Raw genomic sequence first — 57671 nt, forward strand, 5'->3', positions numbered from 1 at the left:
TACGTTAATTCGCCTTGCTACCACCAAACAATTTCAAATGGTGGCGTTTTAAAATCAGGCAAGTTAGTGGCTTTATACGTATCGAATAATTGCATTTTAAAAGTCGAAGTTAGTAAAGAAAGTAACAAGGCCATCATGGCAATTGGACGCAAAACGCTTGGCTTGCGCTCCTTCGTCGCTAATTTTAGCCAAGCATTTGTGCGCCCCATATGGCGGCGTTAGCATTCAAGAAGGAAACTATGCGAATAACTCTACTTCTATGCATTTTGATATTTGGAGTCAATAAAACTATGGCACAATCCAATGAAGGACTGGAACATGCTAGAAGTTATTTGAAGGCAGTTTTAACTAATGACTATGGTTCAATTTTAAACTTCGTTGATATCAATAAACTCACTTCAAAACCAGAACAATCTATGTGGCAAAACATAGCGCAATTAGAACGCTCGGGTACATTGTCTCAACAAGCAAAAAATGAGTTAATCGAAAATCTAAGTGAACAAGGGTTAACCGAAGTAGATTTAAAAGAAATTACTAACTCAGAGTATATTTCTTATATGCTAATTGAAATGTTCAAATTGCAAGAAGGCGGTTTTACAAACCTTGAATCGCTTTCATTACGTCATGTTTCGACTGAAGAATCTAACGGTGTTACGCATTATATATTTCTAGCAAGTGGTGAAATCTTCATAGAAGAATCAGAACAAACGAAAGCAGTGTCAGACTATCGGCTAGTCAGCATAAAAAATGGAAATATTTTAATTCCGTCTAAGGTTATGTTTTTGACAGAGTCATTTGTCGGTGTTTTTGGTCGTTGAATGCGAACAAGTGCATTAAGGGTGGATGCGTAACACTTGGCTCGCGCTCGTTCTTCGCTAATTTTAGCCAAGTGTTTCTTGCCGCTTATGCGGGCGTTATACGTTTCTATGGTTCGGTGTTAATTAAATGTCTGAAGACGCAACGAAAATCGCAAAGATTTTGCTTGAAAGCGATGAAAACTACTTAGATAACGTAGTTGCACTTTGGCGTATTGGTAACAAAAAATATGGGCAATGTTGGGACACTGAATATCATGTATTCGGTGTTATTGAGTCAGAAACAGACCATTTACCTTTAAAGCATGTTCGTCCTAATTGCTCAACTGATTTTCTCATAAAAGCAGACGAGGAGCTGGCAGAAGCAATACGATATTATCGCACCGATGTTACTAATGCCTGTCATAAAATAATCGGTAGTAAAAACGTATAACAAGGCAAATCAAAAAGGGCGGACAAAAAACAGTTGGCTTTGTTCGTGCCTCACAAATTATAGCCAACTATTTTTAGCCGTTTATTTGCGGCGTTAGAGGCACCTCAATTGAAGTTGTACGGATATACAAAACAAGATTCAGACCTGGATTCAGTGACCTCATCTGAGCTTGCAGAGATCACTTTGATGGCCAGCTCAGAGGAGCTTAGGGATATAGCTGCCTTTCTCATTAAGTCGGCTGACGGCATGGATGAGATGGGGAGTAAATGGGAGCATGAGCACCTCGGAGATGTATATGAAAGGTTCGATGGAGATGCTCACTTCGTCGTCTTTAATCCAGACGCTGACAGCCTCTAACAAGGCTGAGCACGCTACAAGCGCGTGTCAGCGGCGTTATAACCCCCGAAGACGTTAGAGTGTTCTATGACTACTTGTAAAAAGTGTAAAAGTAAAATTTTACCTAAAATGGTGAGTGCTGGTAAATCAACAGCTTATTTTTGCCCTTTCTGCGGCGAATCGCAAAGTAGGTTTGGCTTTAAAGAACTCTATATTCTATTCAATGCACTTTTATTATTGTGGTTTGCTGCTTTCTTCAATCATCACATAGGTGCTGGAAATGTTACATGGTCACCCATGATGCAAAAATTAGCATTTTTGGTACTTGGTTCTATTGTTAGCTTTATTTTCACTTTTTATAAAGTTTCAAAAAAACAAAAGGGTCACTGGAAACTTTATAATTCCTTGTCCTTTGTAGTCATGGTTTTATCTATTGCTCTTTCGGCATCTCAGGTATGGGGGTTATAACAAGGTTGTAAACGCGGACAAATAACAGTTGGCTTTGTTCGTGCCTCTCAAATTTTAGCCAACTATTATTAGCCGGTTACAACGGCGTTAGGTTCTACATGAATACTGAACAAATTGAGGTCAATGGTGATTGGCCAAATCTGGAAGGCAAAGTTCTGGATGATTTGGTATGTGTAGAATGTAGATACAACGAAAATGATGTAGAGCGAGCAAATTCCATTTACCTCAAGTGCGAAGAAAGTTGGTACAGGTTGTACTTTGACTGTGGAATAATTTTTTGGCGAAAAGCAGATGAAGGCCCAACTGATTACGATATGCCTGAGTTTGAAAGCACTTTTAGAAATGTTCTAGTGGGTGACATAATAGGTGTTAATGGCCTAAAAATTTGTTCAGTTACAGTGAAATCTTTTGATTACGGTTCTGAAGTACAGTTTGTGTTCGAAAACAAACAACAGATAACATTTTTTGACGTTAATGATGTATCCGACTACCGAACCTAACAAGCCGCTCAAGGTAGCCAACTACGCTGGCGGGACAAATTTTCGCGGGCTGGCGCTTCGCGCAAGTGTAGCCCACTCAATTTGCCCCTTAGCGGGGCGTTATGTGAAAGGGATAAATTCGTGAAGTCAGTATTTAAATACTTAGGTATTGGTGTTCTTTTAGGTCTGGGAATATCTATTGTTGATGAAGCACACTATCACATAAGTAAAAAAGAATCGATTGAATGACTTCGAAGATGCTATGGAAAAAGCGCAGCAGTTAAGAGAGTCGATGACAATAAGCTCTGATGAACTGTTTTTAAGCGATATTCCTGATATGTATTATGACCCGAGCCATGATTTATATTTCAGCATTCAAAGTTATAAAGATATGGGGGAAGTGATAGAGATTTCAGGTGTTATAAGTAACAAAGGTAGCAGTACTTGGAAGAGTGTGGCGGTTGAATTTGAGGCATATACAGAAGAAAAAAAACTAATTGCTAATTGCTCAGCTTGGACTGGTCAACTCGTGCCTCTAAGCACCGATGGTGTTGTAGTACGTTGTGATAAAGTTCAGGAATTTATTTCACAGCCTATATCTGAAGTAACTATGCAAATCAGGTGGAATTTTCATGGAGAACGTGTAATTTCACATAGCAAACCACTGAAACGGGGCTCGTAACAGTTGGCTCGGTTTCGCTTCGCTAGACATTTTAGCCAACTATTACTCGTTCCTTAGTGGGGCGTTATATGAACTTTGAGGTCTGAGTGTACTTACCAGTCAGTGTTTATAAAAATACATTATGCCTAATTGGTGTTTTATTTATATGTGTAGGAGTGCTCTTGGGTTACTCAGCTTTTGAAGCATTATTTGACCCTGGTGTAACCATTAATTTAAATGGTGTTGAAAGGAATGATGCTGAAGCCAAAATGTTCAGTTTGATTTTACCCTTAATCCTAATATTCGCTGGGGCAGCACTTTGTATTTCAAAAGGTGAAAATTTAACGAGTCTACATAAAGCCAGAGAAACCTTTTGGTCTATTTTTCACGGTAAATAGTTCAAATAACAAGTGTCTAAAGTAAAGGACGAAAAACAGCAGGCTTGCGCTCCTTCGTCGCTAATTTTAGCCTGCTTTTCAGCGCCGGTTAGGCAAGCGTTTTGTGATTCTGAGGTTTGGTGTGCGTAAATATGTTTTGTTTTTCTTTCTACTATTGAATACCAATTTTATGAACGCTAGAGAATTTGATAATTTAATTATTGAAGTAAAAAACGAAGGATTGTTTGTTGATGAAAAAATAGTTGATGATCTTAAGACATATATTCAAAAACACTTTGATTGTCGAGGCAAAGTAATCTTGATGATTGATAAAAATATCGAGCACAAAAAGATTCCAGTTATCATGGACACATTAAAAGATTCTGGTTGCCAAAAAATATCAATTGCATCGATTTGAGTAAAATCACATAACAAGCCGATTAAGTGCCAGATTGCTAACGCTTGGCTTAGTTCCCCTTCGTTACACAGTTTAGCCAAGCATTTATGCGCCCATTAGTAAGGCGTGAGGTTTTCATGAGAGTCTGCATACTAATTTCTATTTTCATTTTGCTCTGTGGTTGTGGAGAAGGGCGTAAAACACCTGAAGGCTATATTGAAGAATGTCATGGCGGAGATTTCTCAAAAAATATGATAGGGCGGACTCCAAACTATTCAGTTGTTCTTGACCTAGAAACTTCAGAATGGGAAGAATTAAGGATTACCTTAAAAAACTTTGCTATTGAAAAAGAGCTCCGCTTTTTTGAGGATATCAGGCGAGACGATTCGCTAAATATGTTTAATGTTTCTTTATGTTCAAAAGATGGGTTATGGATAAATGCAGACAAAAGAATTTGGGCAGTTGGAGATTCACCTGAACATATTCCACTGCCGTTAATGATAAGGGTTCAGATTTATAAAAATGACGAAAAATGGACTTCAATATCAGAAAATTTAAATAGTATTCTTATTAATAAATGGCCAAATGATATAAACACAAAGCATGGGTATACATCTAGTTATAAAAATTCGTTGTATTAAAAACCTAACAAACAATTTATTTGGGACTGCTAAAGCTTGGCGCAGTTCCGCTTTGCTGTACACTTTTAGAAAGCAATTTTCAGCCACTTTTTTGGCGTATTATGTGAAAAATAGGGATTATCATGAGTGGAAATAAAAAATTATCAATACTTGCATTTTCTGTTGTTACGATATTGGCAATAGGTGCTATCGCGAAGAATCTTAATGAGAAAAATCATTATAAAATGGCGCTAGAAAAGTGTGGTTCTGAAAATAATGTGAAGCACTTTGATTCAAAAGGCTTTGAATGCGTCAAAAGTGAAACTGCAACTGATAAACAATAGGTAGTCTAGTTGTGCTGTTCAAAAGCCAAGTTTCACCTAACAAATTGCTAAACTAGGGCAAAGTTAAATAAGCTCGTCGTTTCACTCGACCCTCGCTTTTTCAACTTTGCATCGTAGCTAAGCGTTAGCAAAGAAGCCTTCATTTCTAAAGGAAAACAGATGCAAAATACTAACTTCACAATCAAAACGATGTCCAAAGAGGACATGCATATCATGATTGATTGGGCGGCAGAGGAAGGATGGAATCCAGGCCTGCATGATGCTGATTGTTATTTTGCTGCTGATCCACAGGGGTTTCTTGTTGGTTATCTTGGCGATGAGCCTATCGCCACCATTTCCGCGGTCAAATATCAGAATGCGTTTGGGTTTATTGGCTTCTACATTGTTAAACCGCAGTACCGTGGTAAAGGTTATGGAATCGAAATCTGGAATGCTGGGCTCAAACGTTTGCAAGGTCTTAATATAGGGCTTGATGGGGTAGTCGCGCAGCAAGACAACTACAAAAAGTCTGGATTCAATTTGGCGTATCGTAATATTCGCTTTGAAGGTTTAGGTGGTGGTAATCCTCCAAACAACTCACAAATTGTTGCACTGTCAACGATACCTATTGAGACCATAGAGGCATACGAGCAACCATTTTTTCCTGTTAACAGGACAAGGTTTACCAAAGCATGGGTTAACCAACCAGATAGCCATGCACTCGCTATAATCCACAATGGTAATTTGGCGGGTTATGGCGTCATACGTGAATGCCGTAATGGGCATAAAATCGGCCCGCTGTTTGCCGACACGCCAGATTTTGCCGAGTCTCTTTTTCTTGCCTTAAAAGCACAAGTAAGTGAATCAGAGGTAATCTATCTTGATACGCCCGAAACTAATCATGCAGCAGTTGCATTGGCTGAGAAACATAATATGCAGGTGTCATTTGAAACCGCCAGAATGTACACAGAAGCGTTTCCTGATTTAGCTTTAAATCGTGTGTTTGGCGTGACGTCGTTTGAAATTGGATAAGCTAGGATTGTCGTAAACAGGTAATTACTTTAAAAGAATTATCTAGCTAAGCAACAAGTCGTTAAGGGATAAGAGGCGTTTATGAAAATAGAAATGATATGGATACTATCTGCTGTTTACTTGTTGCTAAGCTTTTTGGTGACGATACTTGTCTTCAAACGAGATGACTTAGAGACATTTCAAAAAGTAGCGCAGGCTATCATTATTTGGTTAATCCCATTTGCGGCGGCGATAGGAATTTGGTTGTTTTATCGGTCATCAGATAAGAATAACGTTCGCGTTCAGTCGTTTGCCAAAAACACGGCTGGCGACAGTGCGGTTTCAAGCAGTATAACTGGCTCTGGTGCGTCTGAGTAATAGCAAGCATAGTGGAGATTCAACGCCCACTTCTAAGTGAGCAAATCTAGGTCTACAAAGCCAGTTTTAACGCGCATCTAAGCTAAACCAAACGCAGGGGTGATATAGCGTAGGTGTTCGATTCTCTATATGCGCCAAGCCAATTCACTACTTAACTTCATTCTCTAGCGGTTCGCCTTTGGCAAATTGTTCGAGGTTAAAGTAAGTCGTTTGCACAATTTCCGTGAGCGCTTCTTGGGTGAAAAATCCTTGATGGCCTGTGATTAACACATTTTTAAATGTAAGTAGGCGAGCGAATACGTCATCTTGGAGGATCTCTTCTGATCTATCTTTAAAGAAGAGTTCGGACTCTTGTTCGTATACGTCCAGCCCCAGGTAGCCCAAGTGCCCTGTTTTCAGTGCGTTTATACAAGCTCGACTGTCGAGTAGGGCACCGCGACCTGTGTTAATCAGCATAACGCCTGGCTTCATCGCCGCAAGCGTAGTCTCATCAATAATGTGGTAGGTTTGCTCATTCAAAGGGCAGTGCAGGCTGATGATATCAGCACGTTGCAGTAACTCAAGTTGGCTTACCAGTTCAAAATTACCCGATGGGGACGCAGGATCATTCACTAATACTCGTGCGCCAAAGCCGTTGAGAATACTGACTAAGGCCAAGCCGATTTTGCCACAACCAATCAAGCCCACCGTTTTTCCGTGTAAGTTAAAGCCCAGTAGCCCGTTTAAGTCGAAGTTATCTTCACGAACACGGTTATAGGCTTTGTGGGTTTTGCGAGAGAGTGTGAGCATCAATGCAACACAGTGCTCGGCAACCGCTTCTGGGCTGTAGGCGGGCACGCGTGCAACGGCTATCCCATGTGCTTTGGCTGCACTGAGATCGACATTGTTAAACCCAGCACAGCGCAGCAAAATAAGTTTAACGCCTTGGCGTGCTAACAACGCCATTGTGTGTGAATTTAGGTCATCGTTGACGAATACACACACCGCATCATAGCCCTCACACAGCGAGGCAGTTTGCGTATTAAGGCTCACATCAAAAAAGCGTATGTCTGTGCCTACAGGGCAATGTTGCTCAAATGCGTGTTGTTCATACCTTTGCGAGCTGAATAGGGCTAATTTCATTGAGTTGACTCTCTATAACAGAACGTAGCGTGTCAGGCTTCGTTCTTGGGGCATAACGATTTACCAACTGTCCCTGAGAGTTTATGAGAAATTTAGTGAAATTCCATTTTATTGCTCGATTTTGAGCTATTCCCCGCGTGTGTCCTTTTAAATAATTGAACAGCGGGTGAGCGTCAGGGCCATTGACCATTACCTTACTAAACATCGGAAAAGTAACATTAAATGTACTTTGGCAAAAGTGTTTAATGGTGTCGTTATCGCCCAATTCGTTACGCCCAAACTGATTACACGGAAACCCCAACACCACAAACCCTTGCGGTTTGTAATCTTGATACAAGCGCTCAAGGGCGCTGTATTGATAGGTGAAATTACACGAACTTGCCGTGTTTACTATCAGTACTACACGTCCTTGTAGTTGTTTAAATGAATAGGATTGGCCGTCTAGTTGTGTGGCATTAAAATGATAAATACTATCCATGGCGTGCTCCGAGGCGTTAAACAAGGCGTTTTTAGTCCTTGGCTTTGTTATACTTTGTGCGTTTTATCGAGGTTAGCAGGGAAATAGGTCAGAATTATGTCAAAAAAATGTACCTTTATCGGTTTAGGTGTCATGGGTTACCCAATGGCGGGTCATCTTCAACAAGCAGGTCATGAAGTGTGCGTGTATAACCGCACACAGGAAAAAGCGCAAAAGTGGGCTGAGCAATACGGTGGCCAATGGGCTCCCACTCCAGCGCAAGCAGCAAAAGATGCAGAGTTTGTGTTTGTATGCGTTGGGAATGATGACGACGTACGCAGCGTTATTTACGGGGACGATGGCGTGTTAGCGGGGATGAGTGAAGGCGCATTCTTGGTTGATCACACTACAACATCTGCAGATTTAGCCCGTGAATTGGGTGAAGCTGCCAAAGTGAAGAACATCGCATTTATTGATGCGCCGGTATCTGGGGGTCAAGCGGGCGCTGAGAATGGTGTGTTAACTGTGATGTGTGGCGGCAATGCAGATGCGTTTGCTGCAGCGCAACCCGTAATGGCGGCGTTTAGCCGTTTTAGTGAGTTACTGGGCGATATTGGTAGCGGTCAGCTGTGTAAAATGGTCAACCAAATCTGTATTGCCGGTGTGGTGCAAGGTCTGGCGGAAGGTCTTCACTTCGCTAAAAAGGCCGGGCTGGATGGCGAAAAAGTGATAGAGACTATCTCAAAAGGTGCGGCCGGCTCTTGGCAGATGGAAAACCGCTATAAAACTATGTGGCAAGGCGAATACGAGTTTGGTTTTGCAGTAGATTGGATGCGTAAAGACTTAGGCATTGCACTGCAAGAAGGTCGTAATAATGGCGCTACGTTGGCATTAACTGCCTTGGTAGACCAATATTACGCTGATGTGCAAGCGATTGGCGGCAATCGCTATGACACCTCAAGCTTGTTGGCGCGTTTAGAGAAGCTAAACCCTAGCAAATAAGCGATGCGACGCAGGTTCAGGCTTGCCTGAATAGCTAAGTAAAGGTCAACGCGCCTTAATTACGCCCATTGTTATAAGCTTTGGGCGTAATGATAGAGCGCTTTAAGCACAGCCATGTTGTGCTCATTACTTTCATTTTCATGAACTAAGTTTTCCAGGTTCAACATAAAGTCCTCAGCACCGATTGAAGGGCTGTCTTCTCCATGCAACAATTTGTTTTGACAGTATTTTCGCCACGATTCAAGTTCGCTCGGGCTTAAGGTTTCGGGCCAGTTACGGGCGCGATAACGAAATAGCATGGCATGGTATTTAGGGTCTTCAAAATCCAACTCTAAATTTGCTAGCTCAAGTGGCTGAGTGCTACGAATAATATCGAACTTGGCTTTGTCGCTGCTGCTCGTAAAGCCACTATAAAGTTGGTAGTCAGGATTCGTTGTACCACCAAAATCACGTTCATCGTTAAACACCTCAGCGACTTTGTCTCTGAGTTCAGGGTGCGCTTGTAGAAACTTCAAGTGTTCTAAACACTGCTGGCGGTCAATGCCTAAACGCTCAGCGTTTTCAGGTAGCAGCGTTTTTGCTGGCGCTAAAATAGGGCACTTGTTCACATGAATCAGTTTCAAACCTATGGGAGCTTGGCCCTCTGGCAGTTCGTCGTGGCGGGTATAAAGATATTCTCTTAATTGCTCCACCGATAAATCCAGTAATGGCTGTGGGTCTTGAGCAAGGTTAAAACACACCACGGCATTTTTGTTCGTGGGGTGAAAGCTCATCGGCGCGACCCAGGTTGTGCAACCTTGGCTTGCAGGAATACGTGAAGAGGTATGCACGAGCGGCGTCATATTAAACACGTCTACAAGCTGCAATAACGCCTTTTTGTTACGCAGGCCGAAGAAGAAATTATACAACTTAGGTTGCTGATCTTTGATGATTTTTGCCAACGCTATGGTGGCTTTCACGTCACTCAAAGCATCGTGCGCGTCCGCGTGTTCAATGCCATTGGCTTTGGTCAAATCTTCAAGTCGAAAACTCACGCTACCGTCTTCTTTTCGAGGCCAATTAATGCCTTCAGGGCGCAGTGCATAACAGGCACGAACCAAGTCAATAATGTCCCAGCGGCTGTTGCCGTTTTGCCATTCACGAGCGTAGGGGTCAAAAAAGTTACGATAAAAGGTGTAACGACTGACTTCATCATCAAAACGAATGCTGTTATAGCCGGCAACGCAGGTGTTAGGTTGGCTAAATTCTTCATGGATTTTGCTGATAAACTCCACTTCACATAAACCATGACGCAGCGCATGTTGTGGGGTAATACCCGTGACCAAGCAGGCTTGTGGATGCGGTAAATAATCTGGCGCAGGACGGCAATACTCAATCAGCGGCTCACCGATGATATTTAAATCTAGATCCGTGCGAATACCGGCAAATTGGCTTGGACGGTCCTTTTGAGGATTTGCGCCCCAAGTTTCATAATCGTGCCAGTAGATGGTGGGCTGGTTGTTAGAATTACTATGCTCTACCATTTTTTTTATCCCTTTAATTATGGGCTCTTAGCCAATTTGGGTTGCCGGTTATTTTTGTTATTGTGATTGATGATTGCGGGGCGTTAATTCGAGTACGAAAAACGCTTTTCGGTTAAATTAAATTTCAATTGTGCAATCTTTCTGGCAAAGAACTTTACCTCAGCATACTAACACATCGACGTAGCCTAAGAGTATATGTATCAGCGATAGACCAAGGTGCTTGATGAATTTGCAATCACATTGATGGGATAATAACTATTTGTAGAAATGACCAACCACACAGGGAGCGTATTTAAACGGCTTATTGGATATTGAATTGCTACAACACACGCCCTAAACACAAAAATCGTCTTTCGAAATGTAAATAAGGGCTGAGTTTGAGCTGCTACTCTTGGGATATGGGCTGGAATTTGTGTTGAACGTATTCGTTGTGCGGACGGTGATTTGTAAAAAAAAGCCGATAGAGAGAACCACAGTCCAGCTCCATCGGCAGCATTTCTATATACAAAATGTTAGTTACAGGTCTATATAAAGCTGTGACGAATACACTAACGAACCTGTGTCACCCGTTACGTGGAAATATTCAAAATCAACTTGGCCTTGTTCTTGAAGCAATGCGTAATTATCTTTTTCATGTTGCTTTTTATACTTGTCATCCGCTTTTCGCTTTTCAAATTCGTTCAAGAGTGTTTTCTTTGAGCCGTGCCTGATTTGCTTATTGAATATGATAATTTGCTTTGTCTCAGGTTTGTAAACGAACGTTAAAAAGATAGTGCCGTGGTTTGAGTTGTTTATAGACATCTCAATCAGACCTTTTTCCAACCCATCTTTGTATTTGCTGGCACTTAGTTCATTTAGCCCGAGCCAATAAGAATCCCATGAACCTTCGAAAACATATGATATGGAGTCATACACTTTCATCTTTGCGCTGCTATCTGAGTCTTTGAGCCCTAGCTCGTCCATAACTGAATTTATAAATTGTTGCTCGCTAGAACTAAGGGAATCAAACCCACCCAGAGCAAGCGCCTGAAAGTTAAAAATACACAGCGCTAGCAATAGAGCCTTTTTCATTATTATTTCCTTGTTGTTTGGTTATTATTAGGTATCAAGCGGGTGGTACTTATTAGAAAAATTTCAAATTAAGGTACGTTAATGCATTGAAAAATATGGAAAAATAAATTGTAATAAAATAGCATTAATAGTTCAAGGGGCAACTTGGCACTCACGTTCTAATGACCGATGAATTATAATTCACACCTGTTTTGACTAGATTAAATAGATTTCTATTTGAGAGGCTGGGATGGGTCAATAGAGACGGGTTTTTCTAATGTGAACAGCTAGTTATGGTTAGATAAAAACACTTGTCTTATATTACTTAACTCTCCTGAGGATTCCAAAGCTCTGAGTTGTTCGTTGAGCAAAGTGACGCGTTTGCTATTGAGTTCATTGTTACAAAATTGCAGCTGCAGCGGCGCTGTTGCGATGACTAAATCAATAAAGTCTAGGTTTTGCTTTAGCTGCGGCTCACGGTTTATGAAGCTCAAAGCAACATTGCGATCCATGATTACAAGCCTTCTACTGTTGGGCGATGGACGAAGCAACGCGCGCAGCATTTCACTTTCTTGGTACCTATCTGAACGAACTACTGTGCCTGCTTTAAAGTAGCGCTCAAGCGTTGGGTAACTATAACCAATGTGAGTGATAATCTCGTGGCCAACTAAGTCATCGAGCGCAGAAATAGTGTGAGAGTCGCCTTTGTTCGCAATTAAAACGTCTTCAATTTCGACAATGGGGTGTGACCACAGATAAGAATCAGGGGAATCACTCCATTTGTGAGATTCCATACGTGCGTCAATGGAACATTCCTGTAAGGCCTTGAGGGAGCGTCTTTCAGGTAAAAATTCAAAGTTAATTTTTATTCCCAGATCAAGTGATGCTCGCTTAATCGACTCGACCAAAATACCTGTTGTGTGCGTGTCATCAACGATGACGTAAGGTGGATAACCAGAATCTGGGAGCGCAACTACTAGGGGGGTATCGCCACTGATGGCATGGGCAGTGAATGCTAGTGGAAATAAAAGCGAAAGTTTTCGCAGTACGTGCAAAACACGTTTGACTCTTTTAACTATCAATGACTCTTCCTAAAAAAGTAAAAAGGAATGTGTACGACTAGTGAGCAAAAATTCTAGGTACAGGTTCATCTAAGCTAATGTTAGCTGATTAACGTCGCCATTGTCGAAGTTTCCTCCATTGGAAACAAGCACTACTTTCGTCTACCCCAATGGGCATAGTGCACGCACAGACAATGTACTTAACTAATGAATAATAAATTCAAAGAACGAATAGCGGTTGTAATAAAAGTGTCTGGTCGGCGTGGTATAAAGCCGTTTAGCCATCTATTATTAAGCACTTAACAATACGTACTATAAGGAATAACAGTGCGATACATTCTTTTATTACTTTTATCATTTTCCGCATTTGCTGAGCTAGACGTGACTGAAAAAACAAGCAGCTATCCTGTCATCGCAGATAGCGTAACAGACTTAAAAGCAGCGTTAGATGCGGCTTCACCCGCTAAAAAAGACGATAAAGTGGTGCATGCGAATACGGCCTATGAGATCGATTATCAATTTAGATTTAGTAGCCGCTCACGTGTGTGTGAAGTAAATAAAGTAACCACTACATTGGATTTGCAATACACCTTACCAAAACTCGATAGTCAAAATGATGAGGTTAAAAAGGTGTGGTCAAAATGGTTTCCTAATTTGGCGCAATATCAACATCAAAAAGGTGAGTTAGTCAGAGCCGCCGCCCAGTCTTTGGATGATCAACTTTCACACATGCCAGAGGTAGGAAAATGTCAGAAACTAAAGAGTCAGGCTGATGAGTTGGCGGCCAAAGTGAAAAATGAATTAGCGACTCAACTAAGACTGCTCGATCAAAAAACGGAATTTGGCCGCACAGAGCATGCGTGGCTCAACGATCATTTGCAGTAATTCAGCACGCCACGTCACTCGGTGACGTGGTTTCTCTTGAACACGTACTTAGTTGTTCGACTTAACGTTAACAATAACATCAGAAACAAGGCCTCGATTGTCCAACTGACTACCAATGCAAACACGACGGAACTGATTAACGCCTCGGAATCAAGCTGTATTTGTGGGGTGTAATTGTTATAAACCTGCTTCGAAATACTCAATATTGGGGATTTCACTAAATGAATGTATGGGTGCAGGTTAAAGTCTTCTAAGGCCGATTCTAGTTCCTTTTCACGCTCAAGTAGCAAGGCTAGGTTTTCACCGCCTTTGGCGTAAACCGGGTCGCTACTCTTTTGATAGTGCGCCAATAACTCTTCCAACGAGCCGTCAAAGAATCGCTGTGCATCTCGCGCAAAAGGCACCATGTTTAATTGTGCTTCAGAATAGGCACTTCTGAGGGCGTGCCCATAATCGTTTTTAAATCCGGGTACTTGTAGACCAACCAAAGCAGCGATAAAAAATACAGACAGTCTCAGGTAGTTACGGCACCACCTAACAAAGTTGAACATCATAAACAAAACTTACGGAACAGTGATTGATGTTTCCAGTGTGTCATCGATGGCTATAAATTGCGAGGGCGCTAAACCTACATCCTCGATGTGCTGGCGGTAACGTCCGCGCAAAATATCAACTCGTTGCACGAATGCTTCTGTTTGTTTAAATGGAGGAACACCCCCGTAATACACCACATTACTGGGGCCAGCATTGTATGCAGCGGCAGCGAGTTTACTATTGCCTTTAAAGCGCTTTAAGAGCGATGCCAAATAAGCTGCACCCGCAGCGATATTGGTGCTGGGATTCATAAGGGTCATCCAAATTGAACTCTTTAATGAGCAGTGGCATCAACTGCATGAGCCCTTTGGCGCCTCTTTCAGATTCTGCTTTGGGGTTGAATCCCGACTCCGCATGCACAATGGCTTTGAGTAGAGCCAAATCTATCCCATGTTCCAGCGCGGCTGAACGCAATTGTTCATGATACTTGTCAGGATGCAGGGGAGTGCGGCGCCAGTCTGCTAATTCTAAATCGCATTCGTCACATTTTAATTTGATTATCTCAAAGCCACTGACTTTGGGTTTTACATCCGTGAATACAGGCACCCCGTCTTCATTGAGGTAATGATAGACGGTGGTTTGTGCGCATAGGGGAAAGGAGGAGCCAAACAACAAGATAATAGCCACAGTGGCTTGATTTCTAAGCAACAAGGACATTGTCTTTACCATGGCATCCTCTCGGTTTTTGACCCATGTTAAAGACTAGCACAAACTCATAAAATAGGATGAGAAAACAGTGTACATAAATGTAAACTGTCTTCTCTTCAATGAGTTAAATTGAATAATTTTTACATCTGAAAATCGTAAATTGAACCTAACGCCATAATCTGTGTTAATTCATCCAACGCTTGATAGCTTTCACAAATTAGCTGTGGGTCGCGCAGGTCGTCCAGCGTTAACCTGTCTCTGTAGTGTTTTTCCACCCAGTTTGTAAGCGCCAAGTACAATGGCTCATCTAACAAACACTGCGGGTTTACGCTAGCGAGCTCAGTTTGATTTAACACCGCGCGTAGACGAAGACAGGCAGGACCACCACCATTTTGCATGCTTTGCTTTAAGTCTACGTAATGAACTTTCTCGAGCACGTTTTGTGCGACCAAGTGTTGTAAGTATTGATTGACCTTGTCAATACGTTGGCATTCGCCAGGGGCGATAAGCGCAAAACCACCACTGTTGAGGGTAATTAGTTGGCTATTGAATAAATAGCTGCCGATAGCATCATCAATACTCACTTGGTCGTTTGTTACTTGTGTGACAATAAGTTCTTCACCCTGACTTACATTTGCGAACGCTTCTTTGATATGGCTAAGGGTCTGGCTTTGATTCACAAAGGCTTGTTCATGGCAAAATAGCATGCGTTCATTACCCACAGCGATAACATCATTGTGAAACACACCTTGGTCTATGACATCGGGGTTTTGCTGTACAAACAACGATTGTTGTACGTCAATTTGATGTAACCGCGCCACGGCTTCAGATGCTTCTTTGGTATGGCGTGCTGGATATTTGCTCGGTGCTGGAGCATCAAGATTGAATGCTTCTCGCCCGTACACAAATAAGTGCAAACCTTTATCGCCATGACGTGAGCAAAGACGAGTGTGATTTGCAGCGCCTTCATCTGCAAAATAGTCATGCATCGGCAGGGCGTTATGATGACTAAAGCACTCTTCATCTGCAAAGGTGGCTTTGAGAATCTTAGATGTCAGTGTTGATTCAATCGAACGATGTAATTTATTACTTAAGTTTGCAGCAGTGAAATGTACTTTACCATCATTAGAATCTGTGGATGGACATACTGTTGCAGCGTTTGCTGTCCACATTGCTGAAGAAGAAAAGCTGCTACTAACTAATACTGGGTTATATGCGAATGCTTTTTCAACCACTTGGCTATCTGTGCCAGAAAACCCCAGATTTCGCAAAAGATGCAGTGCTGGGCGGGCATGGGGGGCAATCACGCCCTGCTGTAAACCCAAGTCACTCAGCATTTTCATTTTTGCTAGACCCTGCAGGGCCGCAGATTTGGGATTGGAAGGTTGGCTTGCAAATCGAGCAGAGGCTACGTTGCCAAAGGATAGGCCCGCATAATTGTGAGTTGGGCCAACTAGGCCATCAAAATTTACTTCTTTATACGACATATGTTTCTCTGTGTGGTCCGTCTAAAAGGATGGAGAACATCGCTGTTCAGGTGACCTGATGAGCGAGTGCCAATTCAATTCGCTGCAATTCATCCAGCAGGCTCTTGCGTTTTTGTGCCAATGAGCGCCTCTTGCTAGCGTGCTGACGAATGGTTTTATAAATGTAACGCTTAGACAAATGCGTACGCTCTGATGCTTCGGTCACTGTCATCTTATGTGTTAATAACAGTGGTAATAGGGACGATAGTTCATTCATGGTAATCACCTCGATTGGGAAATTCATGGATTTGCCAGGTATCTATGTCCAAGTGCCACAGCAAATAGAGGGTATCTAGAATATTTTTCATGATTGTGTTCCTTTGACCTATTGCGGGTGCGTAGAAGCAGAAGGAAGTTTTATGCCATTTATTTAAAGTTAATAAAAAACAGTTAGTTAAAGTGTTTTTTGAATTTTAAAGTGTATTGCAAGCACTATTTTGGTGAGGAATATTTGTGCTCTGCACAGATTTGGACTTTAGTTTGAATTGCTTTATAACAGTTTAAATGTACCTGTATAAAGTCCAAAAGGTAAGTGATCCGTCCACTTTGATGTTCCTGTTTAGGGGTCAAAGTTGGCACTTATCCTGCTGAGTAACTGAAGTGGATATCCGAAGCCAATGAAAATAGGGAGAAATGACACTTTATTGCACCATTTTGGAGCAATCAATGCACTGTCATATAGCATCCATAATTCACTGCTAGGCTTATTCACAATACTTTGCAAGCACACCGATTTGCTGAGCAGTATCCATAGCACATTGATGTGGCGGTCAAATACACAACCATTGTTTGGAGCCCAACTATGCTAAAAAAGCGCTTTTTTAAAACCAAAGAAGAAGCCGAAGTAACATTTGAATATGCACACCCAGATGCACAGGCGGTGCAACTAGTTGCTGAGTTTAATGAGTGGCAACCTGTTGAAATGCAGTATTCAAAGAAGGATCAAACCTTCAGAACTAAGTTACGCCTACCTAAAGACAGCGAATTTCACTTTCGCTATTTAATTAATGACGAACAATGGGATAACGATCACAAAGCTGATGCTTATGTTGCTAATGGTTTTGGCAGCGACAATAGCGTTGTATCAACATTCGCGAGTTAGTGAGAAGCCATGGATGTATTTTCACAAGCCTGCTTTCTTATGGGAGTAGGCTATGAATACACGAGCTACGATGGTCAGTTGATGCACTTCGACGAAGAGGTTCGCCGTAAAGCATTGGCTGCAATGGCCATCGACGCAAATGATATTCCAGCGTTGAATGCGCTAAATTTTGAACTTGATGCACAACCATGGACACGCCTTGTAGATGACATAACGCTCGTACAACAAGATATGCCAGTTTTGACCGTTAAAGTGAGTGAGTCAGACTATAACAATGCGTCTGCAAATATTTCGCTGACACTCGATGATCAAAAGTAAGCGTTGGCAATGGCCGCTATCACAAGGCGTGATTAGCGGTGATTATGTTATTAATGAGCAGCGTTATTTGCGACTTCAATTTGCAATCGATTTCAATGAATTACCTGTTGGCATTTACGATGCAAGAGTAAAGTTGGGAACACATGCCACCCACACGCAACTATGGTGGGTACCTAAGCACGCATACGACGTACCGTTCACCGATAAAAAGCACTTGGGTATTTCATGTGGTTTGTACACCATCGCCAGTGAACAAGGAGTGGGTATCGGCGATTTTCAAGACCTTGCGCTTATGCTGCAAACTGCTGCAAAAGATGGAATTGATTATGTGTTGCTAAACCCTTTGCATTTATTGGATACCGACGACACTGCAGCAGTCAGCCCATACAGCCCAGTCAGTCGGTTACTGCTTCATCCATTATATATCTCGGTGTTGTTAAGTGATGATTGTGACGATGACTTAAAAGAACGCCATTGCCAAGCGCATGCGCAATATCGCGATGCAAATTACGGGCACTGGTTAAATTACGACGCAGTGTATGCGTTGAAATGGCCTTTGTTGCAGCAGCTATATCGCAACTTTTGTGACTGTGCCAGCGCCCAACGTCGAGAACAGTTCGATCATTTTAAATTCCAGCATGCGACTGCATTGGCGTCATTACCCACAGGAAGTGGTGATTTTGAACAGTATCTACAATGGCAAGCTTGGCAGCAGCGTAAATATTGCCAAGAGACTGCGTTACGTTGTGGGATGAAAATAGGGCTAATCAACGACCTTGCTGTTGGCGTGACCCGTAGTTCGGGTGAGTTCGAGAATTTCGCACCGCAATTCACTGAGGGAGCTGAAATTGGCGCGCCACCGGATCCATTTGCACGTCATGGACAGAACTGGGGAATGCCCGCATTGCACCCTAAACGTATTGCCCATAAGCAGTTCGCCTATTTTCGCAGTTTACTTGGGGCCAATATGAAGGATGTGGGGGCGCTGCGCATCGACCACGTTATGGCTCTTCGGCGAGTGTGGTGGTGCCTCAGTGAAAACCAAGGGTGTTATGTCTACTACCCATTCGATCATCTATTGAGCGCTGTGAAGATTTTGAGCCACCAGCATCAGTGCGCCATTATTGGTGAAGATTTGGGTGTCGTACCTCATGAAGTACGAGACGCATTAGCGCAGAGTCATATCGCCTCGAATACGGTGTATTACTTTTGCCAAGACCATGACGCATTTATTGAGCCCGATCAGCTAAGACAACTGACCCTACTAATGATTAGTAACCATGATTTACCGCCTTTCGCGAGTTGGTGGTTGGGTGGAGATGTTGACCAAGGTTTGGCGCTGAATTTGTTAACTCAGGCTCAAGTGACCCAGCTAAAAGATGAACGTATCGTTGTGCAGCAGCGATTAATTACCTTTTTAAACAAACACGGTTTCGACGTGAATCTGCAAACGCGCAGTGACGTTATCTATGAAGCTTTGTGTTGTGTGTTAGCACAATCACCGTGTGTCCTCTTTACGCTGCAATTAGATGACTTAGATGGTCAACAGGTAGCGCTGAACGTCCCTGGTACCGACAAAGAATATCCAAATTGGCGGCGTCAATTATCGCAGCATGCAAAGCGCATAATCAGTGGACACAGCGAGTTATTAAAAGAATTAAATAGGCATAGAAATGGTTGATTCTTCAACAGTAAAAATTAAGCAACCAGCGCTAGACAACGCAGTTGAGGCGCTGGAACGCGCAGAAGTCGGTGAACCAAGAAATTTACTTGGACATCAATGTATTGACGAACAATGGTATATCCTCGCGTTTAAGCCCGGGGCTGAAAAGCTAGATATAGTCATGGGCACCCAATTACACCAAGCACAGCGCTATAAGAATACTGCGCTTTTTGTTCTACCGGTGGAAAAAGAATTTAAGCAATACGAATTAGTTGCCACGTATCCCCACAGCACAGTACGCACTTTTGATGCCTTTAGTTTGCCCTTGGGATTGAGTGCAGATGACTTGTATTACTTTCGCCAAGGGGAAGACCAACACGCACAACAACACTTCGGTGCGCATCCAATGACCATTGATGGCATCACCGGAGTGCGCTTTAGTGTTTGGGCACCCAATGCTAAAGCGGTCAGCGTGTTCGGTGATTTTAATCACTGGGATAAGAGACAGCACCCATTAACACGACTTGATGACAGTGGTGTATGGGCCATATTTATCCCTGACGTACAAACAGGCAGTCGTTATAAATATCACCTTGTCAGTGCGATTGGAGAAGTGTTGGAAAAGGCCGACCCTTATGGGTTTGCTGCTGAAAGACCGCCGGCGACCGCTTCTATCGTGGTCAATCAACAACACTCAGTCGAACTTACTCAGCAAGATTACGCGCAGCGCGAAAAACGCAATGCCATTGACGCTGCCATCAGTATTTATGAAGTGCATCTTGGGTCTTGGCGTCGCAAAGCGGGCAACGAGTATTTGAGTTATCGTGACCTCGCTCACGAGTTGATCCCGTATGCAAAAGACATGGGCTTTACGCATATTCAAGTAATGCCGGTGTGTGAATTTCCATTTGATGGCTCTTGGGGTTACCAGTGTGTAGGCCTATTTGCGCCCACCGCACGATTTGGCACCCCAGACGACTTTGCTTATTTTTGTCAGCAATGCCGCGATGCCGGACTCGGTTTGTTAATAGATTGGGTGCCTGGACATTTCCCAAGCGACCCGCACGGTTTAGCACGATTTGATGGCACACATCTGTATGAACACGCAGATAAGCGCCAAGGCTTTCATCCTGACTGGAATACCTATATCTATAATTACGACCGTCAAGAAGTGCGCTCTTTCTTGGTCTCTAATGCGAACTATTGGCTTGAGCAGTACGCAGTCGACGGTTTACGCGTCGATGCGGTGGCATCCATGCTCTATCTCGATTACAGCCGTCAAAGTGGCCAGTGGCTGCCCAATAAATACGGCGGCCGAGAAAACTTGGGGGCGATAGGGTGTTTGCAGCAAGTGAACAGCGTGTGTTACGCCCGCAATCAGGGAGTGATGATGGTTGCGGAAGAGTCTACCGCGTGGCCTGGTGTAACCCAACCTGTCGATGGCGGCGGGTTAGGCTTTGGCTACAAGTGGAATATGGGTTGGATGAATGACTCATTAAAATACATGCAGCTGGATCCGATTTATAAAAAGTACCACCATCATGAAATGACATTCTCACTAGTGTATGCATTTAGTGAAAACTATGTATTGCCACTTAGTCATGATGAAGTGGTGCACGGTAAAGGGTCACTGGTAAATAAAATGCCCGGCGACATGTGGCAAAAATGCGCAAACTTACGTGCGTACTTTGGCTTTATGTGGGCTCATCCAGGTAAGAAATTACTCTTTATGGGGGGCGAATTTGCTCAGGTGGCGGAATGGAATCATGACCAATCGTTAGATTGGCATCTACTCGAGTTTGATAGCCATCAAGGTGTGCAAAAGTGGGTGAAGGCGCTGAACAACACCTATCGCACATATCGCGCTTTGTTTGAAAATGATGCGAATGATCAAGGCTTTAATTGGTTAGATGGAAACAATACTGAGCACAGTATCTACAGCTTTACCCGTATTTCCAAAGACCAAAACCAACACGTAATTCAAGTGGTTAACTTCACGCCAACGGTCCACCATGAATATCGTTTAGGCGTGCCGCATGCAGGCAAATACACGGTATTGCTTAATAGTGATCATGCTCAATTTGGCGGCAGTGACGTACATGTTGTTGGCGATGAGGCTGGTGTGATTGAAGCGCAGGCGCAGCCTTGGCATGGGCAAACGCACTCTATTGTCTTGACTATTCCTCCTTTGGCATCTGTGTATTTGCTGTGGGAGCAAGACGGTGAGTAGTTGGACTGCCAGAGCAGGGCATACAAGCAAAATGGGCGCTACGGTTAATGACATGGGCGTGAATTTTTGTTTGTTTGCTCAACACGCCCAGCACGTTTATGTGTGTTTGTATGACCACAGTGGTCACTCAGAAATAGCGCGTATAGCTTTGTTTAAAGCAGAAGCGGGCCTGTGGCATGTGCAAATTGATGGTATTAGAAAAGGGCAGTTGTATGGCTACCGAGTGGCTGGTGAGTTTTCGCCGAGTGACGGGCACTTGTACAACATTCATAAGTTCTTAATTGATCCATATAGCTATGCGCTCCACGGTGAGTTTGAAACCAGTTCACGCCATCAAGTGATGGACGAAATGGGGAAATTATGCCCATTAGATAATGCCCACTTAATGCCAAAGTCTGTGGTGGCGGATTACACCCCATATAGTGCGCAAAGGCCTAATATTTCTTGGGCTGATACTGTTCTATACGAATGTCATGTCAAAGGTTGGTCTGCTCGCCATGGTGATATTGATACCGTGCACCGGGGCACGTATGCAGCATTGGGGAGTGAGGCATTTATCAGCCATGTTAAGGCCTTAGGTGTGACTGCCGTGGAACTGATGCCAGTGCATGAATTCATCAGCGAGCCATTTTTAGCCCCTTTGCAGCTCAGTAATTACTGGGGTTATAACACCTTAAGTTTCTTCGCACCGCACCGAGGATACAGCTCAAGAGAACATGCGATGGATGTCATCACCGAGTTTAAGACCATGGTCAACAAATTACATGAGCATGGTTTAGAGGTGATCATTGATGTGGTTTACAACCACACCTGTGAAGGGGCATTGCATGGACCGAGTTGTCATTTTCGCGGCATAGACAACGCCAGTTACTACCGCTTAGATAAGCAAGGTCATTACATTAACGACACAGGATGTGGCAACACCGTCGCCATTGAAAATCCTCATGTATTGCGCTTGGTGCTAGATAGCTTGCGTTATTGGTACGAAGTTATGGGAGTGGATGGATTTCGCTTCGATTTAGGGGCGATCTTGGGGCGCGATAAACACGGTTTTAACGCTCGCCACGCTTTCTTTCAATGCCTTGCTCAAGATCCTGTATTAAGTAACGCTAAACTTATAGCGGAGCCGTGGGATATTGGCCCAGGCGGGTATCAGCTGGGTGGTTTTAGTGCGCCTTGGCGAGAATGGAATGACCAATATCGTGATGTCGTGCGTCGATTCTGGCGTGGTGATAACGATATGTTAGGCGTCTTGGCCAAACGCTTACACGGCTCTGCAGATATCTTCAAAACCCGCGCACCCAGCAGCACGATTAACTTTGTGGTGAGCCATGATGGTTATACCTTGGCGGATCTTGTCAGTTATGAGCAGAAGCACAATGAAGCCAATGGCGAGCATAATCGCGATGGTCATAACGCTAATTTCAGTTTTAACTTTGGTGTGGAGGGCATCAGCTCTGATCTCGAAATTAAATCGCTCAGAGTAAAAGCACAGAAGAATCTGTTGCTCAGCTTATTGCTATCTAAAGGTGTGCCAATGCTCAGCGCTGGCAGTGAGATGGCGCACTCTCAAGGAGGAAACAACAACGCTTATTGCCAAGACAACGCCATCAGTTGGTTATCTTGGAATGATGTGAGTACTTATCACCCATTATCGCTATTTATTAGTGACTTACAGCGTATTAGAAGCGCATTTTCAATCTTTAAATATGATCAGTATGTGCACGATGACGATCCGCGCTTTGACCTTGGCTGGTATCGCCCAGATGGCTCCCCCATGCAAAGTAGCGATTGGCACGATGCAAAATTACATACGTTGATCCACACCATAGTTGATAAACACACAAATAAGCATGTGTGTTTGGTATTGCATCGCGCTAACCAAACTCAAGTCATTGCGCTGCCCAAATTAGAACAGCAAACCTTTAGCCATTGGCATTTGCTGTTAGGCAGTGATGACTCCGTCAATACACATGCAAGCACCGCTCAAGCGCCTTTGCAACCGAGCGACACAATCACACTGACCCCATGCAGTAGTTGGGTGTTTAGTAATGTTCAATGGCACCAAGTAACAGGATAGAAACGATGACCACACGTACTGTATGCCATCCAGTAGATTGGCAAGACGCGCCATTATTGGACACACAAACGCTAGCAGATGATCTAGCAAGACATTTTCACTACACCTTAGGTCGCGATAAAGTTGGGGAATCACAGCATTACCTGTATCAAGCGTTGGCACTGACCATCCGTGACCGTCTGGTAGCGCGCATGCGTCAAACACGAGAATCAAATGCAAACAAACGCTCTGTCGCCTATTTGTCGTTAGAGTTTTTGATCGGCCGTAGTTTAAACAACGCCATCTTAAACTTAGAGATGGAAGCGGAAGTAAAAGAAGCCCTTGCAAATTATTGCGCCGAACTCGAACGTGTTGGCGAAGCAGAACACGATGCCGGACTCGGGAACGGTGGTTTGGGGCGTTTAGCTGCGTGTTTCTTAGATAGCTGCGCGGCGATGGCGTTACCAGTGACAGGTTATGGTATTCGCTATGAATACGGCATGTTCAACCAACGTATCGAAAATGGCTACCAAATTGAACAACCTGATCATTGGCTGCACGAAGGCCATCCTTGGGAGTTGCCAGCACCAGATAAAACAGTGCGGGTTAAATTTTTTGGTCATGTTGATGTGCATAAAGACCCCGCAGGACGTTTGCACCGTGTGTGGGTTGATACCCATGATGTCTTCGCGGTGCCATACGATGTGCCTGTACCTGGGTGTGGCAATGATGTCGTTAACACGCTTCGTTTATGGAAAAGTGAAGCGACCGATGAGTTCGATTTGAGCGAATTTAATGCCGGTGGCTACGCCGAAGCCGTCGCGAAAAAGAATTTGGCAGAGCAAATCTCCATGGTCTTGTATCCGAATGATTCGTCGGAGAATGGTAAAGAGCTGCGTTTACGTCAGCAATACTTCCTGTGTAGTGCATCGTTACAAGACCGAATTAATCGTTGGATTTCGATAAACGGCGAAGATTTTAGTGAGTTCGCTGATTATCACGTGTTCCAACTGAATGATACGCACCCGAGCATCGCTGTAGCGGAGTTAATGCGTTTGCTGGTGGATGAACATCAGCTCGATTGGGACAAAGCGTGGGAAATTACGACTAAAACCATGGCGTACACGAACCATACTTTGCTGCCAGAAGCGCTCGAACGTTGGTCAGTAGCTCTGTTCCAGCGTTTACTGCCGCGTTTGATGGAAATCATCTATGAAATAAACGCTCGCTTTTTAGTCGAAGTGGCAAAGAAGTGGCCTGGATGCAGCGACAAGCAACGCGATTTGTCACTGATAGAAGAGGGTGACTATCCGCAAGTACGCATGGCTTATTTGGCAATTGTGGGGAGTTATTCTGTTAATGGCGTTGCGGCATTACACAGCCAGTTACTACGCGAACAATTATTCAAAGACTTCTATGAACTGTGGCCTGATAAATTTAACAACAAAACCAACGGGGTTACGCCAAGACGTTGGTTAGCGCACTGCAACCCGAAATTAGCTGAGCTGATTAACAGCAAAATTGGCGATCATTGGGTGAAAGACTTTGCCGAGATCAGCCAGTTACGCCGTTATTACGATGATAAGTCCTTACTAAAGGACTGGGCTCAAGTTAAATACGAGAATAAGCAAAAGTTATGCGAATTGGTTGAAAAACAATGTGCCGTAACCTTTGACCCAGAGATGATGTTTGATGTGCAAGTAAAGCGTATACACGAATACAAACGTCAGCTACTCAATATTCTCCACGTGATTCACCTTTATCGTCGTATTTGTGATGGTGATACGCAGGGCATGGTGCCACGTTGTGTGCTCATTGGCGGTAAAGCTGCGCCGGGTTATGACATGGCTAAGCAGATCATCAAACTCATTTGCAACGTCGCACATACCATTAATGACGATCCTAAGGCTCAGCCTTGGTTACGTGTGGCATTTTTGCCCAACTACAACGTGACCGCTATGGAAACGATTTGCCCCGCTGCAGATTTGTCGGAACAAATCTCAACCGCCGGTAAAGAAGCTTCGGGCACGGGCAATATGAAGTTCATGATGAATGGTGCGTTGACGATCGGCACACTCGATGGCGCCAATGTGGAAATGCTCGAAGCGCTTGGCGGAGAACACTTCTTTGTGTTCGGTGCCCAAGTGGACGAAGTTGATGCCATTCGCGCAAATTACGACGCAATGAAAATCATCAACAATGATAAAAACTTAAGCGCGGTGATTGCACTGATTGAAAGCGGTCATTTCAACTTGTGTGAACCTGGCATATTCAATCCAATCGTCAACGTTTTGAAATCAAATTCAGATCCTTGGCTGACGTGTTACGACTTTGCTTCTTATTGCGATGCACAAGAAAAGGTCGCAACAGCCTATCAGGACAAAAATCAATGGACGCAAATGAGCGTGCTGAACACCGCAGCGTCTGGACCATTTTCGAGCGATCGCACTATTGCTCAATACAGCCAAGAAATTTGGCAGCTACAACACACTATGAACAGCCAAGGAGAATAATATGCCAAGTTATGCAAACCGTTACATCAGTACCTTAACGCGTGACACCTACGCGCTGATTTTGGCTGGTGGTCGTGGTTCGAGATTGCATGAATTAACTGATTGGCGGGCAAAGCCAGCGGTCTACTTCGGCGGTAAACACCGTATTATCGACTTCCCGCTATCAAACTGTATTAATTCGGGAATTAGGCGTGTTGGCGTGGCAACCCAATACAAATCACACTCACTGATTCGTCACGTTAACCGTGCTTGGGGTCACTTTAAGAAAGAGCTAGGTGAGTCGGTGGAAATTTTGCCAGCATCTCAGCGTTATGGTGACGATTGGTACTGTGGCACCGCGGATGCAGTATTCCAAAACATGGATATCATCCGTCACGAACTACCGCGTTATGTCATGATTCTGTCCGGTGACCACGTATATCGAATGGACTACGGTGCGTTACTTGCGAAACACGTAGAAACAGGCGCAGATATGACAGTGTGCTGTATCGAAGTTGATACCGACGTTGCTGCTGGCGCGTTCGGCGTTATGACAGTAGATGAAGAGAATCGTGTACGCCGTTTTGACGAAAAGCCAGACCAGCCAAATGAGATCCCCGGAAAGGAAGGGCGTTGCTTAGCATCGATGGGTAATTATGTATTCAATACAGAGTTCCTTTTCGAGCAACTTAAGCGAGACGCACAAACTGAAGGCTCTGGACGCGATTTTGGTCATGACATTATTCCGGCAATTATCGACAAGCATAAAGTGTTTGCGTTCCCGTTCACCGAGCCAAGCCACAACGGCGTCGAAAACTCAGCTGATACACAGCCATATTGGCGAGATGTAGGTACGTTAGATTCATTCTGGGAAGCGAATATGGAGTTGGTATCACCGGAACCAAAACTCGATTTATACGACCCAACATGGCCAATATGGACGTATCAGGAGCAATTACCCCCTGCAAAATTCATTTTTGACGATGAAGATAGACGAGGGATGGCAGTAGACTCTACGGTGTCAGGTGGTTGCATCATCTCTGGTTCGACAGTACGCAAATCTTTGTTGTTCTCGAACGTCTATGTGCACTCATTCTGTGAAATTGAAGAGTCAGTTATTTTGCCTGGTGCGAAGATTCAGCGTAACTGCATTATCAAACGCGCTATTATCGACCGTAGTTGCCAAATACCAGAAGGGTTACACATCGGTGTTGACCATGAACAGGACAGAGCAAACGGCTTCAGAGTTTCGAAAAATGGCATCGTTTTGGTTACGCGTGATATGCTCACAGCGTTAGCAGAGAAAAGATAACCCATTTTAGATGTGAGCGTGATAACAAATGAGTGCAGTATTATTTGTCAGTGCTGAAAGTAGCAGCATTAAAGGCGCGAAAGTAGGTGGAGTGGCAGATGTTGTCGGCGATGTTTCGCTAGCACTTGCCGCTCTGGGTAGCGAAGTGCACGTGGTGTTACCTCACTATCAAAGCCTAGAACTCGAACAACAAACATTGTGCGCGCAGGTCAACGTTAATTTTGCATCCTGTGAATTACGATTAGATGTTGTTCGCGTATTGCAACGTGATGGGGTGACCCATTACGTGATCAGTCACCCTTGGTTAAACAGTGAAAGCGTTTACTTTGATGACACCGATGGCCGTCCTTTCGCGGGTGATGCCAGTAAATTTGCACTGTTTTCGCTAGCAGTGGCCGAAGCGATTTCAACGGGTGTATTTGGTGATTTATCTGTCATTCACTTACATGATTGGCATGCGGCGTCTTTAGCTGTGTTAAGAGCGTATGCGCCACAATATCAAAAGTTACAAGCGATAAAAGCTGTGTACACGGTGCACAATCTTGCGCTACAGGGGACGCGCCCATTTAGTGGTGACGACTCGTCGTTACAACATTGGTACCCTTGGTTGGGTTACGATGGTCAGCGAATTTGTGACAGGCATTTTGCTCATTGCTATAACCCGATGCGCGCAGCACTGCAGTTATGTGACAAAGTGCATGTGGTTTCACCCACTTATGTTGAAGAAGTTATGCAGCCAAGCGATCACCAGCGAGGGTTTATCGGTGGTGAAGGGTTGGAGTTGGACTTGCAGCAAGCCCATCAACAAGGGCGGCTAGTGGGCATCTTAAATGGCTGTGATTATGACAAGTCTTTGCCTGAATATACTTTGGAGTCACTTTGGCAACTTAGTGAGGAAGCGTTAATCCAGTGGTTCAGTGCAAAACCTGTTTTGCAGAGCAATCACTACATTGCTCATCTGCTATCACAAAATTGGCATAAGCAAGACATAAGTCCATGGCTTTGCTCTGTTGGGCGTATTACCCACCAAAAAGTGGCGTTATTAGCCCAGCGTTATCAAGGCAAGCTCGTTATCGACCATATCTTGGAATTACTCAATAAATATGGCAAAACCTTTGTCATGTTGGGCTCGGGAGATGCTCATTACGAACAGTTATTCAATAGGGCGATGGGTAAACATACCAACTTCCTATTTTATAATGGCTTTGCTTTAGAGTTGGGGGATGCAATTTACCAATTAGGTGAATTGTTCTTTATGCCTAGCTCATTCGAGCCTTGTGGTATAAGCCAAATGCTCGCAATGAGAAGTGGTACCGCGTGTTTAGTACATGGTGTTGGCGGCCTTAAAGATACGGTGTTTGATCAACACAATGGCTTTGTTTTTGAAGGCGCCTCAGTGGATGCGCAATTAGAAGCAATGCTGGCTAAATTAGAACAAGCCCTCGTCATGGCTCAAGATGAGCCAGCACAATGGCAACAATTGAGTAATGAGGCTAAGAGCAGCCGTTATACATGGAAAGCTGCTGCCCAAGCGTACATCGAACATCTCTACTCATAAACTACATTACTTTAAAAGAGGTCGACATTGTCATTGTCGGCCTCTGTATCTATGTTGTTTAGCAAGCCGTCATTGAGTAAATCATCAAAAAAGTGCATCTGATCTCGACCATTATTTTTAGCGTAATACAAAGCTTTGTCCGCGTTTTCGAGCACACTGATAGGAAAATCATAGGGGCTAATTTTAGCCATGCCAACGCTCACCGTAAGCTGATCGACGAATGGAAAGGGTGTTGAACGGATATGCTCCATAAAAGTCGTCATTTTTTCTTTAATATCTGCCTGTAGACAGGGTTCAAAGATCATTACAAACTCTTCACCACCGAAACGGAAGATAAGGTCCGACGCGCGAAAGAAGCTGCGCATTTGCTGAGCAAGAATCAGTAACACTTCGTCTCCACAAACATGGCCATAGCTATCATTAACTTGCTTAAAATGATCTATGTCTACCATTGCTAACCAAGAGCAGCTTTCGGGGTGGCGTTTACGCGCATTTTTATCTTTGGCAATTGCCTTTCTACTTAACACCTGCTTTTCAAGTAACTGTTTGAATTTACTTTCAAAAGTTTGCCGATTTAACAGGCCGGTTAGTTTGTCACGCTCATTTTCGTTAAGAATCGTAAGGTAGTTTTCATAGATTCGACAAAACGCATTGAGTAGCACTTGTTGACTCGAATTCAGAGGCTTACTCACAATTTTGATAGCAACTATCGGTTTATCGAAAATGGATATGGGAAGCCAGCGTTGTTCGATACCGTCATTGCTTTGCACCGTGATAATACAGGCAGATTGTAAACAAGAAATAAGTTCGGGCTCGGGTTCCTGAACGAAGCAATTGTCTTCCCATTGATAGCGCTTTTCATCACTAAAATGCAACACCAAGCTGCGCTCAATGATGCGTTGCCCAGAGTCTTGCATATCTTTAAATACGGCAATTTCTTTGCACTGTATGAATTCATGTAACGTAGTAACAAGCGAATATTCTAAGGAGTTTACATCACGCGTCTTAGTGAGTTTAATAACCGAATTAAGTAGATCTTCTTGCATGTACCTCAGCCTTTTCGCGCTAAACACTTAATCAAATATAGCAGTAACTATAATAGTTACAGTGAATTATAGTAGAGATAAGCGTTTGTGCTTTTTGAGTGATCGTTATTTTGTTGGCGAATAGTGTGGAGTCTACATAGGGTAACAGGAGACGTTAAAAAGGTGATAGGGAGGCATAAAAAAACCTGCACTGGGCAGGTTTTTATCAAACTCTTAAAGGTGACTAGCCATTTTCTGAGGCGTATTGCTTACATGCTTCAACGTCCACACATTCGCCATAAAGGTATAAAGAATGGTTTGTCAGTTTAATACCATTGGTATCAGCAATTTCAATTTGACGGCGTTCAATTAAATCATCTTCGAATTCGATAACGCGACCACACTTTAAGCACACGAGGTGGTCGTGGTGCGTTGAACCTGACAATTCAAATACTGATTTACCGCCTTCGAAATGATGGCGCGTTACGATACCGGCATCATCGAATTGGTTCAATACACGATAAACCGTTGCAAGACCGATCTCTTCGCTATTATCAAGCAGGATTTTGTAGACATCTTCAGCACTGATATGTTGGTTATCAGGTGACTGTAGAATCTCTAGTATTTTGATCCGTGGAAGTGTGACCTTCAGGCCTGCTTTTTTAAGCTCTAGATTATGTTCAGTCATTCAACTTGTTCTCAATTATATTTTTTTTTGCACTTCGACGATTACAGTCGAGCGCTCGACGCATTTAAAAATTAAGAATAACGTGCTTAAGTGTCAAGTGTAAAGGCAAGTTACACCTGAGCGCTCAAGTATTAGTCTTCTAGCTCAGAGAGGCACATTTCTTCGTGAATTTGTGCACACCATTGCTTAACGCGTTGCTCAGTTAATTCTGGTTGTCTATCTTCGTCGATACCTAGACCAACAAAGTGATCATCATCAGCGAGACCTTTTGATGCTTCGAAGTCATAACCATCTGTAGACCAGTGACCTACAACAATCGCACCGCGCTCTGTGATGATGTCGTTAACCATACCCATGGCATCAAGGAAATATTCGGCATAATCTTCTTGGTCACCACAACCAAAAATAGCGCAAAGCTTGCCGTCAAAATCGATTTCTTCTAGCTCTGGGAAAAAGTCGTCCCAATCACATTGAGCTTCACCGTAGTACCAAGTTGGGATACCAAACAGTAGCAGGTCAAATTCTGCAATTTCTTCTTTACTGCTTTTTGCAATGTCGTGCACAGCAACCAATTTTTTGCCGAGCTCTTTTTGGATCATTTTCGCAACGTGTTCAGTGTTACCCGTGTCGCTACCAAAAAATATACCTACACTTGCCATGAATAAATAACCTTTTAAGTATCAATAGCCAATCGTTCTTGCAAAATGGTTTCAATCAGCGCACTACGGCTAATATTTTGCGCATCCGCCATATCATTCAACGCCTGATATAACTCTGATGAAACTTTAAATTCTACGCGTTTCAACCCACGCGCTTTGTCACGCTTGAGTTGATTACGCTTATTAACTTTTAACTGTAACTCCCTAGGGAGTGGGTTTGTTTTTGGACGTCCCGGACGTCGCTCAGACTCGAATAAATCGAGTGTAGTTCTATCTAGCTCTGACTTGGCCATGGTTATCCCACACCTGCTCCTTGCCAAAACACCTGAATCAGGCCCTTTGCTATAAAACCGGAGCAACCTAAAAACAACACTAGCCAAACTACATAACGACCAAATTTAGGCACATCGCCTTTTTTCAGTACGTCTTGAATTGCCATGCCGATGAAAAAAAAGATTCCAGCAAGGCCAAAATATAACCCAAGGGTATCGAGTCCAGTGATAAATTGGTCGACCATTTACTGCTACCTATTTGTAAAACGGCGCGTAGTGTAGCACATTAAATCTGAATAATTTAGGCAATAATGTGCTTTTGCACCTCAACATTATAGCCCTGCCAGCGCTATAAAATATTGATATGGATTAACGTGTTAAAAAATCACCGATGGATTTATTAACTGCTGCGGGTTTTTGAGCATGTAGCCAATGACCTGCACCTTGTATAACCTTCGCTTTTGCATTAGGGAACAAAGTAGAAATAACGTCACGATGTTCACTAAGAATATAATCGGAATCAGCGCCTTTAATGAAAAGTGTATCACATAAACAAGAATCATTTACAGTTGGCTGAGCGAGAATATTGCCATATTGTTGACTAAGGACCGGTAGGTTAAATAGCCAAAATAAGGTTCCATCAGCTGATTTTGCCAAACTTTTAGCAAGAAATTGGCGTACTCCAGGTTCATTTATGAATTGGCTCATGATGTCATCAGCTTGACTACGTGACGTGATGTGCGCGGCAGCGACTGCGTTTAGCGCGCTAATTATCGCATCGTGTCGAGCGTGGTAGCTGACTGGCGCGATATCCATAACCACTAACTTATCTACTCTGTCTTGGTGGTGCAGGGCGACTTGCATGGCAATTTTTCCGCCCATTGAATGGCCAACTAAATGGGCTTTTGCTATTCCAAGGTCATCCATCAAGGCGACAATATCTTGAGCCATTACATCGTAATTCATAGTGTCACTGTGAAACGATTTACCATGGTTACGCACATCGACATTGATGACATGAAACATGTCACTCAGTGGCCTGGCAACCACTTTTAAGTTATCAAGTGAGCCAAATAGTCCATGAATCACTATGACTGTTTTCGCTTGAGGAGGTTCAAGACCACTGATTTGATAATTCAATAACATTGATAGCGCCGACATAATCTTATAAAGGTGGCAATTGTGCCCGAGATACGCTGTTTTTGGCAACTGGCGTTAAACACTCAAAAATTTCATCTTTTTACCTGTACCCTTATGTTGTACGCCCTAGCTTATTCAGGTAACTTGGGTATAATTCTGCATTGCATGAAAGACATGGCAGTAACGACAGGAATATCATGAAAAAAATAGAAATAGACGACGAGCTATATCAATACATCGCCAGTAATACGCAAAGCATTGGCGAAAGTGCTTCCACCATCTTACGTCGTTTATTGAATCTGCAAAGTGCAGACGCCTCTGTGTCTGCCCCTGCAAAGGTTGACGAACCTCAACCAGTGCAAGAAGAGTCACAAGAATCTGTACCAGTGTTACAAGAACAGTCAAAGCCCGTACCGCAATCTCAAGGATTCGTTTTCGACATCCTTAATAAAGAAGAATTGGCGATGCAAAAAGGGGTAGTGGGTCGTTTCTTATTTATTCTTGCTGCATTTCACCGTAGTCATAAAAATACCTTTGATAGTGTGTTAAACATTAAAGGCCGTGACCGCCGTTATTTTGCTACAAGCAAAGAAGAGCTTCAGGCAAGTGGTAGCAGTTTAAATCCTAAGAACATTGATGACAGCCCTTATTGGGTAATGACGAACTCTAATACGACGCGCAAGAAAATGATGTTGCACGAGGTAGCTTTAGAGTTGGGTTACTCAAAAGAACAAGCAGAGATTATTCGCGACTATTTATAAGGAGCCATGCATGGCCGTACACCCAAACGCAGGAAAACCAGCACATCAGTCTCAACTTGTGAATATTCCCAAGTTGATGAGTGCGTATTATCTTCATGAACCTGATGTTGAACAAAATCCAGAGCACCGAGTTGCATTCGGTACATCTGGTCACCGTGGGTGTTCTTTAAATACGCAGTTTAACGAATCACATATCCTTGCGATTACTCAGGCCATTTGTGATTACCGTAAACAAAACAATATCTTTGGCCCTTTATTTTTAGGTAAAGATACACATGCTTTATCAGAAGCAGCCTTTAATTCAGCGGTTGAAGTATTGGTTGCGAACGAAGTCCAAGTAATTACCCAAGAAGAGGGCGATTATTCACCCACACCTGTGATAAGCCATGCGGTGGTATCTCATAATCGCGATAATCCCAACGAGCTAGCAGATGGTATTGTGATCACGCCGTCTCACAATCCACCTGAGGATGGCGGTTTCAAATACAATCCACCAAATGGTGGTCCAGCAGACACGGATGTAACCAAATGGATTGAAGACCGTGCCAACAAACTGCTTACTGAAGATTTAGTCGAAGTAGAATTGTTTCCGTATGTCAAAGCGATTCGCTCGGGCTTCATCAAATATGCCGATTTAAAAACACCTTATGTTGTTGATTTAGTTAATGTTGTTGATATGCATGCGATTGCAAAGTCGGGCATTAGCCTCGGTATCGACCCGCTTGGTGGTTCAGGAATCAACTTTTGGCCAGTCATTGCCAAAGAGTATGATTTGAACTTAACCGTGGTGAATGATGAAGTAGACCCGCGTTTTGCCTTTATGCCTTTGGATAAAGACGGCAAAATCCGCATGGACTGTTCTTCGCCTTACGCTATGACCAATCTTATCGGTTTGAAAGACCGTTTTGATATTGGTATTGGCAATGACCCTGATTTTGACCGTCACGGCATTGTTACTAAAGATGGGTTAATGAATCCAAACCATTTCCTTGCGGTGGCGATTGATTACCTAACGACACATCGAGATTGGGGCAAAGACGTCAAAGTGGGTAAAACACTCGTTTCTAGCGCCATTATCGATAAAGTGGTGGCAAGCCACGGCAAAGAACTTGTTGAAGTACCTGTTGGTATGAAGTGGTTTGTAGATGGCCTTGCCGATAACAGTATTTGTTTTGGTGGTGAAGAAAGTGCAGGGGCAACATTCCTACGTATGGATGGCACAACCTGGTGTACTGACAAAGACGGCTTTATCATGGGCCTATTAGCGGCAGAAATATTGGCAGTGACTGGTAAATCACCTTCACAGTACTATCAAGACTTGGTTGCGAAGTTTGGCTCGCCGCTGTATAAGCGCATTGACGCACCGGCCAATGCACAGCAAAAGAACAAGCTTAAAGCACTTAGCGCCGATGACATCACCGCGACAGAACTAGCGGGCGATAAGATTATTGCTAAGCTGACTCATGCACCGGGTAATGGTGCGGCAATTGGCGGTTTAAAGGTTGTTACTGAGAATGGCTGGTTTGCAGCGCGACCTTCAGGCACTGAAGATATTTATAAGATCTATTTTGAGTCATTCAAAGGTGAAACTCACCTAGATGAACTTGAAAAAGCGGCAGTTGAGCTTGTTAATAGCGCCATCGCTTAATGCATTGAATTTATAAAAACCAGTCTGCGGACTGGTTTTTTTCTATCTTTATTTTATTCCTCTTTCGTTTTAACGCTCTCACAAAGGAATTATATGTATTTACAACGTTTAATAGACACTGGTGATTTCCTTTCAATTACCCGAGAAAATGAATTCGATCTGCCTGCAGAGCAGTTCACCCTTGATAATGGCACTATTGTAAAGGTCCTTGACACTGGGGTTATCGAGTTCACGCCCGCACAATTTGGCAATAAAGACTTCGTGTTTTCCAGTGCCGTGCATGGCAATGAGACTGCGCCAATCGAAATATGTGACGAGCTAATCAAAGACATTATCTTAGGTGATATAGAGCTACGACATCGTGTTTTGTTCATCTTTGGCAATCCAAAGTCTATTAATATTGGTGAACGTTTTGTTGATGAAAACCTAAACCGCTTATTCTGTGGTAAACACAGCTTGGGTGGCGTGACTAACCCAGAGCGAGACAGAGCGAAAAATCTAGAACAGTACGTGGAGCAATTCTTTAGCGCGAAAGGACAAGGGCGCTACCGCGCACATTATGATTTGCACACGGCAATTCGTGATTCAAAAAATGAGAAATTCGCTGTTTATCCGTTTTTACACGGTCAACCGCACAAGCGCGAGCAATTGCAGTTCTTGTTGAGCTGCGGTGTGCAAACTGTGTTACTAATGGCTGAGCCAGCATCTACTTTTAGTTATTTTTCTTCTTTTACTTTTGGCGCCGACGCATTCACGATTGAATTAGGTAAGGTACGTCCGTTCGGTGAGAACGATATGACGCGCTTTGCCCAAGCGAAGCAAACATTAACTGCATTGGTCACTCAAGATGACGTTGTTTATCCAGAGCTTAACGAATCAGATGTAGAATTGTTTTCTGTTTATCGCACCATTAACCGCACCAATGAAGACTTCTCATTTACGTTCGCTGACAACGTACCTAACTTCACAGGCTTTTCGAAAGGCGCATTACTAGGGCAAGACGGTGGTGAAGAAATACGCGCTGAAGTTGAAGGTGAAGCAATTATTTTCCCTAATGCTAACGTGGCACTAGGACAGCGTGCGTTGCTCACAGTTACTCCTACCAAACTCACGGATGATTTCATCTGATCCGACCACTTTGCCTCGTAATTGTATTTATTTTCAATAGGTTACGAGGCGTACACGCAACTTGCCACCCCATGGTTATGAATGATGCAATAATTCAGCTATCATTAGTTGAATAAGCCTTTACGTTGACGTAAAGTGGCGGCAGCATAATTTAAGCTAGGCGTGAACTGTAGAAATATTATTCTACAAATGAGCTACAATTGGATTGTTTATTACTTATTCAAGTGTGTTCAAAAAGTAACAATAACAAATCCACGCCCAGCGACATGACAACAAGAGAAGGGAAGGTTATGACTAACCCCAATAATGTTTCGTTGAACATCAGTCACGAACTTGCGTTTATTGATTCGCACGCGCTCAACATTCCAACTTACCGTGTTCTTAACGAACAAGGCGAGTTGGCACAAGGCGCAACATTACCAGAAATTGATAAAACTACCGCACTTAGAATTTACGACACGATGCGTTTTATCCGCGCGTTAGATGAGCGTATGCAAGCTGCACAGCGTCAAGGTCGAGTTAGCTTCTACATGCAATGTCTAGGTGAGGAAGCAGCTGTCACTGCAAGTGCTGCTGCGTTGGATGACGCTGATATGATTATGGCGCAGTACCGTGAACAAGCAGCGCTACGCTATCGCGGTTTTACACTCGAACAATTCATGAATCAGATGTTCTCAAACGAACTCGATTTGGGTAAAGGTCGTCAAATGCCGATTCACTACGGCTCTCGCGAACTGAATTACATGACGATCTCTTCGCCACTAGGTACACAAATTCCTCAGGCAAGTGGTTATGCATATGGCCAGAAGATCAAACACATTGATAAATCGACGGGCGAGCTTGCAAGCACAATCGATAACATCACTATTTGCTACTTCGGTGAAGGCGCTGCGTCAGAAGGTGATTTTCACGCTGGTATGAACATGGCAGCTGTGCATAAATCTCCTGTTATCTTCTTCGCCCGTAATAATGGTTATGCAATTTCAACGCCTGCAGAGGAACAATTTGCTGGTGACGGTATCGCTTCACGTGGTGTGGGTTATGGCATTAAGACCATTCGTGTAGACGGTGGTGATGCGCTTGCTGTATACGCAGCAACAAAAACAGCGCGTGAACATGCTACGACAACGGGTGAGCCAGTGCTTATCGAATCAATTGCATATCGCCTAGGTGCGCACTCTACATCTGACGACCCGAGTGGTTATCGTTCTAAAGATGAAGAAGCAAGCTTCCGTGAAAACTGCCCAGTTCAGCGCTTTCGCAACTGGTTGCTAGCACAAGGCTGGCTAGACGAAAAAGAAGACGAGCAAACAAAGGATAAAATCCGCGAGCAAATTCTTGATGCACTTAAAGTAGCTGAAAAAGTGGCTAAGCCTGCTCTTGAAGAGTTGGTAAGTGACGTATACGACACGCCAATTCCAAGCTTGCAAGCCCAATACGAGCAACTTAAAGAACACATCAAGAAATACCCAGATGCGTATCCGATAACAGCAGGGAGAATCAAATAATGAAAACAATGAACATGCTCCACGCTATTAACTCTGCGTTGGATATCACCATGGCCGAAAATGACCATGCGTGTATCTTCGGTGAAGATGTGGGTTATTTTGGCGGTGTATTCCGCGCAACGTCTGGTCTGCAAGAAAAATACGGTAAGCACCGCGTGTTTAATACACCGCTAACTGAACAAGGTATTGCTGGTTTCGCTAACGGCCTTGCCGCGTTTGGTGCACCAGCGATTGCAGAAATTCAATTTGCTGATTATATCTTCCCGGCATTTGACCAAATCGTGAATGAATCTGCCAAGTTCCGTTACCGCAGTGGTAATGAGTTCAACGTGGGTAACTTGACCATTCGTACACCATATGGTGGCGGTATTGCCGGTGGTTTGTACCACTCGCAATCTCCAGAAGCGTACTTTGCCCATACCCCTGGTCTGAAAATTGTTGTACCACGCGATCCGTATCAAGCAAAAGGCTTGTTGCGCGCGGCGATTAAAGACGATAACCCAGTGATATTCTTTGAACCTAAGCGTTTATACCGTGCATCTGTAGGCGAAGTACCAGAAGAAGATTACACAATCGAATTGGGTAAAGCTGAAGTTGTACAAGAAGGTAAAGACATTACTGTGCTTGCTTGGGGTGCACAGATGGAAATTATCAGTGCGGCCGCTGAAAAAGCTAAAGAACAGGGCATTAGTGTTGAATTAATTGACCTGCGTAGCATTTTGCCATGGGACGTTGAAACCGTAGCCCAATCTGTGAAGAAAACAGGCCGCTTGGTAGTGAGCCATGAAGCGCCTATTACTAATGGATTTGGTGCTGAGATTGTAGCGACGATTCAGCAAGAATGTTTCTTGCACCTAGAAGCACCAATAGCACGTGTGTGTGGTCTGGATACGCCTTATCCGCTTGCACTAGAAAAAGAATACATCCCTGATGCCTTGAAAGTATTTGAGGCCATCAAGAACGCAGTTGAGTTTTAAGGGGCACGAACATGGCTAAAGATTTTATTTTACCCGATATCGGTGAAGGCATCGTTGAGTGCGAAGTGGTTGAATGGCTTGTTGCTGTTGGCGATGAGGTCAAAGAAGACCAGCCAATCTGTGATGTAATGACAGACAAAGCACTGGTTCAGATCCCAGCGGTACACAATGGTGTGATCACCGAGCTTTACTACGCTAAAGGTGATATTGCCAAAGTTCACGCACCCTTGTTTGCTATGGATGTGGAAGGCGAAGCTCCCACTGCAAATGTGTCTGCAACAGCCGCAAAAGAACCCATTCCTGCACAAGCAGCAGCAACAGGTTCAGCATTAGAGGACTTTATTTTACCCGACATCGGTGAAGGGATTGTTGAGTGTGAAATCGTCGAATGGCTTGTAGCTGAGGGCGATGACATCAAAGAAGACCAGCCAGTTTGCGACGTAATGACTGACAAGGCGTTAGTGCAAATTCCTGCGAAGTACGATGGTAAAGTGATAAAACTTTACTATCAAAAGGGTGATATCGCTAAAGTACACAGTCCGTTGTTTCAAATGGAAATTGCAGGCTCTGGTGTAAGTGCGAGTGCGGCTGCGACTGCGGACAACGCAACAGAAGTACAATCAGCGGCACCAGCGAATGCAGATAAGCCATCGAGCGAACCTGTAGCGCAAGGTAAGGCACTCGCATCGCCAGCGGTGCGTCGTCGCGCTCGTGAACTTGATATCGATATTAGCACTGTCCCTGGCAGTGGCAAAAACGGTCGTGTATTTAAAGAAGATATTGAAAAATTCGTTGCTCATAAAGGCGCGACAACAAGTGCACCTCCTGCAACCGGTAATACATCTGTGGCACCATCAGCACCAGTAAGCGGTGGTACGCGCGTTGAGCCTATCAAGGGTATGAAAGCGGCCATGGCAAAACAAATGGTAGCATCGGTTTCAACTATTCCGCATTTCACATACAGCGATGAAATCGATTTGACTGACCTTATTGCACTGCGTGGCTCGATGAAGGAGCAGTACAAGCAGCAAGGTGTGAAGTTGACGATGATGCCGTTTTTCATCAAGGCACTGTCACTGGCAATCAAAGAATTCCCTGTGCTTAACTCACAGGTGAATGATGAGTGCACAGAGTTGACATATTTTGACGACCACAACATTGGCATGGCTGTAGACTCAAAACTTGGCCTACTTGTACCAAACGTGAAGCAGGTGCAAAACAAGTCAATCGTTGAAGTGGCAAACGAAGTATCGCGTTTGACTGATAGCGCGCGCGAAGGGCGCGTGTCACCCGCAGATTTAAAATCGGGCACTATCTCAATTTCCAACATTGGTGCAATCGGCGGTACCACAGCAACGCCTATTATTAATAAGCCTGAAGTGGCTATTGTTGCTTTAGGTAAAGTGCAACAATTACCGCGCTTTAACGCCAAGGGCGAAGTTGAAGCACGTGCGATTATGCAAGTAAGTTGGTCTGGTGACCACCGTGTAATTGACGGTGGCACTATCGCACGCTTCAATAACTTGTGGAAAGATTACTTAGAACAGCCTACAAAAATGTTGATGGCGATGAGTTGATCTGGTCAAACCAGTTGTTTCTAATATGAAAAAACCAGCTTGGGCTGGTTTTTTTTATACAGGGATTGAATTATCATCAGTTAAGCCTTTGTTCATAAGGCAGAAACGGCAAACTCTCATTCGCCAATTGGAATTAACAATAATCAAATAGGATTTACTATGGAATACTTTACAGATGCGCTAAAGCGATACGCTGATTTTACTGGCCGTACTCGCCGCAAAGGCTACTGGATGTTCATTCTTTTTTATCTAATCTTTGCTATCGTTGCGACTGTTATCGATATGGTACTGGGCACAATGTTCGTTGGCACAATCTACTCGCTAGCACTATTTATCCCTAGTTTAGCGATTGGCGCACGCCGTCTTCACGATACTGGCCGTTCAGGTTGGTGGCAGTTACTGTACTTCTTACCGCTTATTGGTTTCATTGTACTAATTATCTTCTTTGTACAAGATAGCCAAGACGGTGACAACGACCACGGTCCGAACCCTAAAGAATTAGGTAGCGAAGCAGCAGCTGCATAAGAGCGGTTAATGCATTGAAAAAGGCTCGATTATTCGGGCCTTTTTTGTGCCTAATAAATCAGAGTGAAGATATAAAATATGCTAACTAATTCATTAAATTACTGTATTTTATCTTTCCCATGCAACTGGACATACTTTTTTCAAAATGAAGCAAGATTGAAGCGAAAGGCGAGCGCAGGTCTTTTTGAATTATTGGCAATAAGAGTAGGGTAAATGCAGTGTGGCCCGACTCAAAATTAGGCCACACTGTAGTTTTGAACCAACGACTAAATAATATTATTTAAATCTTTGGAACTCAGCGTTAGGGTACCATTGTGGCCACTGAGCTTGTTCGGAAATATCAAAACCGACTTTATAGAACAATTGTAAATCTTGAACTGCACCTGATAGGTCCCACTCATCGCGGTAGCGATCGCACGGTTGATGGTAACAACCACGCAATACGAGGCTCATACGTTTGCGATACTGCTCGGTTTCTTCGTTTCGCGCTTCACTGCCGCCACCTGCGTACATTGCAGGCACACCCATGTTCGCAAATGCAAAGTGATCTGAGCGGTAGTAACCACCTGAGCTTGGTTTAGGGTCACCCGACACTACACGGTCCTGCAATTTAGCTGCTTCTGCAAGCATGTTATCGAGTTCAGATTTACCCATACCCACAACACTGATGTCTTTTACTTTACCTAGCAGGTTTAAGCTATCCATGTTGATGTTCGCAACGGTTTTTTCTTGTGCAATAACAGGGTTTGCTGCGTAGTATTTTGCTCCGAGTAAACCTTGTTCCTCAGCAGTTACCGCTAGGAATGTCATGGAACGATCAGGGTTGCGTGGCAGTTTTGTGAATGCTTCTGCCACTTCAATCAAACCTGCAGTACCGGTCGCGTTATCATGCGCGCCGTTATAGATTTGATCACCTTTACGCGTTTTATCAGTACCAAGGTGATCCCAGTGTGCAGAGTAGATAATGTGCTCATCTGGTTTCACACTGCCCGGAAGAGTGGCGATAAAGTTGTTAGACACAGATTTCTTAATTTCACTTGTGACTTCGACACTGGCTGTTAAATCGCCCATATCAACATGATATGCACCTTCAGCTGCGCGAGCTTTAGCAGCGTCAAAATCTAGACCTGCTTTAGTAAATAGCTCTTTAGCCACGTCTACAGTTACCCAGCCTTCTACCGCTACACGGTCCATGTTGTTATTCTCTTTTTGGAAGCCAAACTGAGGGCCACTCCACGAGTTTTCGACGACAGACCAAGGGTAAGATGCAGGCGCAGTTTCATGCACTATGATAGCGCCTGCTGCACCTTGGCGGCTCGCCTCTTCGTATTTGTATGTCCATCGGCCATAGTAGGTCATGGCATCGCCAGTAAATAGGTCTGGGTTCTTGGTGGCAAAACCTGGGTCATTAACGAGCATCACCACGGTTTTACCCTTAACGTCCAAGCCTTCGTAATCGTTCCAGTTATACTCAGGTGCGTTCACACCGTAACCTACGAACACAAGTTCGGAATCTTTAATGCTTTCTTTTGCGCTAATACGGCTGGTGCCCATTACCATATCTTTTTTGTATTGGTATTGTTTTCCACCGATTTCTAGCGTCATATTTGGGTCAGCTTCAATGGATACCAAAGGTACTTCTTGTAAGAAGCTATCACCGTTACCTGGCTCAAAACCAAGGGCTTTAAATTGCTCTGTTAAATAAGCTAGCGTTAACTCTTCGCCTTTTGATGAAGGTGCGCGGCCGCCAAATTCATCAGAAGCAAGCGTTTTAATGTGCTCGGCAAGTTCGCCAGCATTAATGCTGTCCCAGCCGGTCATTACGTCGTCATTTGTTATTTTTGTGCTTGCACAGCCGGCTAAAATGCCTGCGCTGAGAAGCGTAAGAGGGAAATAGCGCTTCATAATTTTTCATTTCATTGCTTGAAAGAGTGAACCAGTATAAGGATAGCAATGAAATTTCACCAGTTTTTGCGCTAAACTACGCAAAATTTACGGCTAATACTAACAAGAATGAAACGTTTTACCCCCTTTGAAAACTGGCAGTCTTATTGTTTGCGAACGGGCGCATTTGCAGATTTAAATGCGTTGTTTTCAATTGCTGATTACAGTAATTGGCCGACGCTTGAGGATCTCAATAACCACCAGATCACTAATGTTAATGGCCATGCTATTGAATTCATTGATAATAGTGAGTTCGAGGCGGACGGGCGCTATTATGAAACATTTATTTTTGAGACAGGGAAGGTGCCTACGCGCTTTGAAAATTGGCACGACTTGTTCGGTGCTTATATCTGGCAATTATTTCCAAAAACCAAGGCGCTGTTGAATCAGTTGCATATCGATGAAATGGCAAAACAGCCTTGCAACCAACGCAGCAAAAAGCGAAATGCGTTAACCCTGTTCGATGAATGTGCTGTTGTACTAGCTGTGACGGATGAAGATTGGATAGCACCTTTTCGCTCACACGCGTGGCAAGAAGTGTTTGTTGAGCGCCGAGCACATTGGCATAAATCAATCCGTGCTTACACATTTGGTCATGCCAATTATGAGATGCTCACACAGCCTTTTATTGGGTTAACCGGTAAGGCGCTGTTTCTAAAAGTGCCCGCTGATATATTTTGTAAAGATTTACGTGCCCAATACGACTACCTAGATGAACGTCTGTATGAGATGATAGCTGTACAGGATGTGTTAGCTGATAACTCGGCGTTATCGCCGTTACCGCTTTTGGGTGTACCAGGCTGGTTTGATGGCAATCTAAACCCAGAATTTTATGCCAACACGGACTACTTTAGGCCAAAACGAAGGAAGAATAATAATGATAAGAGTGAACGGGCTTAAGAAGAAGTTCAAGCTCACCAAAGATCATAAAAAAGGGGTGTCGGAAGCTCAGCAAGACCCGCGTGAAGACAAAGACTATTTCCACTCGGTGCGCGATGTGGGCTTTCATTGCGAACAAGGTGAAGTTCTTGGGTTGTTAGGGCCAAATGGTGCCGGTAAAACCACTACTTTACGAATGCTATCTACGGCACTAAAACCTGATGTAGGCAGCATTGAAGTTGGCGGTGTGGATTTGGTCAAAAAACCATTGGCAGGTCGCAAGGCTATAGGGTTTTTGTCTGGTTCTACAGGTTTATATGGACGCCTCACTGCTAAAGAAAACGTCGAGTATTTTGCCAAGCTGCATGGAATGAAAGGCGAAGAACTCAAACAACGTTGTGACGAGTTGTTCACCATGCTTGATATGCATAGCTTTCTAGATAAGCGTGCCGATAACTTGTCTACCGGCATGAAGCAGAAGACTAATATCGCTCGTGCAGTGGTTCACAAGCCGAAGGTGGTGATACTCGACGAACCCACGACAGGTCTCGATATTATGACCACGCAAACGGTAATCAACTTTATCAAAAGTCTAAAAGAGCAAGGTACACCCGTGGTGTTCTCTACTCACCACCTTGATGAAGTGGCACTGTTGTGTGACCGCGTCTGTGTCATTGACCAAGGGATCAGTTGCTTCGATGGCACACTCGATGCGTTTAAAGAGCAAGGACAAAGCCAAGAGTTGAACCAGGCATTTTTGAATATTCTTGAGGGACAGCGTCATGTTTGAAGTATTTTTAAAAGAAATTAAAGAACTACTACGCGACAAGAAAACACTCATGTTTGTTGTGGCGCTGCCATTACTTATTTTCCCTGTTATTTTTGCTTTAGTCGGCTTTTTGGCATCGAAAGCAGCGATTGAAGCTGAACAAAAAGTGCACACTTATGCCATCGTTAATGCCCAATACGCTGAACCGTTTTCAAAAGAAGTATTCTTCCATAAGAGTTTTAAGTCGCTAGAAAAAGAGCACACTTACACCAGTGTGGAGGATTTAAAAGCAGCGGTGGAAGCAGGCGATATTGATGTGGGTATATTCATTCCACGTGATGCTAAAGACGCGTTGGATAGTGGTGAGCAAAGTAAGTGGCAAATCATTTTCAATGATGCGCAAACGATCAATTTCTTGTTTACCAACCTCAAAGAAGTGGCTGATAAATACGCACAGCAATTGCAAAGTGCCAAACTCATTGAGCTGGGTGTCAGTGCAGATGCGCAAAAGGCGCTGTTGCAACCCATTGCACTTGAAAAAGTAAACACCGCAGACCAACGAGAGAATCTAGGTGAAAAAATAGGCGCCTATATTCCGTATCTATTGTTACCTTTAGTGCTTACGGGCGCTATGTATCCAGCGATTGATTTAGGAGCGGGAGAGAAGGAAAGAGGCACTTTAGAAACGCTGTTACTGACGCCTTTATCTCGTACTCAAGTGGTGTTAGGTAAGTTTCTAACCGTCTTTTGCAGCGGCATTACCAGTGCCATGGTGACGGTGCTGAGTTTTGGACTGTGGATCACCTTAGCGGGGCAATTCATTGAGCTAGATATGCTCAAAGAAGCATTTGGCACGGTTATGGTCACTGACTTATTGCTGATTTTGTTGCTCCTGATCCCTGTCGCAGCTATCTTTGGCTCATTGGCGCTGACGATATCTATTTACGCTCGCAGTTTTAAAGAAGCACAGAACTACATGTCGCCGCTGTCGTTTTTGGTATTTATACCTATTATCGTGGCCATTATGCCGAACATGGAATTGACGGCAAAAACCGCCTTAATCCCAATTACGAATATTTGTTTGGCAATAAAAGAGAATCATCAAAGGGACTGTGGATATGGGCTTAGTAGGTTTAATATTTGCGGCTACCGTGGTGCTTGCAGGCGCATTACTAGCGTTTTGTACATACTGGTTTAACCGCGAAGAAGTGCTATTTAGATAATTAATAATGAGCGGGCCAGTGCGGCTCGCTCAGAGTTTTGCGAGTGTAGAACAATACAATGCTAGCTTCGGCTATGGATTGAACTATTAATGACTAATAAATTGTACAACGCTCAAATAATTCCTAGTCACTAGGTGACTTGTTGATTCAAGGTCAAATTACAATCTCCCTTCAGTGACTTAACACCATTCAAGCCAAAGCTATCGCAAAGAGCAATATTGAACATCCTCGTTATAACCTGCCCAGAATAATATGCGTTGGAAAAACATACAAATTAATAGGTTGTCATAGTTTCGTAGGGATTAAGCCAACGAATAATGAGCATTTGCTTGCTACGCAGGAACCTCTTCACTGTTAATAAAAACTCTGGTATCGGCTGCACTCAACCAAAGCAACGATGCAGAGTTAAAGTGACTCACTCTATCGGGATGCAGAGAGTCCTGTCGTCGGTAGGTATCACTTGGCACAACGGCGATTTAAGTGAATAGGACCTTAGCAATTTTAACGCCGAGTGTACCCATAACATACTAAATTATATAGTTTTTCTTTATTTTATTGTTTTTTATACAGTATAGTGAACTGATACCTATTTATTAGGTTAGAAATAAAATCAATAATTTAATCAGTATGAAGGACGAGGGAAGTGAAGGGGAAAGTTTTAGATTTTAATTCCGGGCAAGGTGTTATCAGTTGCGATGAGGGAAACCGCTATAGTTTTTCATTCGATAATTGGAAAAGCAGTGTATCACCTGCAGCAGGAATGGCGGTCGATTTCGTAGCAAGCGACAACACAGCTGCGGATATTTATCATTCGGAGCCCATCGCTGCGCAACAACGCTCCGTTGCTCCAAAACAAGCTCAAACATCAGTCTTGGCAATAGTGAGTCTCGTATTAGGGGTTCTCGGTATATTCTTTTTCGGCTCAATTGCGGCTGTTATTTGCGGACACATTGCACGCTCACAAATTAGAAAGAGTAATGGCAATCAGACGGGTGATGGTTTGGCATTAGCCGGATTAATCTTGGGCTATTTGAGCATCGCATTTTGGGGATTGTGGCTCATATTTGTTGGTGGTCTAGCGATGCTGGGAAGCTATTAATCGCACATCCTACTTGTAGCGTAGGCTGTGTTATCGCAGCCTACGCTTTACATATAAAGTTAGGTTAGTAGGCTATACAGCAAGGCAGATACAGCCAGTGCACCCACCAATAAAATAAAGTAGGTGCTCAATTTACCGCGATACTGTTTCATACTCTCTACCTTATAAACGGCAATCATTGGCATAATAAACAGAATCATCGCAATGATAGGGCCTGATATCGCTTCCATCATTCCTAAGATACTCGGGTTGTAAACCGCACATACCCAGATAGCGATAAACATCAACGCCACACCTAATTTATCCGCTTTTTTATGCGTCAGGTTTGAGTGTTTTACCACTAAGCCATTAAAGCTTTCACGAGCACCTAGGAAATGACCAAAGAAGGATGACGTAATGGCAACAAATGCCACTAACGGCCCGACATAGGCAAGTATTGGATTGTTATAAGTGTTAGCAAGATAAGAAAGCACCGAAATGTTTGCATCCTTAGCCGCTTGTAATTGCTCAGCACTGAGGGCGAACACGCAAGAGAATACAAACAGCAACACGAATGTGATTAACATAATGGCTGTGTATTTCAAAATTGCATCTGCCTTAGGACGTGCTTGTTCGCCATAGTGACGGCGCTGGGCATTGGCAAAGCTTGATATTGCCGCTGCATGACTAAACGAAAATACAATAACCGGCACTGCGAGCCATAGGTTTATGGCAAAATCGGGTAAAGCAATAAGTTCCGTACTTGGTATCTGCCAGTTCGGGATCAAGTATAAAGATAGCGCGAATAGAACAGTGACCAAAGGGTATACCAAGAAAGCGAACGCACGTAGCATGAGTTTTTCACCGCCTAGCATCACGCCTACCATTGCCGCGACTAACACGCAGAGAGAACAATACGCGAAGGCTGTGCGAAACCCAGCTGATTAACAATGAAATCGTTTACTGTATTGGTGAGGCCAACACCATAAATAAGCAAGATAGGGAAAATCGATAGAAAATAAAGAAGTGAGATAAGGCGTCCGGCACCTTGGCCAAAGTGTTCTTGAACCACATCGGTGAAGTCACTGTCGCTTTGTTTTGATGACAAGACAAAGCGTGCTAAACCTCGGTGTGCTGGATAGGTCATTGGGAAGGCTGCCAAGGCCATAATGATTAATGGCCAAAATCCGCCAAGACCAACGTTGATGGGCAAAAATAAAATACCTGCACCCACGGCGGTGCCGAATAAACTTAAAACCCATTGGGTGTCATGGCGATTCCATGAACTGATCGCTGCCGATGAAGTGGCGGTCAGCGTGTCGTGAGAGGAGCTCATATACTACTACCTGAAAACTGCATAAATTTCGGCGTAATAATACCTAATTTGCCAAACTAATTCATAGTTATGCGTGATTACGTGTATTTATATGTAATCATCGGAGGAGTTGCTGAATAATATATATACATAAAAACGAAAAAGGCCCCAAAAACGTGGGGCCTACAAAATTAGCGTTTAATTTCTCGATTACACTTTTTGTTCCGCAGGTTGCTCACTCAAAGTGGCTTCTGAGTCTTCATTGTCATCTGAGCGTCCAGCGCGCTCCCAATATTTAGCTTTGAAGTTGAGCAAAACTAAGACTATTCCCACACCGATACTGAATAATGCGATCTGCATATAAAGACCTGGTATCTCTTGCACATTTTCTGGGTCAAAGCTTCCAGCTAACAATCCTGAGATGATATTACCGATAGAGTAAGTTAAAACGAATACGCCCATCATCTGACCAACATAGCGAGCAGGAGACAAGCGGCTTACGGCACTAAGCGCAACTGGGCTTAAACAAAGTTCACCGACCGTATGCAGGAAGTAGGTAGTGATTAACCAATAAGGTGCTACTTTGAGACCATCTGCAGCGTACTGTGCAGCAAAAAACATGACTAAGAAACCTGTGGCCATGATGATAAGGCCTATTGCACATTTCACACTGTATGAAGGAGTGATGAGACGCTTTGCTAGGTTGATCCACAATGCAGCGAAAAAGGGTGAAAGGATGATGATAAAAAACGCATTTGCAGATTGGAACCAAGCAGTTGGTATTTCAAATGAGCCTAACATTCTATCGGTATAGTCCCGAGCGAATAAATTTAACGACGAGCCTGCTTGCTCAAATCCAGACCAAAAACAAGCTGACGCAACACACACCAAGAACAGTGCCCACATTCGCTTTTTCTCTGCATCATTAAGTTCACCCATGAAGTAGATGTAGCCGAAATATACAAAGAAAGTAACCGTGAATACGACAGCGACTGACCCTGCCAAGGCGACAGGGTTTATTACGAACCAGCCCTGATACGCTCCGATAACCGTCAGTGTTACCCCCGTGATAAATGCAGCGATAAGCGTCCAAGTTATTGATTTACCTTTATCTGATAAAGGATTTGCTGGTTTATCATTGATGCCAGCAATATTGCTTTGGGTCATGCGGTACTGGACAAGGCCTAGCGCCATGCCAACAGCTGCAGCACCGAATGCCCAGTGCCAACCGACATTTTCCATAAAGTAACCACAGATCATGTAACCAATGACTGAACCTAGGTTGATACCCATGTAATAGATGGCATAGCCGCTATCACGACGCTCGTCCTCAGATGAATAGAGCTGACCGACCAATGCGCTGATATTTGGCTTTAATAAACCGGTACCCGTGGCAACGAAAATTAAGCCGATAAAGAATGAACTTGGATGAGGAATGGCGAGAATTATGTGTCCGCACATAATAATGATACCACCGTACCACACCGTTTTCTGACCCCCGAAGAGGCGATCAGAAAGCCACCCTCCAGGTAGCCCGAGGAAATAAACAGCACCGGTATATAAACCATAAATAGCTGCAGCAGAAGCAACGGTAAAGGCCAGCCCTTGCTCTTGCAATGAGGCTGTCATAAATAGCACCAACATGGCGCGCATACCGTAGTAACTCATGCGCTCCCACATTTCTGTAAAAAATAGGGTAGATAATCCCTTAGGATGGCCGAAAAAAGCCGTATCTAGATTAGATTTTGCGGCATTTTGCTCATCAGACATAGATTCACTTCCATTATTGTCGTTATAGTGAGCAATTATTAGTACGTGAAATGTGCGTCAGATGCAACCTTGAGTCGCTGGGTTGCACCTTTGCAGCGTTAAATTTAGGCAGCGTTATCCTTTATATGACGCAAGTTGTTCGTTGCAAGCACATGTTGGGTATCGGACCAATGCAGCAGCTCCATTCTACCGTCTTTGTTCTCAACAAGAGCGGTGCAATTTTCTATCCAATCGCCATCGTTACAGTAGACAATGCCGTCGCACACGCGTAATTGCGGTTGATGGATATGTCCACACACTATGCCATCATATCCGCGCTTTTTTGCTTCATGTATAGCAGCATTTTCAAAGGCTAAAATTGCTTCCTGTGCTTTGTGCACGCGTGCTTTTATCCAGGACGCTAGGGACCAATATCGGCCACCATATAAACGTCTAGCACGATTGTGCCAACGGTTTAAAAACAATAAAAAATCGTATGCGGTATCGCCAATCACACTGATCAATTTGCTGTATCGTGTAGCGGAGTCGAAATCGTCACCATGGAGTATCAAGAAGCGTTTATCTTCAGTGGTGATATGCTCAAATTGACGGTGCACTTCCACACCCATAAGCGTATCTTGGTCGTATCGGCGCAATGTTTCGTCATGATTGCCAGGGACGTAGATTACTCGGGTGCCTTGTTCTACTTTTTCTTTAAGCGCTTCGAGTACTTGATAATGGCTAGGGTGCCAATAAAAGCGACGCTTCATTGACCATAAATCGACGATATCGCCGACTAAATAAAGCGTTTCGCACTTTATGCTGTTTAAGAAGTCTAATAAGTACGCGGCTTTACAGTCTTTATATCCTAAGTGAACGTCTGATATAAAAACTGCGCGGTAAAAGGTGGTGTTGCTGTTTTGCATGTTCAGTAATCCCCAGAGTAATAATGAAAAGGCTAGGGAGATGTAATGACAGGAAGAAGTCTAAAAAAAGAACAATCAATGACAGTTAAATACTCTGCTATTGTGCTGTCGACTTTATTACTCTTTGGGTGTCAGACCCAGATGGATGATGGTCATAACGATGATGCTCATAACATTGTTGGAGTCGATTTGCTAAACCAAACCAACAGCACGTTAACTGAGGTTAAGTTGCAGGTTGTTGGCCATGGAGGCCAAGTCAGTTGTAATCACATTGAAGCGGCATCTCAATGTGGCACTGGTTTTCCGGTGAAAAATTACAATAGTGAAGCGTTGCAACTAAGCTACCGTCAAAGTAATGAGCCCATAAGCCATTTGTTTACACTTAAGGTGCCGCAAGAGGGCGGTCATAGATACAGAGTGTCCATCCTTATTAAAGAGGGGAAACCAGACGTATCGGTGAATAAAGCAATGTCCCCATAAAGGGGCGGTTCAGTTTGTGTTGGTTAAAACAGTGATGGTGAAACCAAGCAAGCAGAAGTTGAATGAGTAATACCAATTCTGTTGAGTGTATGACCACAGACAGCGCTGGATAAATCATCGGATATCAAAGTGCGAATTTACACAGGTAGTTATTCTACAGAGTAAAATTTCAACACTGTGAAAGTGATATTTATCCTGAAAGAAAGAATAGCTGATTGAATGAATTGGTATAAGATGCAGGAGGCGCTTATGCGTATAATCGTAATAGTATTGTGTGTATTTGGTTTACTAGCATGCCAAGATCAAAGTGAAGAAACGGTCATTCAACAGGACGTTGATATGCAGAATCCAGCTTTAGCATTTTGTGTTCAGCATGGTGGAAAAGTCGTAACTGAAGGCAGTGCTTTAACGGAGACGTACTTTTGTGAGCTGGAAAATGGCTCGAGAGTCGACGTGTGGGAGTTCTACCGTGACTATCAATAATGGTTCCAGAATCTAAATAAAAAGCCAGTCATCTAGGACTGGCTTTTTTATCTGTTGCTTGTGGCGTGTTACGCGTTCTGAAGTTGCTCAACGATTGCAGCAACCGCTGAATCGATGTTTAGCATTAGTTTTTCACCTGTGCGGCGGTTCTTAAGTTCAACTTCGTTGTTATCTAGGTTACGCTCACCAATAACAAGTGTGTACGGCACACCTAATAATTCCATATCGTTGAACATAACGCCCGGGCGTTCTTTACGATCATCGAACAACACATCAACACCCGCACTTTGAAGTTCACCATAGATGCGCTCAGCGATATCTGGAATACGGTGTGACTTGTGCATATTCATAGGCACAATGGCTACTTCAAACGGCGCAATATTTTTTGGCCAGATGATGCCGTACTTGTCATTATTTTGCTCAATTGCAGCAGCAACCACACGTGAGACACCAATACCGTAACAACCCATTGTCATCACTTGGTTCTTACCATCTTCACCTAGAACACCAGCGTTCATCGCTTGCGAGTATTTTGTCCCGAGTTGGAAAATATGACCCACTTCAATACCACGCTTAATGCTGAGCGTACCTTTACCGCAAGGGCTTGGGTCGCCTTCAACAACATTACGGATATCTTCTACTTGGTAACCTGTCACATCACGGTCCCAGTTGATACCGCTGTAATGAACGTCATCGGTGTTTGCACCTGCAACGAAATCAGCAAGGACTGCAGCACTGCGGTCAACGATGATCGGCACAGTAAGACCTACAGGACCAAGTGAGCCTGGTCGTGCACCCACAACCGCAACGATGTGTTCTTCTTTTGCCATTTCAAGTGGTGAGAATACACCTGGTAGCTTTTCAGCCTTTAATTCGTTCAACTCATGATCACCGCGAAGAACAAGGGCAACGAGACCACGCTCACCTTGCTCATTTTCTTCTCCGTATACAAACAGTGTTTTCACACCACGGTGTGGTTTAACACCATAATGCTCTTTGAGTTCAGCAATTGTTTTTGCCTTTGGCGTGTCAAACTTTTGTAGCTCTTTGCTAGGGGCAGGGCGTGCTTCATTTGGTGCAATAGCCTCTGCTTTTTCGATGTTTGCTGCGTAATCACTGCCATCACTGAACGCGATAGCATCCTCACCTGACTCAGCTAATACGTGGAATTCATGTGAGAAACTACCACCGATTGAACCTGTGTCGGCAAGCACTGGACGATAATCTAGACCTAAACGGTCAAAGATATTGCAGTAGGCTTGGTGCAATTTTTCATAGGTCTGCGCTAAACATTCTTCAGTTAAGTGGAATGAATACGCATCTTTCATCGTGAATTCACGAGAACGCATGATACCAAAGCGTGGACGGATTTCGTCGCGCACTTTCGTTTGAATTTGGTACAAAGTGATAGGTAATTGCTTGTAGCTACTTACTTCACGGCGAATACAATCAGTGATCACTTCTTCGTGCGTTGGCCCTAGTGCAAACGGACGCTTGTGTCTGTCTTCAATGCGCAGTAGTTCTGGGCCATATTGTTCCCAACGGCCAGATTCTTGCCATAATTCGGCAGGCTGGATGATGGGCATCAACATTTCAATCGCACCAGCTTTGTTCATTTCTTCACGAACAATGTTTTCGACTTTTTTTAGTACTTTTACACCGCTTGGAAGCCAAGTGTATAGGCCTGAGGCCAATTTGCGGATCATGCCGGCACGTAGCATAAGCTGGTGGCTGACTACCTCGGCATCTGAAGGTGTTTCTTTCAGGGTCGCAAGTAAATACTGACTGGTACGCATGAAGGTTCCGTTTTGTTATTAGTTAATCAAAAATATTGGCGCTAGTTTAGCAGTGCAGCGAGCGTCGGCAAAGCGCTAAAGCGCAGTAATTTGTTCAACGTGATTATGCTCGCCTTCTACAGACCAACGAATGTTGAAGTCATACAAGGTCATGCCATAAGACTGAACACCGTCTTTGTTCTTTTTGTAGGCCGGACGGGGGTCTTGTTGCAGTACTTGGGTGATAAATCTGTGCAGGTCCAATTGTGGATCTGTCTTAGCAATAAACGCTAATGCTGATTCGGAGAAACTCACCGTCATTTGTGTTTGTGGTCGAGTATCAGCAAACCCAGCGGATGCGTGCGTCATTGCATCTGAGTAGGGGAGATACGGCTTAATATCGAGTACCGGTGTGCCATCGAGCAGGTCTACACCGCCTAAATGCAAGACGACTTTTTGGCCCTTGCATTGCACACCTTGTAATTCAACGGCGCTCATGCCAATTGCATTAGGCCTGAATGTTGCGCGAGTAGCAAACACGCCTTTACGCGCATTGCCGCCGAGGCGTGGTGGACGAACAAGCGCTGAATAGCCTTTATCTGCCGTTTCATGGAAGCGAAACAACACCCAAATATGGCTAAATTCCTCTATTCCGCGAATAAACTCTTCATTGTTAAACGGTTCATCGAGAACCAGTTGCGCTTTTGCCGTATCCACCAAGCGAGGTTGACGCGGGATAGCAAACTTTTGTTTATATGGAGAGCGAATATGGCCAATCGGCGTAATTTCTATCGGTGTGTTCACGGCGTTTTAAAGTTATTGCTTTGAATCTGCGCGGCAGTGTATCGACGGCCGCGAGCAATTACAAGCACAGGGGTTGCACTATGACTAACCTTTATCTTCGGTTTCTTGTAGAAGGTTTTCGGTTTCAATGGCAATTTCTTTCATCCTCATTGCATATTTTTCTAGGCGCTTTTGTTCGTCTGTTTTGGCAATGAATTCTGGTACATCAATGGGATAACCGGCTTGGTCCATGGCGACAAAGCTAATGACGCAGTGGTTGGTTTCTACCATATGCTGAGTTTTGGGATCGCCACAACGAACCTGAATGAAAATTTGCATACTGGTCCTGCCGGTATGAGCGATGGATGCCTGTACTTCGACGAGTTGACCAACCAGTACTGGGCGGCGAAATTTAACGCCAGCTACGGAAACGGTGACACAATAATGACCACTCCAACCCGCCGCACAGGCATAGCCTGCTTGGTCTATCCATTTCATGACGACGCCGCCGTGGACTTTGCCGCCAAAGTTGACGTCTGTGGGTTCAGCTAAAAATCGAAAAGTCACAGATTGTTGTGGCATGTTTGTTCCTATTATTTTTATCGCACTGATTTGAGTATAGTAAATGTCTGAATTTAAGCATAAAAAAAGGGGCTTACGCCCCAGTTGCAATTTAGGAAATGAGGTTTAGCTCATTACATGTTTGGATAATTTGGCCCGCCAGCACCTTCTGGAGTGACCCAAGTAATGTTTTGGCTAGGGTCTTTTATGTCGCAGGTTTTGCAGTGCACACAGTTTTGCGCGTTGATCACAAACTTTGCTTCTTCACCTGTGTTATCTACCTCATAAACACCCGCAGGGCAGTAGCGTTGTGCTGGTTCATCGAAGCGAGTCAGATTTACCTCAATCGGAATACTTGCATCTTTAAGTTGCAGGTGACATGGCTGCGATTCTTCATGGTTGGTGTTTGATAAGAACACCGATGATAGCTTGTCAAAGCTCAGCTCACCGTCTGGCTTCGGATAGTCTATTTTTGCAGCTTGTTCGGCTGGCAATAGGGTTGCGTAATCCGGCGTGTTGTCTTCGAACGTAAAAGGTAATTTACCGCCGAAAAGGTTTTGGTCGATGGTGTTGTAAGCGCCCCCAAAGAATTTACCCAATTTATGCATCGCAGGGCCAAAGTTACGCGAACTGTAGAGTTCATCGTATACCCAAGAGGCTTTGAAACGTTCTGCATAGTCCACGAGATTAGTGTGTTCTTTGCCATCTTTAATCGCTGTAAAAATACTTTCAGCTGCGAGCATGCCAGACTTCATCGCGGTATGGTTACCTTTGATTTTAGCGAAGTTCAAAGTGCCGGCATCACAACCTACCAGTAAACCACCAGCAAAATGCATTTTCGGTAATGAATGTAAACCACCTTTTGCGATAGCACGAGCACCGTAGGCTAAGCGTTTGCCGCCTTTGAGTACGTTAGAGAACACTGGGTGGTGCTTCATTCGTTGGAATTCATCGAACGGACTAAGGTGTGGGTTTGAGTAGTTCAAGTCCACAATCAAACCGACAACAACTTGATTGTCTTCACAGTGATACATAAAGGCACCGCCTGTGGTGTCACCACTGAGTGGCCAGCCCGTACCATGAATTACTTTACCTTGTTCATGGTTTGCAGCGTCAACTTGCCAAATTTCTTTAAAGCCGATGCCGTAATGCTGCACTGAACAATCTTTATCCAAGGCAAATTGGTTGATCAGCTGCTTGCCTAAGTGACCACGACAACCTTCCGCGAAAATAGTGTATTTCGCACGCAGTTCCATACCCGGCATGAAGCCCGGTTTTTCGTTACCGTCTTTATCTAGGCCCATGTCACCTGTGATAATGCCTTTGACAACATCGTCTTCAATGATCACTGATTGCGCAGCAAATCCAGGGAAAATTTCAATGCCCAACTGTTCTGCTTGCTCAGCAAGGAATCGGCATACATTACCCATGGAGACAATATAATTGCCATCGTTGTGGAACGTTTTTGGTGCCATAAAGTGAGGAATGGTTTTCGCGTTTTGTTCGTCGCTAAACCAAAGGATCTCATCTTTCGATACGGCGGTTGTTACCGGCGCATTGAGCTCTTTCCAATTAGGCAATAGTTCATCAAGTGCCTTGGTTTCAAACACAGCCCCTGAGAGGATATGCGCGCCGACTTTCAGAGCCTTTTTCTACTACGCATATCATTAATTCTTGTTGTTGTTCTTGTGCAAGCTGCGCAAGTTTAATGGCGCTGGCAAGACCGCTAGGTCCTGCGCCTACGATCACCACGTCAAACTCCATGGTCTCACGTTCTACCATAATAATCCCCTGCTATTGATGACGGTATAGTGTTACGAAATGCAAATTAATCGTTACACAAAAGATAGTGTGACAAGGTTATTTTAGGTTGACGTTTACGTCAACAGGAAGTAGGCTGATTTCATCAAAATAAATAGGTTTACGTTAACGTCAGGTTTGTGTGTCGCAATAGATAACATGCAGCTTTTAGCAGTTTAGACACCTTATCCTACGTCTCATTTAGGAGCATATATGAAAGTATTAGTGCCCATTAAACGCGTTATAGATTACAACGTTAAGGTACGCGTTAAGGCTGACAACAGCGATGTGGATCTCGCAAATGTTAAAATGGCGATGAACCCATTTTGTGAAATCGCCATTGAAGAAGCGATTCGTTTAAAAGAAGCGGGCAAAGCGACAGAAGTGATAGCGGTAACGATTGGTGATAAGACATCACAAGAACAATTAAGAACCGCATTAGCGTTAGGTGCAGACAGTGCCATCCATATCGAAAGCGAAGAAAAATTGGATTCACTGCACGTCGCCAAACTGCTTAACAAACTCATTGATGAGCAACAACCCGATCTCGTTATTTTGGGCAAGCAGAGCATCGATTCAGATAATAACCAAACGGGTCAAATGTTAGCTGCATTGCGCGGCTGGCCACAAGGCACATTCGCTTCGAAAGTTGAATTAAACGACGGCAAAGTAAATGTAACCCGCGAAGTCGACGGTGGTTTGCAAACTGTAGCATTGAACCTACCTGCGATTGTAACCACCGATTTGCGTTTGAATGAGCCTCGCTATGCATCACTACCGAACATCATGAAGGCTAAACGTAAGCCACTTGATGTGAAAGTTGCCACTGAAATGGGTGTTGATCTTGCTCCGCGTATCCAAATGATTACGGTTGAAGAACCAACTCAACGTCAGGCAGGTGAAATTGTAGAAGACGTAGCTACGCTAGTACACAAACTGAAAACTGAAGCGAAGGTGGTGTCATGAAATCATTAGTTATCGCAGAACACGAGTACGGCCAACTAAAGCCTGAAACCGCAAAAACAATTCATGCCGCGAGCAAAGTAGGTGGCGACATTGATGTGTTGATCATCGGCGAAAACCTTGGCGAAGCGGCAA

59 protein-coding genes and 3 pseudogenes (2 of these 62 only partly in view) are annotated in these 57671 nt (G+C 43.8%); 38 read left to right on the forward strand and 24 right to left on the reverse strand.

Features of this window, described 5'->3' with window-relative positions; translation table 11 throughout:
- The 13 genes from ACH19P_RS09050 to ACH19P_RS09110 form a co-directional block, all read left to right on the forward strand.
- Positions 1-222, forward strand: the end of a protein-coding gene (locus tag ACH19P_RS09050; protein ID WP_462158261.1) for a hypothetical protein. It extends 342 nt beyond the left edge of the window; the window shows 222 of its 564 coding nt (coding positions 343-564); its start codon lies beyond the left edge, outside the window; its stop codon occupies positions 220-222.
- 68 nt (positions 223-290) lie between these two features.
- On the forward strand, positions 291-818 hold the full coding sequence (locus tag ACH19P_RS09055; protein WP_462158262.1) for a hypothetical protein: 528 nt from the start codon (positions 291-293) through the stop codon (positions 816-818).
- A gap of 127 nt (positions 819-945) precedes the next feature.
- Complete coding sequence (locus ACH19P_RS09060) at positions 946-1248, forward strand: hypothetical protein (RefSeq protein ID WP_462158264.1); 303 nt, start codon at positions 946-948, stop codon at positions 1246-1248.
- Positions 1249-1356: 108 nt separating this feature from the next.
- The gene (locus tag ACH19P_RS09065; protein WP_462158265.1) at positions 1357-1605 is read left to right on the forward strand and encodes an Imm32 family immunity protein; all 249 of its coding nucleotides are present in this window, start codon (positions 1357-1359) and stop codon (positions 1603-1605) included.
- Positions 1606-1671: 66 nt separating this feature from the next.
- Positions 1672-2052: a hypothetical protein gene (locus tag ACH19P_RS09070; protein WP_462158266.1), complete on the forward strand. Its 381-nt coding sequence runs from the start codon at positions 1672-1674 to the stop codon at positions 2050-2052.
- A gap of 98 nt (positions 2053-2150) precedes the next feature.
- Positions 2151-2552 (forward strand): hypothetical protein, encoded by a 402-nt coding sequence (locus ACH19P_RS09075; protein ID WP_462158267.1) that lies wholly within the window; start codon positions 2151-2153, stop codon positions 2550-2552.
- A gap of 220 nt (positions 2553-2772) precedes the next feature.
- The gene (locus tag ACH19P_RS09080; protein WP_462158268.1) at positions 2773-3213 is read left to right on the forward strand and encodes a hypothetical protein; all 441 of its coding nucleotides are present in this window, start codon (positions 2773-2775) and stop codon (positions 3211-3213) included.
- 86 nt (positions 3214-3299) lie between these two features.
- Positions 3300-3590 (forward strand): hypothetical protein, encoded by a 291-nt coding sequence (locus ACH19P_RS09085; RefSeq protein WP_462158269.1) that lies wholly within the window; start codon positions 3300-3302, stop codon positions 3588-3590.
- 121 nt (positions 3591-3711) lie between these two features.
- The gene (locus ACH19P_RS09090; protein ID WP_462158270.1) at positions 3712-3987 is read left to right on the forward strand and encodes an ExbD/TolR family protein; all 276 of its coding nucleotides are present in this window, start codon (positions 3712-3714) and stop codon (positions 3985-3987) included.
- 86 nt (positions 3988-4073) lie between these two features.
- Positions 4074-4607: a hypothetical protein gene (locus ACH19P_RS09095; protein ID WP_462158271.1), complete on the forward strand. Its 534-nt coding sequence runs from the start codon at positions 4074-4076 to the stop codon at positions 4605-4607.
- A 122-nt stretch (positions 4608-4729) separates the two neighbouring features.
- Positions 4730-4930, forward strand: coding sequence for a hypothetical protein (locus ACH19P_RS09100; protein WP_462158272.1), 201 nt, complete (start codon positions 4730-4732; stop codon positions 4928-4930).
- Positions 4931-5089: 159 nt separating this feature from the next.
- Positions 5090-5941, forward strand: a complete 852-nt coding sequence (locus tag ACH19P_RS09105) for a GNAT family N-acetyltransferase (protein ID WP_462158273.1) — start codon at positions 5090-5092, stop codon at positions 5939-5941.
- A gap of 93 nt (positions 5942-6034) precedes the next feature.
- On the forward strand, positions 6035-6298 hold the full coding sequence (locus tag ACH19P_RS09110; protein ID WP_462158274.1) for a hypothetical protein: 264 nt from the start codon (positions 6035-6037) through the stop codon (positions 6296-6298).
- Between the two features lie 147 nt (positions 6299-6445).
- On the opposite strand, the gene ACH19P_RS09115 is transcribed toward ACH19P_RS09110, so the two are convergent.
- Both ACH19P_RS09115 and ACH19P_RS09120 read right to left on the reverse strand, forming a co-directional pair.
- Positions 6446-7420, reverse strand: a complete 975-nt coding sequence (locus ACH19P_RS09115; RefSeq protein ID WP_462158275.1) for a 2-hydroxyacid dehydrogenase — start codon at positions 7418-7420, stop codon at positions 6446-6448.
- Positions 7386-7898 (reverse strand): glutathione peroxidase, encoded by a 513-nt coding sequence (locus ACH19P_RS09120; protein ID WP_462158276.1) that lies wholly within the window; start codon positions 7896-7898, stop codon positions 7386-7388. Before ACH19P_RS09120 ends, ACH19P_RS09115 begins: the two co-directional genes overlap by 35 nt.
- A 96-nt stretch (positions 7899-7994) precedes the next feature.
- Between ACH19P_RS09120 and ACH19P_RS09125 the strand changes: the two genes are divergently transcribed.
- Positions 7995-8879 carry an NAD(P)-dependent oxidoreductase gene (locus ACH19P_RS09125; RefSeq protein WP_462158277.1) on the forward strand — a complete coding sequence of 295 codons (885 nt, stop codon included), beginning with the start codon at positions 7995-7997 and terminating at the stop codon, positions 8877-8879.
- A 71-nt stretch (positions 8880-8950) separates the two neighbouring features.
- On the opposite strand, the gene sbcB is transcribed toward ACH19P_RS09125, so the two are convergent.
- From sbcB to ACH19P_RS09140, 3 genes are all read right to left on the reverse strand, one after another.
- The gene (gene sbcB, locus ACH19P_RS09130) at positions 8951-10402 is read right to left on the reverse strand and encodes an exodeoxyribonuclease I (protein ID WP_462158278.1); all 1452 of its coding nucleotides are present in this window, start codon (positions 10400-10402) and stop codon (positions 8951-8953) included.
- A 516-nt stretch (positions 10403-10918) separates the two neighbouring features.
- Positions 10919-11473, reverse strand: a complete 555-nt coding sequence (locus tag ACH19P_RS09135) for a hypothetical protein (RefSeq protein WP_462158279.1) — start codon at positions 11471-11473, stop codon at positions 10919-10921.
- Positions 11474-11739: 266 nt separating this feature from the next.
- Complete coding sequence (locus ACH19P_RS09140) at positions 11740-12534, reverse strand: substrate-binding periplasmic protein (RefSeq protein WP_462158280.1); 795 nt, start codon at positions 12532-12534, stop codon at positions 11740-11742.
- A gap of 306 nt (positions 12535-12840) precedes the next feature.
- On the opposite strand from ACH19P_RS09140, the gene ACH19P_RS09145 reads away from it, so the two are divergent.
- Positions 12841-13398: a DUF922 domain-containing protein gene (locus ACH19P_RS09145; RefSeq protein WP_462158281.1), complete on the forward strand. Its 558-nt coding sequence runs from the start codon at positions 12841-12843 to the stop codon at positions 13396-13398.
- A 14-nt stretch (positions 13399-13412) separates the two neighbouring features.
- On the opposite strand, the gene ACH19P_RS09150 is transcribed toward ACH19P_RS09145, so the two are convergent.
- The 5 genes from ACH19P_RS09150 to ACH19P_RS09170 all read right to left on the reverse strand — a co-directional run bounded on the left by ACH19P_RS09150 (position 13413) and on the right by ACH19P_RS09170 (position 16383).
- Positions 13413-13952 (reverse strand): DUF2937 family protein, encoded by a 540-nt coding sequence (locus tag ACH19P_RS09150; protein ID WP_462158282.1) that lies wholly within the window; start codon positions 13950-13952, stop codon positions 13413-13415.
- 9 nt (positions 13953-13961) lie between these two features.
- Complete coding sequence (locus ACH19P_RS09155; RefSeq protein ID WP_462158283.1) at positions 13962-14204, reverse strand: hypothetical protein; 243 nt, start codon at positions 14202-14204, stop codon at positions 13962-13964.
- A complete protein-coding gene (locus ACH19P_RS09160) occupies positions 14179-14661 on the reverse strand; it encodes a transglycosylase SLT domain-containing protein (RefSeq protein ID WP_462158284.1) in 483 nt (160 codons plus the stop codon). The genes ACH19P_RS09155 and ACH19P_RS09160 overlap by 26 nt, the downstream gene beginning before the upstream one ends.
- Before the next feature lie 119 nt (positions 14662-14780).
- The gene (astB, locus tag ACH19P_RS09165) at positions 14781-16127 is read right to left on the reverse strand and encodes an N-succinylarginine dihydrolase (protein ID WP_462158285.1); all 1347 of its coding nucleotides are present in this window, start codon (positions 16125-16127) and stop codon (positions 14781-14783) included.
- A 46-nt stretch (positions 16128-16173) separates the two neighbouring features.
- Positions 16174-16383, reverse strand: a complete 210-nt coding sequence (locus tag ACH19P_RS09170; protein WP_462158286.1) for a hypothetical protein — start codon at positions 16381-16383, stop codon at positions 16174-16176.
- A 585-nt stretch (positions 16384-16968) separates the two neighbouring features.
- On the opposite strand from ACH19P_RS09170, the gene ACH19P_RS09175 reads away from it, so the two are divergent.
- Genes ACH19P_RS09175 through ACH19P_RS09210 form a run of 8 tightly spaced genes read left to right on the forward strand, consistent with a single transcriptional unit; the run spans position 16969 to position 28900 of the window.
- Positions 16969-17268 carry an isoamylase early set domain-containing protein gene (locus ACH19P_RS09175; RefSeq protein ID WP_462158287.1) on the forward strand — a complete coding sequence of 100 codons (300 nt, stop codon included), beginning with the start codon at positions 16969-16971 and terminating at the stop codon, positions 17266-17268.
- A gap of 9 nt (positions 17269-17277) precedes the next feature.
- Positions 17278-17586, forward strand: a complete 309-nt coding sequence (locus tag ACH19P_RS09180) for a hypothetical protein (protein WP_462158288.1) — start codon at positions 17278-17280, stop codon at positions 17584-17586.
- Positions 17573-19267, forward strand: coding sequence for a 4-alpha-glucanotransferase (gene malQ / locus ACH19P_RS09185; RefSeq protein ID WP_462158289.1), 1695 nt, complete (start codon positions 17573-17575; stop codon positions 19265-19267). The genes ACH19P_RS09180 and malQ overlap by 14 nt, the downstream gene beginning before the upstream one ends.
- Complete coding sequence (glgB, locus tag ACH19P_RS09190; RefSeq protein WP_462158290.1) at positions 19260-21479, forward strand: 1,4-alpha-glucan branching protein GlgB; 2220 nt, start codon at positions 19260-19262, stop codon at positions 21477-21479. Before malQ ends, glgB begins: the two co-directional genes overlap by 8 nt.
- Complete coding sequence (gene glgX, locus ACH19P_RS09195) at positions 21472-23559, forward strand: glycogen debranching protein GlgX (RefSeq protein ID WP_462158291.1); 2088 nt, start codon at positions 21472-21474, stop codon at positions 23557-23559. The genes glgB and glgX overlap by 8 nt, the downstream gene beginning before the upstream one ends.
- Before the next feature lie 5 nt (positions 23560-23564).
- Positions 23565-26051, forward strand: coding sequence for a glycogen/starch/alpha-glucan phosphorylase (locus ACH19P_RS09200; protein ID WP_462158292.1), 2487 nt, complete (start codon positions 23565-23567; stop codon positions 26049-26051).
- A gap of 1 nt (position 26052) precedes the next feature.
- Positions 26053-27342, forward strand: a complete 1290-nt coding sequence (gene glgC / locus ACH19P_RS09205) for a glucose-1-phosphate adenylyltransferase (RefSeq protein ID WP_462158293.1) — start codon at positions 26053-26055, stop codon at positions 27340-27342.
- 28 nt (positions 27343-27370) lie between these two features.
- Positions 27371-28900, forward strand: coding sequence for a glycogen synthase (locus ACH19P_RS09210; protein ID WP_462158294.1), 1530 nt, complete (start codon positions 27371-27373; stop codon positions 28898-28900).
- A gap of 11 nt (positions 28901-28911) precedes the next feature.
- Here the strand turns inward: ACH19P_RS09210 and ACH19P_RS09215 are convergent, their stop codons facing one another.
- The 6 genes from ACH19P_RS09215 to ACH19P_RS09240 form a co-directional block, all read right to left on the reverse strand.
- Complete coding sequence (locus tag ACH19P_RS09215) at positions 28912-29946, reverse strand: GGDEF domain-containing protein (protein WP_462158295.1); 1035 nt, start codon at positions 29944-29946, stop codon at positions 28912-28914.
- A 223-nt stretch (positions 29947-30169) separates the two neighbouring features.
- The gene (gene fur / locus ACH19P_RS09220; protein ID WP_462158296.1) at positions 30170-30613 is read right to left on the reverse strand and encodes a ferric iron uptake transcriptional regulator; all 444 of its coding nucleotides are present in this window, start codon (positions 30611-30613) and stop codon (positions 30170-30172) included.
- A gap of 131 nt (positions 30614-30744) precedes the next feature.
- The gene (fldA, locus tag ACH19P_RS09225) at positions 30745-31272 is read right to left on the reverse strand and encodes a flavodoxin FldA (RefSeq protein WP_462158297.1); all 528 of its coding nucleotides are present in this window, start codon (positions 31270-31272) and stop codon (positions 30745-30747) included.
- 14 nt (positions 31273-31286) lie between these two features.
- Positions 31287-31565 carry a LexA regulated protein gene (gene ybfE, locus ACH19P_RS09230; protein ID WP_462158298.1) on the reverse strand — a complete coding sequence of 93 codons (279 nt, stop codon included), beginning with the start codon at positions 31563-31565 and terminating at the stop codon, positions 31287-31289.
- 2 nt (positions 31566-31567) lie between these two features.
- On the reverse strand, positions 31568-31789 hold the full coding sequence (locus tag ACH19P_RS09235; protein WP_347389474.1) for a DUF2788 domain-containing protein: 222 nt from the start codon (positions 31787-31789) through the stop codon (positions 31568-31570).
- A 124-nt stretch (positions 31790-31913) separates the two neighbouring features.
- On the reverse strand, positions 31914-32690 hold the full coding sequence (locus ACH19P_RS09240; protein ID WP_462158299.1) for an alpha/beta fold hydrolase: 777 nt from the start codon (positions 32688-32690) through the stop codon (positions 31914-31916).
- A gap of 191 nt (positions 32691-32881) precedes the next feature.
- Here ACH19P_RS09240 and seqA point away from each other — a divergent pair, with 191 nt between their 5' ends.
- The 7 genes from seqA to ACH19P_RS09275 all read left to right on the forward strand — a co-directional run bounded on the left by seqA (position 32882) and on the right by ACH19P_RS09275 (position 40808).
- Positions 32882-33445 carry a replication initiation negative regulator SeqA gene (gene seqA / locus ACH19P_RS09245; RefSeq protein WP_462158300.1) on the forward strand — a complete coding sequence of 188 codons (564 nt, stop codon included), beginning with the start codon at positions 32882-32884 and terminating at the stop codon, positions 33443-33445.
- Positions 33446-33455: 10 nt separating this feature from the next.
- A complete protein-coding gene (pgm, locus tag ACH19P_RS09250; RefSeq protein ID WP_462158301.1) occupies positions 33456-35093 on the forward strand; it encodes a phosphoglucomutase (alpha-D-glucose-1,6-bisphosphate-dependent) in 1638 nt (545 codons plus the stop codon).
- Between the two features lie 93 nt (positions 35094-35186).
- Entirely contained in the window at positions 35187-36221 is a 1035-nt protein-coding gene (astE, locus tag ACH19P_RS09255) for a succinylglutamate desuccinylase (protein WP_462158302.1), read from the forward strand.
- 290 nt (positions 36222-36511) lie between these two features.
- A complete protein-coding gene (locus ACH19P_RS09260; protein WP_462158303.1) occupies positions 36512-37729 on the forward strand; it encodes a thiamine pyrophosphate-dependent dehydrogenase E1 component subunit alpha in 1218 nt (405 codons plus the stop codon).
- On the forward strand, positions 37729-38706 hold the full coding sequence (locus ACH19P_RS09265; RefSeq protein WP_462158304.1) for a transketolase C-terminal domain-containing protein: 978 nt from the start codon (positions 37729-37731) through the stop codon (positions 38704-38706). Before ACH19P_RS09260 ends, ACH19P_RS09265 begins: the two co-directional genes overlap by 1 nt.
- Positions 38707-38717: 11 nt before the next feature.
- Entirely contained in the window at positions 38718-40283 is a 1566-nt protein-coding gene (locus ACH19P_RS09270; protein WP_462158305.1) for a dihydrolipoyllysine-residue acetyltransferase, read from the forward strand.
- Positions 40284-40442: 159 nt separating this feature from the next.
- Positions 40443-40808 (forward strand): DUF805 domain-containing protein, encoded by a 366-nt coding sequence (locus ACH19P_RS09275; protein WP_462158306.1) that lies wholly within the window; start codon positions 40443-40445, stop codon positions 40806-40808.
- A 276-nt stretch (positions 40809-41084) separates the two neighbouring features.
- Here ACH19P_RS09275 and ACH19P_RS09280 read toward each other — a convergent pair whose 3' ends face one another.
- Entirely contained in the window at positions 41085-42713 is a 1629-nt protein-coding gene (locus ACH19P_RS09280; RefSeq protein ID WP_462158307.1) for a M28 family metallopeptidase, read from the reverse strand.
- Positions 42714-42821: 108 nt separating this feature from the next.
- On the opposite strand from ACH19P_RS09280, the gene ACH19P_RS09285 reads away from it, so the two are divergent.
- The 4 genes and pseudogenes from ACH19P_RS09285 to ACH19P_RS09300 all read left to right on the forward strand — a co-directional run bounded on the left by ACH19P_RS09285 (position 42822) and on the right by ACH19P_RS09300 (position 46722).
- A complete protein-coding gene (locus tag ACH19P_RS09285; RefSeq protein ID WP_462158308.1) occupies positions 42822-43652 on the forward strand; it encodes a DUF3025 domain-containing protein in 831 nt (276 codons plus the stop codon).
- Positions 43630-44421, forward strand: coding sequence for an ABC transporter ATP-binding protein (locus ACH19P_RS09290; RefSeq protein ID WP_462158309.1), 792 nt, complete (start codon positions 43630-43632; stop codon positions 44419-44421). The genes ACH19P_RS09285 and ACH19P_RS09290 overlap by 23 nt, the downstream gene beginning before the upstream one ends.
- A pseudogene (locus tag ACH19P_RS09295) lies at positions 44414-45623 on the forward strand (ABC transporter permease). The gene ACH19P_RS09290 and the pseudogene ACH19P_RS09295 overlap by 8 nt, the downstream one beginning before the upstream one ends.
- Positions 45624-46266: 643 nt before the next feature.
- On the forward strand, positions 46267-46722 hold the full coding sequence (locus tag ACH19P_RS09300) for a DUF4190 domain-containing protein (RefSeq protein ID WP_462158310.1): 456 nt from the start codon (positions 46267-46269) through the stop codon (positions 46720-46722).
- A 59-nt stretch (positions 46723-46781) separates the two neighbouring features.
- Here ACH19P_RS09300 and ACH19P_RS09305 read toward each other — a convergent pair.
- The 3 genes and pseudogenes from ACH19P_RS09305 to ACH19P_RS09315 form a co-directional block, all read right to left on the reverse strand.
- Positions 46782-48037: pseudogene (locus ACH19P_RS09305) on the reverse strand (SLC5/6 family protein).
- 189 nt (positions 48038-48226) lie between these two features.
- On the reverse strand, positions 48227-49786 hold the full coding sequence (locus tag ACH19P_RS09310) for a peptide MFS transporter (protein ID WP_462158311.1): 1560 nt from the start codon (positions 49784-49786) through the stop codon (positions 48227-48229).
- Between the two features lie 104 nt (positions 49787-49890).
- Complete coding sequence (locus ACH19P_RS09315; protein WP_462158312.1) at positions 49891-50691, reverse strand: UDP-2,3-diacylglucosamine diphosphatase; 801 nt, start codon at positions 50689-50691, stop codon at positions 49891-49893.
- Positions 50692-50769: 78 nt separating this feature from the next.
- Between ACH19P_RS09315 and ACH19P_RS09320 the strand changes: the two genes are divergently transcribed.
- Together ACH19P_RS09320 and ACH19P_RS09325 are read left to right on the forward strand one after the other, a co-directional pair.
- Positions 50770-51171, forward strand: a complete 402-nt coding sequence (locus tag ACH19P_RS09320; RefSeq protein WP_462158313.1) for a hypothetical protein — start codon at positions 50770-50772, stop codon at positions 51169-51171.
- A gap of 249 nt (positions 51172-51420) precedes the next feature.
- Positions 51421-51654, forward strand: coding sequence for a putative hemolysin (locus tag ACH19P_RS09325; RefSeq protein ID WP_462158314.1), 234 nt, complete (start codon positions 51421-51423; stop codon positions 51652-51654).
- A 68-nt stretch (positions 51655-51722) separates the two neighbouring features.
- Here the strand turns inward: ACH19P_RS09325 and ACH19P_RS09330 are convergent, their stop codons facing one another.
- From ACH19P_RS09330 to ACH19P_RS09345, 4 genes and pseudogenes are all read right to left on the reverse strand, one after another.
- Complete coding sequence (locus tag ACH19P_RS09330) at positions 51723-53450, reverse strand: proline--tRNA ligase (protein ID WP_462158315.1); 1728 nt, start codon at positions 53448-53450, stop codon at positions 51723-51725.
- A gap of 75 nt (positions 53451-53525) precedes the next feature.
- Positions 53526-54233 carry a tRNA (N6-threonylcarbamoyladenosine(37)-N6)-methyltransferase TrmO gene (tsaA, locus tag ACH19P_RS09335; protein WP_462158316.1) on the reverse strand — a complete coding sequence of 236 codons (708 nt, stop codon included), beginning with the start codon at positions 54231-54233 and terminating at the stop codon, positions 53526-53528.
- Between the two features lie 84 nt (positions 54234-54317).
- A complete protein-coding gene (locus tag ACH19P_RS09340) occupies positions 54318-54794 on the reverse strand; it encodes an acyl-CoA thioesterase (RefSeq protein ID WP_462158317.1) in 477 nt (158 codons plus the stop codon).
- Positions 54795-54907: 113 nt separating this feature from the next.
- Positions 54908-56555, reverse strand: a pseudogene (locus ACH19P_RS09345) (electron transfer flavoprotein-ubiquinone oxidoreductase).
- 231 nt (positions 56556-56786) lie between these two features.
- Between ACH19P_RS09345 and ACH19P_RS09350 the strand changes: the two are divergent.
- Both ACH19P_RS09350 and ACH19P_RS09355 read left to right on the forward strand, forming a co-directional pair.
- A complete protein-coding gene (locus tag ACH19P_RS09350; RefSeq protein ID WP_462158318.1) occupies positions 56787-57539 on the forward strand; it encodes an electron transfer flavoprotein subunit beta/FixA family protein in 753 nt (250 codons plus the stop codon).
- Positions 57536-57671 carry the start of an electron transfer flavoprotein subunit alpha/FixB family protein gene (locus ACH19P_RS09355; protein ID WP_462158319.1) on the forward strand. Its footprint extends 791 nt past the window's final position, so the window shows 136 of its 927 coding nt (coding positions 1-136); the start codon lies at positions 57536-57538; the stop codon falls past the right edge of the window. The genes ACH19P_RS09350 and ACH19P_RS09355 overlap by 4 nt, the downstream gene beginning before the upstream one ends.

The sequence above is a fragment of the Pseudoalteromonas sp. GB56 genome (assembly GCF_054923835.1).

Excerpts from the sequence above, each read along its gene's own strand:
- ACH19P_RS09055 (WP_462158262.1), top strand. The coding sequence starts at position 291 with ATGGCACAATCCAATGAAGGACTGGAACATGCTAGAAGTTATTTGAAG.
- ACH19P_RS09060 (WP_462158264.1), top strand. The coding sequence starts at position 946 with ATGTCTGAAGACGCAACGAAAATCGCAAAGATTTTGCTTGAAAGCGAT.
- ACH19P_RS09070 (WP_462158266.1), top strand. The coding sequence starts at position 1,672 with ATGACTACTTGTAAAAAGTGTAAAAGTAAAATTTTACCTAAAATGGTG.
- ACH19P_RS09075 (WP_462158267.1), top strand. The coding sequence starts at position 2,151 with ATGAATACTGAACAAATTGAGGTCAATGGTGATTGGCCAAATCTGGAA.
- ACH19P_RS09095 (WP_462158271.1), top strand. The coding sequence starts at position 4,074 with ATGCGCCCATTAGTAAGGCGTGAGGTTTTCATGAGAGTCTGCATACTA.
- ACH19P_RS09100 (WP_462158272.1), top strand. The coding sequence starts at position 4,730 with ATGAGTGGAAATAAAAAATTATCAATACTTGCATTTTCTGTTGTTACG.
- ACH19P_RS09105 (WP_462158273.1), top strand. The coding sequence starts at position 5,090 with ATGCAAAATACTAACTTCACAATCAAAACGATGTCCAAAGAGGACATG.
- ACH19P_RS09110 (WP_462158274.1), top strand. The coding sequence starts at position 6,035 with ATGATATGGATACTATCTGCTGTTTACTTGTTGCTAAGCTTTTTGGTG.
- ACH19P_RS09115 (WP_462158275.1), bottom strand. The coding sequence starts at position 7,420 with ATGAAATTAGCCCTATTCAGCTCGCAAAGGTATGAACAACACGCATTT.
- ACH19P_RS09120 (WP_462158276.1), bottom strand. The coding sequence starts at position 7,898 with ATGGATAGTATTTATCATTTTAATGCCACACAACTAGACGGCCAATCC.
- ACH19P_RS09125 (WP_462158277.1), top strand. The coding sequence starts at position 7,995 with ATGTCAAAAAAATGTACCTTTATCGGTTTAGGTGTCATGGGTTACCCA.
- sbcB (WP_462158278.1), bottom strand. The coding sequence starts at position 10,402 with ATGGTAGAGCATAGTAATTCTAACAACCAGCCCACCATCTACTGGCAC.
- ACH19P_RS09135 (WP_462158279.1), bottom strand. The coding sequence starts at position 11,473 with ATGAAAAAGGCTCTATTGCTAGCGCTGTGTATTTTTAACTTTCAGGCG.
- ACH19P_RS09150 (WP_462158282.1), bottom strand. The coding sequence starts at position 13,952 with ATGATGTTCAACTTTGTTAGGTGGTGCCGTAACTACCTGAGACTGTCT.
- ACH19P_RS09160 (WP_462158284.1), bottom strand. The coding sequence starts at position 14,661 with ATGGTAAAGACAATGTCCTTGTTGCTTAGAAATCAAGCCACTGTGGCT.
- astB (WP_462158285.1), bottom strand. The coding sequence starts at position 16,127 with ATGTCGTATAAAGAAGTAAATTTTGATGGCCTAGTTGGCCCAACTCAC.
- ACH19P_RS09170 (WP_462158286.1), bottom strand. The coding sequence starts at position 16,383 with ATGAATGAACTATCGTCCCTATTACCACTGTTATTAACACATAAGATG.
- ACH19P_RS09175 (WP_462158287.1), top strand. The coding sequence starts at position 16,969 with ATGCTAAAAAAGCGCTTTTTTAAAACCAAAGAAGAAGCCGAAGTAACA.
- ACH19P_RS09180 (WP_462158288.1), top strand. The coding sequence starts at position 17,278 with ATGGATGTATTTTCACAAGCCTGCTTTCTTATGGGAGTAGGCTATGAA.
- malQ (WP_462158289.1), top strand. The coding sequence starts at position 17,573 with ATGATCAAAAGTAAGCGTTGGCAATGGCCGCTATCACAAGGCGTGATT.
- glgB (WP_462158290.1), top strand. The coding sequence starts at position 19,260 with ATGGTTGATTCTTCAACAGTAAAAATTAAGCAACCAGCGCTAGACAAC.
- ACH19P_RS09200 (WP_462158292.1), top strand. The coding sequence starts at position 23,565 with ATGACCACACGTACTGTATGCCATCCAGTAGATTGGCAAGACGCGCCA.
- glgC (WP_462158293.1), top strand. The coding sequence starts at position 26,053 with ATGCCAAGTTATGCAAACCGTTACATCAGTACCTTAACGCGTGACACC.
- ACH19P_RS09210 (WP_462158294.1), top strand. The coding sequence starts at position 27,371 with ATGAGTGCAGTATTATTTGTCAGTGCTGAAAGTAGCAGCATTAAAGGC.
- ACH19P_RS09215 (WP_462158295.1), bottom strand. The coding sequence starts at position 29,946 with ATGCAAGAAGATCTACTTAATTCGGTTATTAAACTCACTAAGACGCGT.
- fur (WP_462158296.1), bottom strand. The coding sequence starts at position 30,613 with ATGACTGAACATAATCTAGAGCTTAAAAAAGCAGGCCTGAAGGTCACA.
- fldA (WP_462158297.1), bottom strand. The coding sequence starts at position 31,272 with ATGGCAAGTGTAGGTATATTTTTTGGTAGCGACACGGGTAACACTGAA.
- ybfE (WP_462158298.1), bottom strand. The coding sequence starts at position 31,565 with ATGGCCAAGTCAGAGCTAGATAGAACTACACTCGATTTATTCGAGTCT.
- ACH19P_RS09235 (WP_347389474.1), bottom strand. The coding sequence starts at position 31,789 with ATGGTCGACCAATTTATCACTGGACTCGATACCCTTGGGTTATATTTT.
- ACH19P_RS09240 (WP_462158299.1), bottom strand. The coding sequence starts at position 32,690 with ATGTTATTGAATTATCAAATCAGTGGTCTTGAACCTCCTCAAGCGAAA.
- seqA (WP_462158300.1), top strand. The coding sequence starts at position 32,882 with ATGAAAAAAATAGAAATAGACGACGAGCTATATCAATACATCGCCAGT.
- pgm (WP_462158301.1), top strand. The coding sequence starts at position 33,456 with ATGGCCGTACACCCAAACGCAGGAAAACCAGCACATCAGTCTCAACTT.
- astE (WP_462158302.1), top strand. The coding sequence starts at position 35,187 with ATGTATTTACAACGTTTAATAGACACTGGTGATTTCCTTTCAATTACC.
- ACH19P_RS09260 (WP_462158303.1), top strand. The coding sequence starts at position 36,512 with ATGACTAACCCCAATAATGTTTCGTTGAACATCAGTCACGAACTTGCG.
- ACH19P_RS09265 (WP_462158304.1), top strand. The coding sequence starts at position 37,729 with ATGAAAACAATGAACATGCTCCACGCTATTAACTCTGCGTTGGATATC.
- ACH19P_RS09270 (WP_462158305.1), top strand. The coding sequence starts at position 38,718 with ATGGCTAAAGATTTTATTTTACCCGATATCGGTGAAGGCATCGTTGAG.
- ACH19P_RS09275 (WP_462158306.1), top strand. The coding sequence starts at position 40,443 with ATGGAATACTTTACAGATGCGCTAAAGCGATACGCTGATTTTACTGGC.
- ACH19P_RS09280 (WP_462158307.1), bottom strand. The coding sequence starts at position 42,713 with ATGAAGCGCTATTTCCCTCTTACGCTTCTCAGCGCAGGCATTTTAGCC.
- ACH19P_RS09285 (WP_462158308.1), top strand. The coding sequence starts at position 42,822 with ATGAAACGTTTTACCCCCTTTGAAAACTGGCAGTCTTATTGTTTGCGA.
- ACH19P_RS09290 (WP_462158309.1), top strand. The coding sequence starts at position 43,630 with ATGATAAGAGTGAACGGGCTTAAGAAGAAGTTCAAGCTCACCAAAGAT.
- ACH19P_RS09310 (WP_462158311.1), bottom strand. The coding sequence starts at position 49,786 with ATGTCTGATGAGCAAAATGCCGCAAAATCTAATCTAGATACGGCTTTT.
- ACH19P_RS09315 (WP_462158312.1), bottom strand. The coding sequence starts at position 50,691 with ATGCAAAACAGCAACACCACCTTTTACCGCGCAGTTTTTATATCAGAC.
- ACH19P_RS09320 (WP_462158313.1), top strand. The coding sequence starts at position 50,770 with ATGACAGTTAAATACTCTGCTATTGTGCTGTCGACTTTATTACTCTTT.
- ACH19P_RS09325 (WP_462158314.1), top strand. The coding sequence starts at position 51,421 with ATGCGTATAATCGTAATAGTATTGTGTGTATTTGGTTTACTAGCATGC.
- ACH19P_RS09330 (WP_462158315.1), bottom strand. The coding sequence starts at position 53,450 with ATGCGTACCAGTCAGTATTTACTTGCGACCCTGAAAGAAACACCTTCA.
- ACH19P_RS09340 (WP_462158317.1), bottom strand. The coding sequence starts at position 54,794 with ATGCCACAACAATCTGTGACTTTTCGATTTTTAGCTGAACCCACAGAC.
- ACH19P_RS09350 (WP_462158318.1), top strand. The coding sequence starts at position 56,787 with ATGAAAGTATTAGTGCCCATTAAACGCGTTATAGATTACAACGTTAAG.